The following is a 40,817-nucleotide window of genomic DNA, read 5'->3' as shown; positions in this document are numbered from 1 at the left end:
ACCGCGCCTACGAGGCCGCCGTCCATGCCGCCGCCGAGGAGCTCTTCCCCCGCTTTTTCCCCGGGAACCACAGCCCTGCCGCCGATTCCCCGCCGTCCTGATCCGCCGGGGCAGGCCGCCCCAGGGGCGGTATCGGCGTGCTCCCCTCCGCGCCGGGGGACGGGCGGAGCAAGCGTGCGGCGCCGCTCAGGGGTAGGACGATCCGCCGCCCCGGAAGCTGGAGAGGTATTCCTCCACCGACCGGGTCATCTCCCGGGAAAAGCCGGAGTCATACTTCCGGTCACAGAAGGCCCGCAGCCAGTCGGCATAGGGCCGCTCCTCCGCTTTCCAGGCCAGCATCTGCCGAAGCTCCCCGGTGTCCATCCGGCGGTAGCCGTTTTCATGGACGATGTGCTTCAGCCCGCACCGTCCGGGCTTGGGCCGCGCCTTCTGCTGCTGCGTGGGACGCCCCAGCACCAGCATGACCGCCGGGAACACATAGTCCGGCAGGGCCAGCAGGGTGCGATGGATCCGGCACTGCTCCATGATGTCTCCGATGTAGCAGGAACCGATCCCCAGGCTCTCGGCGGCGGTGACCGCGTTTTGGGCGGCCACGGCGCAGTCGGTGACCGCCAGCATCAGATCCCCCGCGCCGGGCCTGCGGGGCGCGCAGCCCGCGGCACGGTAGGCGTCGTACCACTTCTGGCAGTCGGCGCAGAAGATAAGCACCACCGGCGCCCCGGCGATGAAGGGCTGATGATCACAGGTCTCCGCCAGGCGGTCCTTCAGGGCCGGGTCGGTGATATCCAGAATAGTGTACAGCTGCTGGTTTCCTGCCGTGGGGGCCGCACAGGCCGCCTCCAGGATGGCGCGCTTCTCCTGCGGCGTGACCGGCTCTCCGGAAAAGGCCCGCACCGATTTGCGGGCATGGAGCCCCGCCAGGATTTCATTCATATTACCTCACCTCAATGAAAGGATCTGATCCAATGCAGCCAAAACAGGCCCCCATCCTCACGGTGGACCGGGCGGACACCCTGCTTCCCTTTCTGCTCTCCCACCAAAAGGGGAAGCGCCGCAACAACATCAAAGCGCTGCTCACCCGGGGGCAGGTGCTGGTGGATGGGCAGGCAGTCACCCGTCACGACCATCCCCTCGTCCCCGGCCAGACCGTGTCTCTGCGTCCCCGTCTGCAGGGCGGCGATCTGCCCTTCCCCCTGCTCTACGAGGATGCGGATCTGCTGGCCATCGACAAGCCCGCGGGGCTGCTCTCCACCGCCAACGAGCGGGAGCAGGAGCGCACCGCCTTCCGTGCGGTGTCCGACTGGCTGCGGGACCGCGGGGAGGGCCGCGCCTTTCTGGTCCACCGGCTGGACCGGGACACCTCCGGCGTGCTCCTCTTCGCCAAGTCGGAGGCAGTGCAGCAGCGCTTTCAAAACGAATGGAACACGCTCATCCGCCGCCGGGGGTACCGCGCGGTGGTCGAGGGCGCGCCGCCCGAGCCGGCCGGCACCATCCGCACCCAGCTGCGGGAAAATCGGATCCACAAGGTCTATTCGGTCCGCTCCGGCGGCAAGACCGCCGTCACGCATTACCAGGTGGAGCGCCTGGGAGCGGACTACGCCCTGCTGGCCGTAGCGATCGATACCGGGCGCAAAAACCAGATCCGGGTCCACTTCAGCGAACTGGGCTGCCCCGTGGCCGGGGACAAGGTGTACGGCGCGGCCACCGATCCGCTGGGCCGCCTGTGCCTGCACGCCCACGAGCTGTCCTTTGCACACCCGGTCACCGGGGCGGAGCTGCTGCTGCGCTCCGAGACCCCCAGGGGCTTTTCCCGGCTGGTTCGCTAGGGCTGCCGTTCCGCCAGCCCCAGGCAGGTCCGGATGCCCGCCCGCAGCTCTACCAGCTCCGGATAGCCATAAAAAAAGTCCAGCTTTTGCTCCCACACGCTGCCGCCGCCCTGCCGGGGCCAGAGCACGAAATAGGTAAAGCTCTCGGCAATATCCTCCGAGGGATCGGTAGCGGCGTAGTCGGTCACGAAGTCGTCCTCGTGCCGCAGGAAAAAGCGATCGCTCTCCGGGTTGGCCCGGCGGTCGTCCAGGTAATCGCTCCAGAAGGCCTGATAGAAGTCGTCCAGATAGGAGCCGGGGACCGCCGCCATTCCCTCCTCATTGTAGGTGTCGGCGGTCTGAGCCGCGGTATAGGTCACCTGACCGGCGTTGAGGGTCAGGTAGTGGGTATACTCGTGGAGCACCGTCTCGGTAAACCAGTCCCCGTCTCCCGCGTCCGCAGGGTCCACCGCGATCTCCCAGCGCTCCCCCGCGCCGTCCAGCGCCGCCACATAGGCCAGGGTCTCGTCCGCCCCGTCGGTAAAGACGGTGAAGCGGGAAAACGCCGCCCAGCTTCCCTCCGGCAGAAGGCCGCGCATTTGCGCCCAGAGCGCCTCGTATTCCACCTCCCGATCGCCGTCCGGCCGGAACGGGCTTTCCGGGTCGGGCCGGAGGGTCTCATCCTCCTGGATCCAATACTCCGCCAACACCCGCTCGGCGGGGCTGTCGGAGTCCCAGCCGCCGCCGTCGCCCAGATATCGGGCGGTATAGCGCTCGTAAAGCCGGTTGAGCTGCGCCACCAGCCGCGCCTCCTCCCCCTCCGGCTGCCAGCCGCCGGAGGCTTGGCGGGCCTGACGCAGCGGGATGATGCGCTCCAGCAAAGCAACCACCCGCTCCTCCTCCCGCTCCGAGACCCGTTCTGCCAGCCGGCCAAGCTGGGCCCGGGCCAGATGCAGGGCCTCGGTATGCGCCGCGCCGGCGCCCGCCTCAGGCGCTGCGGCGGGTGCGGGAGCGCAGCAGGCCGAGCAGCACAACAGCAAAAACAGGATGCATACCGCCGCTTTTTTCACCCGACCACCTCTTTTCTGGTGGTATTTTACCACGGCTGCGGCGGAAAGAAAAGGGCGTGCCCCGCGTCTTTTCGAGACGCGGGGCACGCCCCCGGCTTTTCACGGATAAGCGGTCCGCCAAAAGCGGAGCACCTGCATATGGACCGGCTGAGATTTGTGTTTCACGACGGGCACACCGCCGTGAAACGGCAGCAAACCTTCGTTTGCCGCTCCGGCCGCGGACTTCTGCGAGGCGGACGATAACGAGTCGGCGGGCCGCCCGTATCTTCCGTCACAGCTTGAGCGTCCAGCCGAAGGGATCGGAGACCGTGCCCCACTGGATACCGGTCAGGGTGTCGTACAGCTTCCGGGTCAGCGCGCCGATCTGTCCGCCGTTGACCGTTACGTGACGCTCGCCCCAGCCCATCTCGCCGATGGGGGAGACCACGGCGGCGGTGCCGGAGCCGAAGGCCTCCTCCAGCCGCCCCGCCTCGGCGGCGTCGAAGAGCTCCTCGGCGGTGATGAGGCGCTCCTCCACCGGAACGCCCCAGCTCTTGAGCAGCTCGATGCAGGATTTGCGGGTGATGCCCGGCAGGACGGAGCCGGTGAGCGCTGGGGTGATCACCGTGCCGCCGATCTTGAACAGCACGTTCATGGAACCCACTTCCTCGATATACCTGCGGTGCACGCCGTCCAGCCAGAGCACCTGGGCATACCCCTGCTCCTCGGCCCGCTCTCCGGCCCGGATGGAGGCGGCATAGTTGCCGCCGCACTTGGTGTACCCGGTCCCGCCCCGGACGGCGCGGACATCCTGCTTCTCCACATAGATGCGCACGGGGTTGATGCCCTCTTTGTAGTAAGCGCCCACCGGGCAGGTGATGATGCAGAAAATATAGTCATGCGCCGCATGTACGCCCAGGCTGGGAGTAGTGGCGATGACAAAGGGGCGGATGTACAGGGACGTGCCCGGCTTGGCGGGCACCCAGCGCTCCTCCACGCGCACCAGCTGCTCAATGGCGGCAAGGGTATCTTCCTCCGGCAGCTGCGGGATGCACATCCGCTCGCAGGAGGAGTTGATGCGCCGGACGTTCTCCATGGGGCGGAACAGCTGCACGCCACCGTCCGGGCTGCGGTAGGCCTTCAGTCCCTCAAAGACCTCCTGCGCGTAATGAAACACCATGGCGGAGGGCTCCAGGGCCAGCGGCGCGTAGGGGACGATGCGCCCGTCGTGCCAGCCCTGCCCGGCGGTGTAATCCATCAAAAACATGTGGTCGGTAAAGGTCTTGCCGAACACCAGCATGTCCGGGTCGGGCAGCGGTTTGAGCGCCGCGGCGCGCTGGACGGGGTATTCCTTCATAAAAAGCGGCCTCCTTATCAAATGCTCTTTGTGCCCTTCAGTATGGCAGTCACCGGAGCAAAAGAATGTAAAGCGTGATACAAATTGGATAAAAGTTATTGTACCACACGCGGAGTTGGGGCGCAAGCAGACTTGTTTTTAACTTTTGAGTTTGGTATAATAAAATACCTTTATTGTTGAGTCCCGCGTCATGGGAGGTGTCTCATGCGAAAAAACAAGCTGTCCCATCTGCTGGAGCCCAGCCTCCGGCTGTATTTCCTATGCCTTCTGGTCTTTGCGGGCGTCACCGCCCTGTTCAGCCTCCCCGCCGCCCTGGCGGAACTGGCGGTGGTGCTGGTGCTCTACCTTTACTTCCGCCGCAGCAACGCCCACCGGCAGAAAGAGATCATCCAGTATATTGAAAGCGTCACCTGCAATATGGACACGGCCACCAAGGACACCATGGTCAACGCCCCCCTGCCCATGGTCATCTTCCGGCCGGAGAACGACGAGGTCATCTGGTCCAACGACCGCTTTCTGCAGATCACCGGCGAGCGCGAGCACCTGTTTGACACCAAGCTCACCGCCGCCGTACCCGACTTTTCCTCCCGCTGGCTCATGGAGGGCAAGACCGAGTGTCCCACCGAGGTGTTGCTGGGGGAGCGGCGCTTCCAGGTCTTCGGCCATCTGGTGCGCACGGAGGATTCCGGCGCCCGGGGATATCTGGCCACCACCTACTGGGTGGACGTGACCGATCTGGCCGACGTGCGGGACCTGTATTATGCCGCCCGTCCTGTGGCGGCCATCCTGATGCTGGACAACTATGAGGAGCTGATGAAGGGCATCCCGGACAACGCCCGCTCGGCCCTGCGCAGCGAGATCGACCAGCGTCTGGACCAGTGGGCGGCCCCCGCCCAGGGCCTGTTCTGCCGGTACGACCGGGACCGCTACCTCTTCCTTTTCGAGGAGCATTTCCTGGCCCAGTTTCAGGAGGGCAAGTTCTCGGTGCTGGACGCAGTCCATGAGGTGGTCAGCCCCAACGGCCTGCCCGCCACGGTGTCCATCGGCATCGGCCGGGACGCGGATACCCTGGAGGAGCTGTTCCAGTACGCCTCTTTGTCGGTGGAGATGGCCCTCTCCCGCGGCGGCGACCAGGCGGTCATCAAGAACAAGTTTAATTTTGAGTTTTACGGCGGGCGCACCAAGGAGCTGGAGAAGCGCACCAAGGTCAAGAGCCGGGTCATGGCCAACGCCCTGGGCGAGCTGGTGGCCGACGCCTCCCGGGTATTCGTCATGGGCCACAAATTTCCGGATCTGGACTGCATCGGCGCGGCCGCCGGCGTGTGCGCCATCGCCCGGAAAAAGGGCGCCCCGGTGAACATTGTCAAGGAGGCGGGCCAAAACCCCGCCAGCGAGATGATGGAGAAGCTCTCCCAGCTGCCGGAATACCAGGGCGTGTTTCTCTCCGTGCAGGACGCCATCCTGGCGGCCGACGTCAACGCCCTGTTGGTGGTGGTGGACACCAACCGCCCCGAGCAGGTGGTCAGTCAGGACCTGCTGGAGGCCTGCAACAAGGTGGCGGTCATTGACCATCACCGCCGGGCCGCCACCTATATCGCCAACGCCGCCCTGAACTTCCACGAGCCCTACGCCTCCTCCGCCAGCGAACTGGTCACCGAGCTGCTGCAGTACCTGCTGGAAGGCGCGGACCTGCGCAAGGCCGAGGCCGAGGCGCTGCTGGCCGGGATCACCCTGGATACCAAACAGTTCACCATGCGTACCGGCAGCCGCACCTTCGAGGCGGCCGCCTTCCTCCGCCGCTCCGGCGCGGATACCGGGGACGTGAAAAAGCTCTTCCAGAACGATCTGGAGGGCACCATCGCCCGGTACGACATCATCCAAAACGCCCGTATGTACCGCAACGACATCGCCGTGGCCCGGGTCGACCACCCGGTGGGCCGCATCACCGCCGCCCAGGCCGCCGACGAGCTGCTGAATATTTCCGGGATCGACACCTCTTTTGTCCTCTTCCCCGACGGCGAGGGGCGTGTGATCCTCTCCGCCCGGAGCATGGGGGATGTAAACGTGCAGGTGATCCTGGAAAAACTGGGGGGCGGCGGCAACGCCGCCACCGCCGGCGCCCAGGTGCCCGGCAAGAGCGTGGATGAGGTCACCAAGGACCTGCTGCGCGCCATCGACCAATACTTGGAGGAGGAATAGGCCCCGCCTGTTCCCTGTCCGTCAGAGGAGAATGGTTATGAAACGGCTGTTTCCCGCCGTGCCGGCCCTGCTGCTGTGCCTGACCCTGGCCGCCTGCGCCGCGCCCACGCCTACGCCTACGCCCACGCCCACGCCCATCCCTGCGCTGGAGCCGCCTCTTTCAGACAGTACGAAGGCGCAGCCGGTCCCCGACTTTCTGGATACGGACCAGCAGGCGCTGTTTCTCCACGCATTTGAGGCGGCCAATTTCCTGATGGGCTGCGAGACCTCCTACGTGGACCGTTTCCCTTTTGACGACGGCAGCATGCCGGACCTGGACCATTGCCAGACCGTGGAGCTGGGCGGCGATCTCTATGTGATCTCCGTAGGCCGCTATGCCCGCTGGGCGGACTTTAAGGCCATGATGGACGCTCTGTTCACGTCCGAATACCAGGAGGAGCTGCTCTACTTCACCCGCGCCCACGGCACGCCACAGCCTCTTTTTACCTCCACTGAGGATGGCAGGCTGTGCTATCTCGACGCCTCCCGGGGCAGCAGCCTGGAGTACGGCTGGTCCGGGACACCCGACTCCTACCAGTTGGTGCGTCGGACCGAGGACGAAATCGTGTTCGACCTGATCGTCCACTACGCCGTCCTGGCGGAGGCGCCGGAGGGCGCGGAGGAACCTTTGATCGTTACCGGTGAAACCGCCGAAGCATACCCCATCCGCATGGAGCGTACCGAAGACGGCTGGCGCGTCGCGGAAATTCATCTCCCCTATTAAATGATGACAGTTCCAGAAAGGAAGGACGATAACATGAAAGTAATTTTACAGCAGGACGTGAAGGGCCAGGGCAAAAAGGGCCAGATGATCGAGGCCAGCGACGGCTATGCCCGCAATTTCCTCCTGCCCCGAAAGCTGGCCGTGCCGGCCACCGCGGAGAATGTGAACACCATGAAGATGCAGGAGAAGGCGAGAAAGGCCCAGCAGGCCGCCGAAAAGGCGGAGGCCGAGGCCGTGGCCGCCAGGCTTGAGCAGCTGAGCGTGAAGGTGGTCGCCAAGGGCGGCAACGGCGGGCGGCTGTTCGGCGCGGTGACCTCCAAGGAGATCGCCGACGCCCTGAGCGCCCAGCACGGCATCAGCATTCCGAAAACCAAGATCGTCCAGGATGAGCCCATCAAGGCCTTCGGCGGCTATACGCTCAAGGTGAAGCTGGGCTACGAGGTCACCGGCACCCTGAAGGTGGTCGTGGCCGAGAACTAACGCGCGTTCGGGGGGCGTTTCCCCCGGACGGGAAGGCGGCCGCCTGCATTCAGGCGCGCCGCCGCGCGCTGCGGCGAAGCCGGTTCGCCCGCGCGCAAACAGCAACGGGAAGCGGGTGGAACACATGGCAACCGAAGAGGAGCTTTTGTCGCGGCAGATGCCCCACAGCGTGGAGGCCGAGCAAAGCGTGCTGGGCGCCATGCTCATTGACGCCCGCTGCGTGCCGGAGGTCATCGAAGCCCTGAAAAGCGAGGACTTCTATCTGCGGCAGAACCGGGAGATCTATGAGACCATCTATTCCATGTTCAATTTCTCCCAGACCATCGACCCGGTGACGGTGCTGGAGCACATGCGCCTGAACGGGGTATATGACGAAAACACCTCCCGCAACTATATTCTCCAGCTGATGGAGATCACGCCTACGGCGGCCAACGTAAAGGAGTATGCCGCCATCGTCAAGGACAAGTCCCTGCTGCGGCGCATCGCCGAGACCGCGGGAGACCTGACCGCCATGATCCAGGAGGGCACCGGCACCGCCCGCGAGGTGCTGGAGGCCGCCGAGCAGCGCATCTACGCCATCCGGCAGGGCCGCTCCGCCCAGGGCCTGGAGCACATCTCCAGCGTCATCCTCAACGTGTACGAGCGCCTCAACGAGCTGGCCGCCAGCGAACAGGCGGTCCCCGGCCTGTCCACCGGCCTGCCCGACGTGGACGCGGCCATCTCCGGTCTGAACAAATCCGACCTGATCCTGCTGGCCGCCCGCCCCGGCATGGGCAAGACCTCCTTCGCCCTGAACATCCTGCTGCACGCGGGCAAGTTCTCCGGCAAAACCGTGGTCTTTTTTTCGCTGGAAATGAGCCGGGAGCAGCTGGCCATGCGCCTGATCTCCGGCGAGAGCTTTGTGGACAACAAGCGCCTGGTGACGGGCAAGCTCAGCGAGGACGACTGGACCAAGATCGCCGCCGCCTCCGCCGCCCTGAACCAGACCCAGATCCTCATCGACGACAACCCCGCCCTCTCGGTGGCGGACATGAATGCCAAGTGCCGCCGGGTGGATAATCTGGGGCTGGTGGTCATAGACTACCTCCAGCTTATGACCTCCGCCGGCGGGCCGGGCCGCAGCGGCGATAACCGCCAGCAAATCGTCTCCGATATCTCCCGCGCCCTGAAAATCATGGCCAAGGAGCTCAACGTGCCGGTGCTCTGCCTGTCCCAGCTCTCCCGCGCCAACGAGGCCCGCTCCGACAAGCGCCCCATGCTTTCCGACCTGCGGGAATCCGGCGCCATCGAGCAGGACGCGGATATCGTCATGTTCCTCTACCGGGAGGATTATTACAACGAGGACAGCGAAAATCACAATCTGGCGGAGTGCATCATTGCCAAAAACCGCCACGGCGAGACCGGTAAGGTGGAGCTGCAGTGGCTGCCCGAGTATACCACCTTTTCCTCCCTTGACCGAAGGCACGAGGAATACTGACGTCCCGCGCCCGCCGTTCCCCCTCTTCGTTGTCCCGCCTGGGCGGGACAACGGAAGAACTGCGTGCTGCGCAGGCCCGCCCTCCAGCGCTTCCCCGCTTGCCCTGCGGGGCGGTTCCCCCTGTGTTTTTCCGCACGTCCAATCCATTTATTTCCGCCCCCGGCGGAAACTTTGCGAGGCGCGCTATGCTGCAAAAGGTGCTCTCTCTCTCGATGGAATACGATATGCTCCCCCGGGGCGGACGGGTCTTGTGCGCCGTGTCCGGCGGGGCGGACTCCATGTGCCTGCTCCACCTGCTGGGAGAGCTGGCAAAGCCCGGCGGCTTTACCATTGCGGCCGCCCACTTCCACCACCACCTGCGGGGCGCGGAATCCGACCGGGACGCGGCCTTTGTGGCCCAGTGGTGCGCAGCGCGCGACATCCTTTTCGTGATGGGCGAGGGAGATGTGAACGCGCAGGCTCAGAGCCGCGGCCTGGGTGTGGAGGAGACCGCCCGGCAGCTGCGCTATGATTTTCTCCGCCAAAGCGCCGAGGCTCTGGACTGTACGCGCATCGCCACCGCCCATAACGCCGACGACAATTTGGAGACCCTGCTGCTCCATCTGGTGCGGGGCGCCGGGCTGCATGGGCTGTCCGGCATCCCGCCCCGCCGCGACGGGATCGTGCGCCCCCTGCTCGCCTGCTCCCGGGCGGAGGTGCTCTCCTACCTGGCCGAGCACGGCATCCCCCATGTGGAGGACAGCTCCAATTCCGACGAGGCCTACGCCCGCAACCGCCTGCGCCATCAGGTGGTGCCGGTGCTGCGGGACCTGAATCCCCGCCTGAGCGAGGGCGTGACCGCCACCATGGCCCTGCTGCGCGCCGACAACGACTATCTCAACGCCCAGGCCGCGCTGGTCTGCGCCAACGCCCGCTGGGCGGAGGATGACCTGGTCATCGAAGCCCGCCTGATCGCCGAGCTTCCCCCCGCCATCGCCCCCCGGGCGGTGCGGCGGCTGCTGGAGATGCTGGGGGACGGCAATACCAACTGTTCCTCCGCCCACCTGAACGCCGTAGTGGAGCTGGCCCGGGGGAGCGATACCTCCGCCGTGGTCTTCCTGCCCGGCGGCAAGCTGGCCCAGCGGGTCTACCGGGAACTGCTGCTGACCCGTTCGTCGGATCCCATGCCCCCCTTCCTTCCCGCGCCCCTGGTGCTGGACGGGGAGACCCTCCTGGAGGGCACCCCATGGCGGGTGCGCTGCCGCTCGCTCCCCTGTCCGGACGAGAGCGAACGCCTTCCCGGCGCGGTCTACCTGGACCGGGACAAGGTGGACGGTGTGCTGCTGCTGCGGCCCCGGCAGACCGGAGACGAGATCGCCCTGCCCCGGCGGGGGGGCACCAAGACGTTGAAAAAGCTGTTTATCGACGAAAAAGTCCCCCGACGGGAGCGGGAACATATCCCCGTCCTGGCCGACCGGGCCGGGGTGGCGGCGGTGGCGGGCTTCGGGGCGGACCAGCGCCGTCTGGCCCAGACCGGGGGGCGTGCCTATGAACTGCTATTTTGGAAGAAAGAGTGAGCGAGATGGAACAGATACTGGACAAAGATGTGGAACGGGTGCTGTTTTCCCAGGAGGAGCTGGCACGCCGGGTGAGCGAAATCGCCGCCGAGATCGACCGGGACTACGCCGGAAAAGAGCCGCTGCTGGTCAGCGTGCTGCGGGGGTCCTTCGTTTTTATGGCCGATCTGGTGCGGCAGATCCACCTGCCCTGCACGGTGGACTTTATGGCAGTCTCCTCCTACGGGGCAGGCACCGCCAGCTCCGGCCAGGTGAAGATCGTCAAGGACCTGTCCGAGCACATCGAGGGCAAGGACGTGATCGTGGTGGAGGATATTCTGGACAGCGGCAACACGCTGAGCTACCTGCTTCAGATCCTCCAGGCCCGCCGCCCCGCCTCGGTACGGCTGTGCACCCTGCTGGATAAGCCCTCCCGCCGCACCAAGCCGGTGGAGCTGCACTACGCGGGCTTCTCCATCCCCGACTACTTCGTGGTGGGTTACGGCCTGGATTATGCCGAAAAGTACCGCAACCTGCCTTACATAGGAGTGCTCAAGCCCTGTGTATACGAAAAATGACCGGGGCCAGGCCGGTTTTTAGCGCGCTGATTCAGCCCGGAAAGGACGTGTCCGCTGTTTGAAACGCAAAGGAAGCATGCGCGACGTGGGCTTTTATCTGCTCATCGCCGTGATCCTCTTGATGACCATCTTTGCCCTGCGCGGGGGGCTGGACGGCAGCGTCCAGACCTCTTACGGGGAGATCCGCCGCCTGCTGGAGCAGGAGCTGGTGACCCAGGTCCAGGTGGAGGACAACACCGTCACCCTCTGGCTCAAGGAGCCGGTCAACGGCCAGTCCACCATTACCTATGATGTGGCAAACCCCGACTGGTTCTACAACGACTTCAACGACCTGATCGTGCAGCAGGTGCACCGGGGCGTGATCACCGACTATAACTATCCCCAGGGCTTTGTGGCCCCGGCGTGGATGTCCTTTGTCCCCTGGATCGTGATCCTGGTGGTCTTCGGCCTGCTTTGGTACTTTGCCATCCTCCGCCAGAACGGCGGCGGGGGCGCCGGCGGGGACAAGACCGCCCGCTTCGGCCGTGCCCGCACCCGCACCGGGGCGGACGAACAGAAGAAGGTCACCTTTGACGACGTGGCCGGCGCGGAGGAGGAGAAGGGCGAGCTCCAGGAGATCGTGGAGTTCCTCAAGGACCCCAAGCGCTTTTTGGAGCTGGGCGCCCGCATCCCCAAGGGCGTGCTTTTGGTGGGCCCGCCGGGCACCGGCAAGACCCTGCTGGCTAAGGCCGTGGCCGGGGAGGCGGGGGTCCACTTCCTGTCCATCTCCGGTTCCGACTTTGTGGAGCTCTACGTGGGCGTGGGCGCCTCCCGCGTCCGGGACCTGTTCGACCAGGCCAAGAAGAACGCCCCCGCCATCGTCTTCATCGACGAGATCGACGCGGTGGGCCGCCAGCGGGGCGCGGGCCTGGGCGGCGGCCACGACGAGCGGGAGCAGACCCTCAACCAGCTGCTGGTGGAGATGGACGGCTTCGGCAACAACGAGGGCGTGGTGGTCATGGCAGCCACCAACCGGCAGGACATCCTGGACCCTGCCCTGCTGCGCCCCGGCCGGTTCGACCGGCAGGTGTATGTGGGCTATCCGGACATCAAGGGCCGGGAGGCCATTTTGAAGGTCCACGCCCGCAACAAGCCCCTGGCGGAGGACGTGGATCTGGCGGAGCTGGCCAAGGCCACCGGCGGCTTTACCGGCGCGGACCTGGAGAACCTGATGAACGAGGCCGCCCTGCTGGCCGCCCGGCGTCAGGAGCGGTTTATCCGCATGCAGGATCTGCACGAGGCGGTGATCAAGGTCATCGCCGGGCCGGAGAAGAAGAGCCGGGTGGTCATCGAGCGGGAGCGCAGGCTCACCGCCTATCATGAGGCGGGTCACGCCATCGTCATCCACGCTCTGGAGACCCAGGACCCGGTCCATCAGATCACCATCATCCCCCGGGGCATGGCGGGGGGCATGACCATCTCCCTGCCCCGGGAAGATGTGAGCTTCCAGTCCCGCCAGGCGCTCACAGAGCGCATCGCCGTCTGCCTGGGCGGCCGGGCCGCAGAGGAACTGGCCCTGGGCGACATCTCCACCGGCGCGGGCAACGACCTGCAAAAAGCCACCTCCATCGCCCGCAACATGGTCACCCGCTACGGCATGAGCGAGCGGGTGGGCAACGTGGTCTTCGACTCCGGCCACGACGAGATCTTCATCGGCCGTTCCATGGCTCAGGCCAAGAACTACTCGGAGGAAGTGGCCGCCCTCATCGACGAGGAGGTCAAGGCCCTCATCGACGGGGCCTACGCCCGCTGCAAGGAGATCCTCACCGGACAGCGGGACGCGCTGGATTTCGTGGCCGACTACCTGCTGCAGTACGAAACTATGGATGCCGCCGCCTTCGCGCTGGTGTTCACCGACCGTGCCGCCGTCCAGCCCCCCAAGGCCTTCCAGCCGGCGGCGCAGGAGGGAAAGGAGCCCCGGGATGAGCTGCCTCATTGATACCCTTCTGGGCGACATCACCCGGGTAGCGGCCGACGCCATCGTCAACGCCGCCAACTGCTCCCTGCTGGGCGGCGGCGGTGTGGACGGCGCCATCCATGCCGCCGCGGGGCCTGGCCTTCTGGCCGAGTGCCGCACCCTGAACGGCTGCGAGACCGGGCAGGCCAAGCTGACGCGGGGCTATGATCTGCCTGCCCGATACGTCATCCACACGCCCGGCCCTATCTGGCGCGGTGGGGTCTGCCGGGAGGCGGAACTGCTGGCCTCCTGCTACCGCAGCTGCATGGCGCTGGCCGGTCGGTACGGCTGTAAAAGCGTGGCCTTCCCTTCGATTTCCACCGGCGTGTATCGCTTCCCGCTGGAGCAGGCGGCCCCGATCGCCGTGGCCACGGTGCGGGACTGTCTGGCGGCAGGCTCCTGTGTGGAGCACGTCACCTTCGTCTGCTTCAGCCAGCCGGTCAAGGACGCCTACGACCGGGCGCTGGGCGCGTGTTGATATGGTAAGGAAGTCTTTTGCCGCCGCCGCGCTTGTGTTCCTGGCGTTTGCCGGGTTGCTGTATTTCAATACCGACGTCGGCACGCACAGGGCGTCGCTCTGACCTGCAGCCGCCGGCTTCCAGGCTGCTCCGTATTCGTTTGAACACAAAGGCTTCCTGTCAGTCGTAAGGCCGGCAGGAAGCTTTTGCTGTTGTATGGGTCCCGCCGTTTGGACGGTACTTTGTAAGAAAAGTTTAACACACAGACCGCCCCGGCTCTGTTATAATGCCAGGGCAAGCGCATCGAAAGGAGGGCAAGCGCATGCCTGTCGCACCCCCGCGGCCCCGCAGAAAGCAACGGCGCAGCCCCGGGCTTTTCCCCATCCTGCTGATCCTGGTGGCGGGATTGGCAGTGATCAAGTGGATCGACCCCTTTGCGTCCAGACGCTTCCCTGCCCCGGCGACCCCCGACTGGATCACGGCCGACCTGCTTCCGGTGAACCCCTATTCCCGGCCGGGGGAGCCGCTGGATACGGTAAACGGCGTGGTGGTCCATTATGTGGGCAATCCCGGCACCACCGCGGCGCAGAACCACAGTTATTTCGAAGGCCTGGCCCAGACCGGCGAGACCTATGCCAGCAGTCATTTTTTGATCGGCCTGGACGGCGAGATCCTCCTGAACGTCCCGCTGGACGAGATCGCCTACTGCTCCAACGACCGCAATGAGGACACCATCTCCATCGAATGCTGCCACCCGGACGGCACGGGCGCGTTTACCCCTGAGACCTACGACGCGCTGGTGAGGCTGGTGCGCTGGCTCATGGAGTACTATCAGCTGGAGCCGTCACAGATCCTGCGGCACTACGATGTGACCGGCAAGGCCTGCCCGCTGTACTTTGTGGACCACCCGGACGCCTGGGAGCGGTTTTTGGGCGATGTGTCCCCCGCGGAAGAATAGTCCGCTTTATCGTACATATGCTCCGTTATACTGTACTCACAACGAGACAGGAAGGAGCGCTGACCCATGGATTACGAGATCCGATTCGTGTACGGACATGTGGAGGTCTACGATCAGGCGGGCCGCTTCCGGTTCTCCGCCGACTCCGAGCGGGAGGCGCTGGAGGAACTGGAAAACGACGCGGCGTAGCAGCCTATGGCGGCGCGCCGCAACACGCAAAAACGGGCGGCCTGTGGCCGCCCGTTTTTTGAAGCCGTCCGTTTTCCCCGCGCCCGCTCTGCCCTAGTCCGGGATGTACGCCCGGATGCGCAGCTTCACGCCCAGATCCCGGGTGATCCGGCGGCAGCGCTCGATCGCCTCCGGCGTCTGATCCTTGTCCACAATGGTCATCACTACATTGGGCACGTACTCCTTGGCCTTTCCGGCAAAATCCAGCATGGCGTGCCAGGCTTTCTCCCCGTCCCTGGGACGGGTCACGGCGCAATACTCCTCCGGCGTAGAGCCGTTGAGGGAGATGGAGAGCGTATCAATGCGCCCCTGGAGCCGCGGCGTCACGTCCTGTCCCAGGATCAGGTTGGCATGGCCGTTGGTGTTGATCCGTACGGGGGGCAGACCGCTCACCCGCTTTTTCAGCTCGTCCACCAGCCAGACGATATCCTCCGTGCGGTACATGGGTTCCCCAAAGCCGCAGAAGACCAGCTCACGGTATTTGGTGAGCTCCCGCGCCAGCAGGTCCTCCAGCGCCTCCTCCCGGCTGGGTTCATGCTCCAGCCACAGATCGTCGGCATAGATGCTCCCCTTGTGCCCGTTGTGCCGCAGGCAGAACACGCAGGAGCAGTCGCAGCGGTTGGTCAGGTTCACGTACAGCGCGCCCTCATACTCGTAAGAAATGGTCTGCATCCCTTACCCCTCCCTGATTCCAAAAAATCGTTTTCCATTTTCCAGCGTGATCCGGAGGACCTCCTCCGGCGAAATGCCCCTCAGCTGGGCCACCTTCTCGGCGCAGCGCGCGATCATGGCGGAGTCGCACCGCTGTCCCCGGTGGGGCTCCGGAGCCATATAGGGGGCGTCGGTCTCCAGCATCAGCCGCTCCAGCGGCATCCACGCCGCCACCTCCGGCGCCCGCCTGGCGTTGTGGAAGGTGAGGCTGCCTGTGAAGGAGAGCATCCAGCCCCGATCCAGCAGCACCCTGGCGTCCTCCAGGCTGCCGGAGTAGCAGTGGAACACCCCCCGGGCGTTGGGGTGGGCCCGCACCAGATCCAGACAGTCCCTGTGGGCGTCCCGGTCATGGACGATGACGGGCAGATCCAGCTCCTCCGCCAGGGAGAGCTGGGCGTCGAAAAAGTCCCGGGAGCGCTTGCGCGCCTCGGGCGTTTTGACCCAGTAATAATCCAGGCCGACCTCCCCCACCGCCACCACTCTGGGGTGGGCGCACAGGGCCTTCACCCCGTCCAGCTCCGCCAGGGCGACCCCCTCCAGATTTTCCGGGTGGATGCCCGCCGCGGCATAGAGGTAGTCATAACGCTCGGCCAGCGACACACAGGCGCGGGAGGAGCCCAGGTCGCAGCCGGGACAGACCACCAGCGCCACGCCACGCCCGGGCAGCGCGGACAGCAGCGCGTCCCGGTCGGCGTCAAAGGCCTCGTCGTAATAGTGGGCGTGGGTATCAAAGATCATGGGCGTTTCCTCGTTTCCAACGGCGTCTTTCGGGCGGCCGGCCGCCGCCGTTTTTTCTTCCGCTCTATCATACTCCATCCGGGGCAAAGCTGCAAGTGCATCTCACGCGGCCCGGTTGACAACGGCGGGGGCCTGTGGTATCATAGCCCTCAGATCACGGGAATGAGGTTCTCCCGGGGCCGCAAGGCCCGAACCGCCGTCCGGCTGATGACTTCTGCACGTTTTGCAGGGGGCATTGGCTTTTTTTCTGCCCTCTGGAAGGGATGGAACCAAAATGCTGACCAGTATCGCACTGCTCTGGCTGCTGGGCATGGCCCTGGGAGCCGCGGCCCGGAAGCTGCACCTGCCCGCCCTGGTGGGGATGCTCCTGGCGGGGATCCTGCTGGGCCCCTTCGGGGCGGACCTGCTCTCGCCCGCCCTGCTGAGCGTCTCCGCCGACCTGCGGCGGCTGGCGCTGATCCTCATCCTGCTCCGGGCCGGACTGTCGCTGGACCTGGGGAGCCTGCGGCGCTCCGGCCGGAGCGCCGTGCTCCTGTGCTTTCTGCCCGCCGCCTGCGAGGTGCTGGGCATGGTCCTGCTGGCCCCCCGGCTGCTGGGGGTGTCCGTATTGGACGCCGCCATCCTGGGCGCGGTGGTGGGGGCGGTGTCCCCCGCCGTCATCGTGCCCCGGATGCTCGACCTGATGGAGGCGGGCTACGGGACGGAGCAGGGCATCCCGCAGATGGTATTGGCGGGGGCGTCGGTGGACGACGTATTCGTGGTGGTCCTCTTTTCTTCCTTCACCGGTATGGCCTCCGGCGGACGCTTTTCCCCGGCCGCTCTGGCCGGGGTGCCGGTCTCCATCCTGCTGGGGGCGGCCCTGGGCCTGGGTCTGGGCGGCCTGCTGGCCCGCTTTTTTGCCCGTTTCCCGCTGCGGGATTCCGCGAAAGCCATCCTTCTGCTCGCCCTGTCCATTTTGCTGACGGCCCTGGAGGACCGTCTGGGCAGCCGGGTCCCCTTCTCCGGCCTGCTGGCGGTGCTGGGGACCGGGTTGGGCCTGTACCGCCGGCAGCCGGCGGCGGCCCAGCGGCTGGCCGCCAAATTCGGCAGGCTCTGGGTAGCCGCGGAGATATTGCTGTTTGCCCTGGTGGGCGCGCAGCTGAACCTGGAGTATGCCGCCGCTTCCGGCCGGACGGCGGTGCTCCTGGTGCTGGGCGCCCTCTGCTTCCGGGCGCTCGGGGTGCTGCTGTGTATGGCGGGCAGCCCGCTGAATCCGAAGGAGCGGCTCTTTGCCGTGCTGGCCTACCTGCCCAAAGCCACCGTGCAGGCCGCTATCGGCGGGGTTCCGCTGGCCATGGGGCTCTCCTGCGGGCAGGTCGTGCTGACGGTAGCGGTGATCGCGATCCTGCTCACCGCGCCGCTGGGCGCCTTCGCCATCGACGTAAGCTATCGCCGCCTGCTGCGGCGGGCCGGCTGATCCCCGTCACAGAAGCCCATGCACAAAGCGCAAGGCGGAGCGTCCAAAGGGACGCTCCGCCTGAGGCTGTTTCTTGGTTTTGGTCCGGGGCCGCTCCCCGTTCAGCACAGGCCGTAGCCGGCGGGGACCTGGTCGTCCAGCATCAGCAGATGGAGCTTCTCGCTCCCATCCGGCTCTTCCTTTACCGCGGAGATGAGCATACCGTTGGACTCCAGCCCCATCATCTTCCGGGGCGCCAGATTGGTGCAGGCCACCACGGTCTTGCCCACCAGTTCCTCAGGCTCATAGTATTCGTGGATGCCGGAGAGGATCTGCCGGGGCGCCGCTTCGCCGCAGTCCAGCGTAAAGCGCAGCAGCTTTTTGCTCTTCTTCACCGCCTCGCAGGCGAGGACCTTGGCGGTGACAAACCGCACCTTGCTAAAATCGTCGATGGTGATATACTCCGGGGCCGTTTCTTCCGCGGGAGCGGCGGCCTTGGTGGCTTCTTCCAACTCCTTCAGCTCCTTTTCCAGGTCGATGCGGGGGAACAGGTTCTCTCCCTTGGCGATGGGCGCGTCCGGGGGCAGCAGGCCCCACTGGGCGGCGGAGTCCCAGGTACACACCTCCGGGGCCGCGCCGATCTGTGCGAAGATCTTTGCGCAGGTCTCGGGCATGAAAGGGGTCAGGAGGATGGCGGAAATACGCACGCACTCCAGCAGGTTGTATAGCACCCGGGCCAGGCGGGGGCGCTGCGCCTCCTCCCGGGCCAGCACCCAGGGCTTGTTCTCGTCGATATACTTGTTGGCCCGGCCAATGAGCTTGAAGACTTCCGCCAGACCGTTCTGGAAGGCGTAGTGTTCCATCTGCCCTTCGTAGGCGTCCCGCAGGCCCCGGGCCATAGCCTCCAGTTCGCCGTCCAGGGCGGGGTCGGCCTCCTGCTCCCCGGGCAGGGTGGGCCCGAAGTACTTGCCCACCATGGCGGTGGTGCGGCTGACCAGATTGCCCAGGTCGTTGGCCAGGTCGGTGTTGATGCGGCCGATGAGGGCCTCGTTGGAGAAGTTGCCGTCGGTGCCGAAGGGGAACTCCCGCAGCAGGAAGTAGCGCAGGGCGTCCACCCCGTAGCGCTCGGAGAGCAGGTAGGGATCCACCACATTGCCCTTGGACTTGCTCATCTTGCCGCCGTCCAGCAGCAGCCAGCCGTGGCCGTATACCTTTTGGGGCAGGGGCAGGTCCAGCGCCATCAGCAGGGCGGGCCAGATGATGGAGTGGAAGCGCACGATCTCCTTGCCCACAAAGTGTACGTCGGCGGGCCAGAAGTCGTCATAGTCGTCGTACTTGGCGTTCTCATAGCCCAGGGCGTTGATATAGTTGGTCAGGGCGTCCACCCACACGTACACCACGTGCTTGGGGTCAAAGCTGACGGGGATGCCCCAGGTGAAGGAGGTGCGGGAGACGCACAGGTCCTCCAGGCCCGGGTCGATGAAGTTGTTGACCATCTCGTTGACCCGGCTGCGGGGCTCCAGAAAGTCGGTGTTCACCAGCAGGTCACGCACCCGGTCGGCGTACTTGGACAGGCGGAAGAAATAGGCCTCCTCCTCCGCGTCCCTGACCGCACGCCCGCAGTCGGGACACTTGCCGTCCACCAGCTGAGTCTCGGTCCAGAAGGCCTCGCAGTCGGTGCAGTACTTGCCCACATACTTGCCCTTGTAGATATCACCCTGGTCGTAGAGCTGCTTGAAGATCTTCTGTACCGACTCCACATGGTAGTCGTCGGTGGTGCGGATGAAGCGGGTGTTGGAGATGTTCATCAGCTTCCACAGATCCAGCACGCCCCGGGGACCCTTGACGATGTTGTCCACATACTGCTGGGGGGTAACGCCGGCGGCCTTGGCCTTCTGCTCGATCTTCTGGCCGTGCTCGTCGGTGCCCGTGAGGAACATCACCTCATAGCCCTGCAGGCGCTTGTAGCGGGCCATGGCGTCGGCGGCCACGGTACAGTAGGCGTGGCCGATGTGCAGCTTGTCCGAAGGGTAATAGATCGGGGTGGTGATATAAAATGTCTTACGGTTCATCAGGCGTTTCCTCCGTTTCTTCCTCTTCTGCGGCTTTTTCCGCCTCCGGCGGGTCCATAGGCGCTCCCGGCCGCCGGGCCGCGTTGTGCAGCAGGACCGCGGTGGAGGAGAGCAGATAGACAACGGCAAAGCCGTACAGCAGCGTGGTCGCCGGGTCGTGGCCGTCCGCCAGGGTGACCAAGGAGAAATAGACCCCCAGCAGGGAGAACAGGACGGCCCGGAAGGGCTTGCCCCGTTCGAAGGAGAACCCGGCGTTGAAGTACAGCCCCAGCAGAACGGCAATGATCGCAAACAGCTCGTAGATATAATCCAGCTGCACCGGGTCCCCGGCCCGCACCTGATAGGCGGCAATGAGCCACACGCAGCCGGTATAGGCGGGCATGAGCAGGGTAAAGTTGTACTTGCCCTTTCCCTCGCCCCGGAAATTGTTCCGGGTGGTGGCGACCACGCAGGCGAAGGACGCCACGCACAGCGCCGCCAGGATCAGCCGGGTGACCACCGTGTTCTCCCGGCGCAGGAAGGAGAGCACCATCCCGCCCGCCGCCGCCAGCAGCAGGAAGGCGGAGAGGATCATGGCCGTGGCGTACAGGGTGTTCCCCTTGGCCTGGAAGGCCTGATCGTACCCGCCGGCAAAATCGGGGTACTTGCCGCGGCACAGGAGCACCAGCGCTGCGGCCAGGGCTGCGGACAGGGCGATCAGGGCCCAGGTTGCGGGCGAGCCGGGGATGTGCAGGCCGGTGTCCGGCTCGAAGGCCGTGGCCAGCTCCCACCGCCGCAGCAGAAAACCCGCCGCGCCCACCGCCACAGTGGCCGCGGGCAGAACGATCTCTTTTCGCATGGAATTGTCAGCATCCTTTCGGGATGGATTCGGACGCGCGCCGTCTTTTTCGCTCGCCCCCAGGGGACAAAAAATGGGCGGAACCGAACGGATCACAGCCGCTATGCGGCTATTATACCACTGTTTTCCGGAAAGCGCACGGAAATTCTGGCGCTCCCTGAAAACAAATGGTACAATACAAAAGCGGCGTGCAGAGGTCTGCCGCCCACACATCCTAACGCAGCAGGAGGCCGCTATGCACACCGATCTGACGCAAGGAAGCGTCACCCGTTCCATGCTCGGCTTCGCCTGGCCGCTGATCCTGGGCAATCTGCTTCAGCAGCTGTACAATGTAGCCGACACGCTGATCGTAGGCCGGTTTTTGGGCGCCGGGGCGCTGGCCGCCGTAGGTTCTTCCTTCACCCTGATGACCTTTCTCACCTCTGTGCTGCTGGGCCTGTGCATGGGCAGCGGCGCGGTGTTCTCCCTCCTCTGGGGCGCGCGGAAGGAGGAGGAGCTCAAGGCCAGCCTGTTCGTCTCCTTCCTTCTGGTGGGCGCGGCGACCCTGGCGGTGGCCGCGCTGGCGCTGGGCCTGCTCCAGCCGATCCTCACGGCCCTGAAGATCCCCGGCGAGATCCGCGCCGAGATGGCCGCTTACCTGCGCATCATTTTTCTGGGTCTGGGGTTCGCCTTTGTGTACAACTACATGGCCGCGCTGCTGCGTTCCCTGGGCAATGCGGTGCTCCCGCTGCTCATGCTGGGCGGCGCGGCGCTGCTGAACGTCGCCCTGGACCTGTTTTTCGTGCTGGTCCTGGGGCTCGGGGTCCCGGGGACCGCCCTGGCCACCGTCCTTGCCCAGGGGGCGTCAGCGGCGGGCCTGAGCGTCTGCTGCCTGAAATGGGCCCCGCAGCTGCGCCCGCAGCGGCGGCACTGCCGTTTCCGGCGGGATATCGCACGGAGGATCGCCGGCTATTCCATCCTGACCTGCCTGCAGCAGTCGGTGATGAATTTCGGCATCCTTATGATCCAGGGGCTGGTAAACTCCTTCGGAGTCAATGTTATGGCGGCCTTCGCCGCGGCGGTGAAGATCGACGCCTTCGCCTACATGCCGGTCCAGGATTTCGGCAACGCCTTTTCCACCTTCATCGCCCAGAACTACGGCGCGGGGGAGACCGGCCGCATCCGCCGGGGCATCCGTTCCGGTACGGTCACCGCGCTGGCCTTCTGCGTTGTCAGCTCCGCCGTGGTGGCGGGGTTCGCCCCGGCCTTGATGGGGCTTTTCGTCCCGCCGGAGGAGACGGAGATCCTGGCCGTGGGCGTGGAGTATCTGCGCATCGAGGGCGTCTGCTACTGCGGTATCGGATGTCTGTTTCTGCTCTACGGGCTCTACCGGGCCATCGGGCGCCCCGGCCTGTCGCTGGTGCTCACCGTCATCTCCCTGGGTACCCGGGTGGTCCTGGCCTATGCCCTGGCCCCCCTCCCCGCCTTCGGCCTGAAGGCGATCTGGTGGGCCATCCCCATCGGCTGGGGCCTGGCCGATCTGACGGGCTTTCTGTGGTACCGGTTTGTGGTGCTGCGCAGGGGGATCTAGTCCGGCCGCGCCTGTGCGCCCCGGGAACGCCCCCTCACCCGCTCACGCCTGGGCGGTGCTCTCCAGATACTCGTCGTAGGTCATCTTCCGGTCGATCAGCTTGCCGTCACGGGTGAAGTCGAACACCCGGTTGGCCACGGTCTGGACCAGCTGATGGTCGTGGGAGGAGAAGAGCACATTGCACTTGACCGCCTCCAGGCCGTTGTTCAGCGCGGCGATGGACTCCAGATCCAGGTGGTTGGTGGGCTGATCCAGCAGCAGCACGTTGGCCCCGGAGAGCATCATGCGGGAGAGCATGCACCGCACCTTCTCTCCGCCGGAGAGGACCTTGACGGGCTTGTACACCTCATCCCCTGAGAACAGCATCCGGCCCAAAAAGCCCCGGAGATACGCCTCGTGGGGGTCGGAGGACCACTGGCGCAGCCATTCCACCAGATTGTCGTCGCAGTCCTTGAAAAACTCGGTGTTGTCCTTGGGGAAGTAGGAGAAGGTGGCGGTCTGGCCCCACTTGACGGTGCCCTCGTCGGGCTCCAGCTCGCCGGTGAGGATCTTGAACAGGGCGGTATGGGCGTTTTCGTTGTCCCCCACGAAGGCGATCTTGTCCCCGTGGCCCACGATGAAGCTCACCTTGTCCAGCACCTTCACCCCGTCGATGGTCTTGCTCACGTCGGTGACGAAGAGGATATCCTTCCCCACCTCCCGGTCGGGCGCGAACGCCACCCAGGGGTAGCGGCGGGAGGAGGCGGGGATCTCCTCCAGGCTGATCTTCTCCAGCAGCTTGCGCCGGGCTGTGGCCTGCTTGCTCTTGGACTTGTTGGCGGAAAAGCGGGAGATGAACTCCTTGAGCTCCTGGGCCTTCTCCTCGTTCTTCTTGTTCTGGTTCTTCATCAGGTTCTGCATCAGCTGGGAGGCATCGTACCAGAAGTCGTAGTTGCCCACGTACATCTTGATCTTGTTGTAGTCGATGTCCACGATGTGGGTGCAGATGGTATTGAGGAAGTGCCGGTCATGGCTGACCACGATGACGGTACCGGGAAAATCCAGCAGGAAATCCTCCAGCCAGTTCACCGCGTTGATGTCCAGGTTGTTGGTGGGCTCGTCCAGCAGCAGGATGTCGGGGCTGCCGAACAGCGCCTGGGCCAGCAGGACCTTCACCTTCAGGCGGGCGTCCAGGGTGGACATGTCATTGTAATGCAGCTCCACGCCGATGCCCAGCCCCTGCAGGATGCGGGACGCGTCGGATTCGGCCTCCCAGCCGCCCAGCTCGGCGAACTCCTCCTCCAGCAGGCAGGCCTGGATCCCGTCCTCCTCCGTCATCTCCTCTTTGGCGTAGAGCGCGTCTTTCTCCTTGCCGATCTCGTACAGACGCTGGTTGCCCATGATGACCGTATCCATCACGTTGTAGGCGTCGTAGGCGTTCTGGTCCTGTTTGAGGACCGACATGCGGGTTTTGGGCAGGATGGAGACCTCGCCGGAGGTGGGCTCCAGGTCGCCGGAGAGGATCTTCAGGAAGGTGGACTTGCCCGCGCCGTTGGCGCCGATGATGCCGTAGCAGTTGCCCTTGACGAACTGAAGGTCCACATGGGAAAAGAGGGGCTGTCCGCTGTATTGGAGGCCCAGGTCGGAAACAGTGATCATGTCTTACTCCTTATCGCAAACTGATAAAATCGAAATTTAGCCCAAATAGTATATCACAAAAGGGCGGTAAATCAAGCCAAACGGCCGAAATACCAGCCGGTGGCGCCGTTTTTCTTCACCAGCGCCCGGTCGGAGAGCCGCCGCACCACCGAAAGGCGGTCTCCCGCAGCGATCTGCGGACGGTAGTCGGTGGAGTCCTGACAACGGAGCACCCCCTGGTCCTCATAGAGGTAATCGGTGAGCACCTCCAGCACCCGGCCGCTCTCCAGATGGCGGCAGCGGGAGAGCTCCGCGCCCCGCTCCAGCACCTCCACCCGGTTGCGGCCCCAGCGGATGTTGACGGAGTCGCCGCCGGCCGTCTGTGGGTCCAGGGCCGTGGCCTTGGGCAGGCCGTCGTAGCTGTACCAGGAAAAGGCCCCGCCCGCCGTCCGGGGCAGCACCAGGGCGTTGAGCTGTCCGTCCAGCTTGAGCACGCAGCCCCCGTCGATGCTGGCGATGTGCCGCTCCCGCTCCAGCAGGGGGGCGGCCGAGGGGATGTGCGGATCGTAGAGGGTCACGGGCCAGTGCCCCACCACGCACCAGCGGCGGAAGGCGTGCCCCTGGGCGAGAAATTCGTCGTTTTTCATGCAGGACCAGGCCTCCAGCTCCTCCAGCCCCGTTTCTCCCGGCACGCCGCCGTGGACGAACAGGTAGTCCGGGGTCTCCAGGATGACGGGCATGGCCGAAAGGAAGGCCAGTTCCGGCGCAAAGTGCCGGCGCAGCACCGCGCGCAGGGCAGGCAGCTCTTCCTGCGCGCGCAGCGGGAACCCCGCGGCACGGCCCATCTGGCAGATCAGGCTGCGCTCGCCCCACACCTTCAGGTAGTGCCGGTAGAAGGCCGGTCCGATCTCTCCGTCGGCGCGGGTGAAATCCTCCACCAGATTGTCGCAGTTGCCCCGCAGGGCGTAGACCGTGCGCGTCCGGGCCAGCTCCATGACGTAGCGCAGGGTGGCCAGGCTGTCCGGTCCCTTTTCCACCAGATCCCCCACCAGCACCAGAATATCGTCTTCCCCGTAGCCCGCCTTGTCCAGCACGCCCCGCAGGAAGGGCAGGTTGCCGTGGACGTCGCTGATGGCCAGCACCCGGCGGTCTTGGGGGAAGTCGGTATGCACTACTGTCGCTTTTCGTTCCATGGGAGCACCTCGCAGTTGATGTGGGATTGGGCGTATCATTTCTATTTTATCACGTGCGGGGGAAAATGTCACCACGAACTGCCCGCAAAAAGGGCACGCAAAAAGGGGACGGGGCGATCCGATCCGGAAGGCCCCGTCCCGCTTTTAGAATCTGTATTCTTAGGCAGAACGAAGTGGCTGGGGGCGGGATTTTGCTGCCGGACAAGGCGATTGGTCGCCGCCATACTCTTTGTGTACGGCAAGCAAAAGCAACGCAGTATGGCGGGAAAAGACCCGGCCAGACGCTGCGGGAGGCTTATGGATACCGCTTCTTATTGCCGCACCCGGGCGGCAAAGGCCACCCAGCCGTTCTGCTCCCGCTTTTCCATGCACTCCAGTCCGCTGCGCTCCAGGGCGGCGGCCACCTCGCCGGAGCGGGTGTCGATGATGCCGGAGCACAGGAACACCCCGCCGGGGGCCAGGAAGCGATGGACCTGGGCGGAGAGGGGGATGATCACATCGGCGACGATATTGGCCAGCACCAGGGCGTAATCCCCGGTGGACAGCTCCTCCACCAGCGCCGGATCGGAGAGCACGTTGCCCGCGCGGACGGTGTAGCGGTCCCGCCCGATGCCGTTCATGGCGGCATTCTCATAGGCCACGTCCACCGCCTTGGGGTCGATATCCACCGCCGCCGCCCGGGACGCCCCCAGCACCAGGGCGGCGATGGACAGGATGCCGCTGCCGCAGCCCAGGTCCAGCACCGGCTTTCCCGGCGCCGCATACCGCTCCAGTCCCGCCAGGCACAGCTGGGTGGAGGCATGGCTGCCGGTCCCGAAGGTGAGGCCGGGGTTCAGATACAGCGCCGCCTTGCCCGGCGGCACCGGTTCGTCCCGCTCCCACTCGGGCACGATATACAGCCGCTCCCCCACGCTCATGGGCTTATAGTACTTCTGCCAGCTGTGGGCCCAGTCGTTCTCCCCCAGGCTGGCGGCGCGGTACGGCGTCTTGACGCCCTCCAGCCACTGCTCCAGCTGCCTGCGGCCATCCGCGTCGTCGGTGACATAGAGCTTGACCCGGCACACGCCCTTCATGCGCTCCAGCAGCGCGTCGTCCACGTAATCCCAATACGGACGGTTCTGCTCCAAAAACGACTTGAAGTCCGCTTCGTCTTCGATGGCCATCCCCGTCACACCATTGGCGGTGAGCCGGGCGCACAGTCCGTCCAGCTCCTCCCGGTTGGTATCCAGGACGACCTCCAGCCATTTGACCGCATCCATCAGCGGCGGCTCCCCAGGAAGAACAGGGCCACGGTGCCCGGGCCGGAGTGGGCGCCGATCACGGGCCCCACGTTGCCCAGCAGCACGGTCTTTACCCCCAGGCGGATCTTCACGTCGTCGGCCACCTTCTGGGCATCGGCTTCACAGTCCCCATGACTGATAAAGACGATCTGCTCCGCCGGGTCGAGCGCAGTTTCCGCCATATGGTCTACCAGCGCCTTCAGGGAGGCGCTGCGGCCCCGGGCCGTGCCCACCTTCACCAGGCGTCCCTCATCGTCCACGTGCATGACCGGCTTGATGGAGAGCATGGTGCCCAGTACGGCGGTGGCGGCGGATACCCGGCCGCCCCGCTTGAGAAAATGCAGATCATCCACCGTAAACCAGTGGCACAGGTGCAGCTTGTTGGCCTCCACCCAGTCCCGCACCGCCTCAATGCTCTCCCCCCGCGCCTTGTGCTGGGCCGCGTGCCAGAGCAGCAGGCCCTGGCCCAGGGAGGCGCACAGCGTATCCACCACGTACACCTTGCGCTCGGGGTACTTCTCTCCCAGCTCCTGTGCGGCGATTTGGGCGGAATGGCAGGTGGCCGACAGGGCCGAGGAAAAGGCCAGCACCAGCACGTCCTTGCCCGCCTGGAGCAGGGGTTCCATCTTCTCCGTAAAGTCGGAGATGTTCACGGCGGAGGTGGTCGCCATCTCGCCCTCCCGCAGCAGGCGGTAGAACGCCTTGGCGGACATCTCCCGGTTGTCGGGGTAGTTGAACAGGGTCTTCCCCTTGATGGTAAAGGACAGGGGAAGCACCTCCACCCCCATCTCCCGCATCAGCTTGTCGGTCAAGTCGGCCGAGGAATCGGTCAACAGCACGTAATCGCTCATCGCTTCAAATCCTCCCGTATTCATTCCGGACGCTCGTCCCGGTCTTTCTTCCTTCTGGTCTTTTCGGGCTTGACGGCGGGCGCGCTGGCATGCCGGCGCAGGATCTCCAGCACGCGCTCGCAGGCCAGCTTGTCGGCATAGCTGCGCAGGGCCAGGGCCAGGGCCAGCCGGGGCAGATCCTCCTCGTCGGTCCCCGCGTCCAGGCAGCCCGCCGTTACATCCAGGGCCCGGTCCAGCTCCTGCCGGAACAGCTCGTAGAGCCCTTCGGGCTCCCGCCCCTCCCGGGCGGCGGCCAGCAGGGCGCCCGCGTCCTTCACGGAGAGCACCTGCTTAAGGGCGCAGATCGCGGTCAGGTAAGCCAGATGGGTACGGGAGTACCGCTTCCCGTCGGCCCGGGGCAGGGCCCCGTCCTTGATATAATTGTTCACCATGGCGGAGGTAAGCGCCTCCCCCTCTCCGTAATGGATCAGCTGCCGGGGCATGTACGAGATGAGCTGGTCCATATACAGCCCGATATCCGGCAGGGCGTCCCACTCCGCGGGCCGCTCCTGCTCCAGCCGTTCCTGCAGGGTGCGGATCTCTTCCAAGACGCCGCCTCCTTTCTGGTTTCTAAAACCATATCACAAAATATTTGTGTTATTATACCACATCGGGAGCAGATAAGTAAAGCCAATCTCCACTTGAAACAGGCCGTTTTTAGTCACATAACAAGATTATGTGAGAAACGCGCCCCGATTCCGTTCTGCCAAAGCGCAAAGAAGGCCGCCTCCCAAGGGAGGCGGCCTCACAGCTTGCGAAAAAGGGGACCGCAGGGCGGCGCTCAGCCCGGAGATGACGACGGCTGCGCCGCTCTATAGACGCTTCATACCCCTTGCGGATGGCTTCTGCCAAGCGGGCGATAGCGATCCTCCTTCGCGCAGGCTGCGGCAGAAGGCCGTGTCACCGCATCGCCGGGGCGGCGCCCTCCCGGTCAAGAACAGCGGAGAGCAGCGCCTCGCCCGGCAGAGGGCGGGAAAAATAGTAGCCCTGGATCAGGTCGACGCCCCAGCGGGAGACCAGCCCCAGCTCCTTTGGGGTCTCCACCCCTTCGGCGATGACGGCGTAGCCCATGTTCTGCAGGGCGGCCACGATGCTCTGGTAAAAAGATGCGATCCTGTCGTCCTCACAGATGCCCACCAGCAGGGACTTGTCCAGCTTGATCTCGGAAAAGGGCAGCTTGAGCACGGTATTGAGGTTGGCGTAGCCTGCCCCGAAGTCGTCCAGGCACAGGCCGATCCCCGCCTCCACGAACTCCGCCGCGGCCTGGCTCAGGCTTTCGCTGTACTCGGTTGCCACGGTCTCGGTGATCTCAAATTGAAAATAGGAGGGCTTCAGTCCAAATTCCCGGATGATCCCGATCAGCCGTCCGGCGTGGCCGCTTTTCATCAGTTCGGTGGGGGACAGATTGATCTTCACATTCTGGATCTGCTCCATCAGTTCCCGATGTTCCTTCAGGAACCGGCACACCCGGCGCATTTGCAGCAGTCCCAGGCGGGCGATCTGGTCGCTTTTCTCCGCGATGCCGATGAACACCTCGGGCGCCACCGGCCCCAGCGTGGGGTGGCGCAGCCGGCTGAGGGCCTCCAGGGTGACATAGCCGCCCTTGCGCAGGGAATAGACCGGCTGATAGTACACCTCGAACCGGTCCTGCTCCAGGGCGGTCTCCAGGAAACTTTCGATCTCCTGGGTATAACGAAAGCCCTTCAGGGTCTCCTCGTCCCCCTGGATGAGGATGGTCTCGGGCGTTCTCTGTGCCAGGGCCGTCAGGTACTCCACATAGGCCAGCAGTGCGTCTCCGTCCCGCAGCGTCTGCGCGTCGATGACGCCGCAGAGGACTGCGGGCGAGTAGACCGGCTCGCCGTTGATCTGAACCGGGCCCGCAAAGCAGCGCTGGCTGCGCCTGCACACGCTTTCATACACGGCGATGGATTCCGTCATCACCAAAAACCGCTTGCCTGTGATGCGGAAGACCTGGCTCCGCTCGCCCGGCGCCTGCAGCATATGGGCCGTCTGGATCAGCAGCTGGTTGCCGAAGCCCGCCCCCAAAACCCGGTTGACCCGTTTGATCTGGCACAGCTCCACGGTGACAAGGTGAAACCGTTTCCCCTTTCCGATCTGGCTCTGGGCCAATTCCCGAAAATATTTGACGTCAAAGGCGCCGGTCAGGCTGTCGGTATAGCGGTAGGGATTGTTGAGGGTAAAAAACAGCACCGTGATGCTCAAGGCGATCCCGAAACCAGAGAGCAGCAGGTCATGGAACACGGCCTGGAGCGCCACACAGCCACCGCCGAGGAACAGCAGTTCCCAAATGGTGCGCATTTCCCGTCTTCCCAGCCGGCGGGCGCAGAGCATGCTGTTCCCTGCGATCAGCAGGATATAGGCGCCCGCAAAGACGTACATCCCCATATACAGCGGGCCCCGGAGATACCGTCCGGCCTCGTCCACGGTGAAGAGCACACCGCTCCAGTGGTTTCCCAGAATGATCAGGCCCATCAGCGCCGGCGGGAGCGCCCACAGCCGTTCCAGGCCGGGACGCCGGGATGCCGCCGGGCGCTCCAGCAGCGTCTGGATATAGCGCAGCAGCGTGTACGGCACCAGCACCTGAAGCAGGTACAGGATCACCAGGCAGAATTCGCTCACCCCGGCCAGGGCCGGCCGCGCCTGCATGATGAGGATGGAGCAGATGAGGTCAAAGCAGAGGTCCGCCATCCCAAACAGCAGAAAGCAGAAAAAAGTCCGGTTGTTGTCCAGATCCAGCCTGCGCTGCTCAACAAAGTGGTAAAGGATGATCAGCAGGAAGATCAGGCCCGCGATCAGAAAGTCCATATTATATGCCATACCGTACTATCCCCGCCCCTCTGCCGCCGCGGTCTCCGCCGGCTGCGCCGCCCGCGCCCGCTGCTGCTTTTTATGGCGGTACATCGCCTGATCCGCCTCATATTTCCAGTCGCTCATCCGCTTGACGCCCCGGTCCCCGTCCCGCAGGTAACTGACGCCCCGGGCGATGGACAGGGGATAGCGGCTGCCCTGGTTATAGTCCCGGATCGCCTGGTCCAGCCGTTCGTTCCAGATCCGCTCTTCCCCGTCCGGGTCGGGCAGGATCACGGCAAACTCGTCCCCGCCGATGCGGTAGCAGCGCCCCTGGGATCCGAAGGCCCGCTCGATACAGCGGGCTGCGCCGATGATCAGCTCGTCGCCCGCCCCGTGGCCGAAGTGGTCGTTGGTGTGCTTGAGTCCGTCCAGATCCAGGAAGACCAGCGCCACGTCCCGGTAGCGAACGCCCTCCGTCTCCAGCCGGGCCAAAAACGCGTCGAAGGCCCGCCGGTTCTCCAGCCCGGTCAGCCGGTCCTCCCGGGACAGGCGCTTGTAGACCAGCACCTCGGCCTTGAGGCGCAGGTTGGCCGCCATAGTGGTGATGAGGGACCCCAGCAGGCAAATGATGAACACCAGGATGCCGCATTCGAAAATGGAGCCGTAGTAGGGGATCTCCAGCGCCCAGTACAGCAGCAGGGCCAGCAGGCCGCTGGCGCCCAGCATAACGAAGGCCCTCAGCACCGCCAGGATCTCCCGATTGCGGCAGGCCCGATACTCCCGCAGCATCAGCACGCTCATCAGCCCGGTCCCGCCCGCCAGCAGCAGGTGGGTCACAAAAAGCATGTCGATCAAATCAATTCCCAGGAAATAGTTCAGCAGGCTCTGCACGATGGCGTTGAGATAAAATGCGCCGATGCATCCGTTCAGGCTGCGAAAGCGCTTCATCTCCCCGGTGTTGCGCACAAAATGCAGCATGGGGATCCCCAGCGTCATGAACGCATAAAAAGACAGATAGCACACCAGCGGCGATTGGCCGCTCAGCTCCTGGACCAGCGAGGAGTCCAGCGCACACCAGGCCCCGCAGAGCAGCAGAAAGCAGGCCACATCGCCGAAGCGCCGGTCCTGCATATGGACCTTGGCCAGGTAGAGGGCGATCACGGTGGCCGCCACGCTCATAAGGGCCATGGTAAATACGATCAGCAGGGTAAAGGCGTCTCCCGCGCAGTGCCGGCGGAAGACCGCGCTGCTGCTGCCCAGATAGACCTCCGCCAGGACAAAGCGGCCGTCCCCGGGATCTTCATAGCTCAGCACCAGCGGCTGCGCGCTCGTCTCCTCCGGCAGCACGGCGTTGCAGTCCAGCTTGGCCCGCATCTGCTTGTTGCGCGGAAACGCCGTATCGTCATAGGCGTAGAGCACCTCGTCCCCCAGCGCGATCTGCAGCCGGTAGACCGCCCCCCGGGTGGTCAGGGTCGCGCCCTGGTCGGCATCGGTCAGGCTGTCGTTGTACAGTACCAGGTCTCCCCCGCCCTCCAGCACGACCGTCCCCGGCACCTGCACCGCAAAGCGCCGTCCGTCCTCCAGCCGGTACCAGCCTGCCGAAAGCTCCCGTACGTCTTCCAGGGCCCTGTCCGTCTTCTGCCGGACGATCCCGCTCAGGGAGAGCCCAACCGTCAGCAAAACGCCCAGCACCAGCAGGCACTCCCAGCCCCGTCTGTTCAAACGTCCCGTTTTCCTCACCTCTCTGCCGTCCGCGCCAAATGCAAAGCCCTGCCAGGGTATGGCAGGGCTAAACTGAAATCGTGCAGCTGGCTGCCATCATCCATACAGGCCCTTTAGCTTTGCGTCGCCGCCTTTCGGCGGGTTTGCCACCGTATTTTGTTCGTTTTTATTGTAACTCCTGTTTCGGCCCGCTGTCAATCCGTTCGTTTCGCGAAAGATCCGCCCCGGCATTCTGTCCCCGCGCGGCGCGCCACGCCTCAAACGCCGGAACGGGAAGCGGCTTTGCATAAATGCAGCCCTGGATCAGCTCGCAGCCCACCGCCCGCAGGAATGCAAGCTGTTCCGGCGTCTCGATCCCCTCGGCCACCGTAAGCGCGCCGAGCGTTCGGGAGCGCTCCATGACCGATGCGGCGACATCCCTTAGCCGCGCCCCCTTTCCCCGGCCCCATACATATCGTGCTGCGTCAGGGAAGAATAGTGGCTGTTGATGGTGCTGAGAGCGTCATACAGGGCCACCAGCAGATAGTTCTTGATGTTGCGGACATAGGCGGCTCTTTCGCTTTTGTGACAGTTTAATTCTACTACAGGATACTGCAAATATCCACTGTTCTGTGTATCGTTCCGCAGACGCAGCAAGGCGCCCCGGTCCCTTGTGTGAACCGGGGCGCCTGACGCGGCGGAATTCTTTTAACTTCTGGGGTTCTTGATGGCGGCCTGCGCGGCGGCCAGCCGGGCGATGGGCACGCGGTAGGGGGAGCAGGACACATAGTCCAGGCCCACCTTGTGGCAGAACTCCACGCTGGTGGGGTCGCCGCCGTGCTCGCCGCAGATACCCAGATGGATGTTCGGACGGGTCTCGCGGCCCAGCTTGGCGGCCATGGCCACCAGTTTGCCCACGCCCTTCTGATCCAGGTGGGCAAAGGGGTCGGACTCATAGATCTTCTTATCGTAGTAGTAGGAGAGGAATTTGCCCGCGTCGTCGCGGCTGAAGCCGAAGGTCATCTGGGTCAGGTCGTTGGTCCCGAAGGAGAAGAACTCGGCCTCCTTGGCGATCTCGTCGGCGGTCAGGGCGGCGCGGGGGATCTCGATCATGGTGCCGACCTCATACTTCATGTCGCTGCCGGCGGCCTTGAGGAGCGCGTTGGCGGTGGCCACCACCACGTCCTTGACGTACTTGAGCTCCTTGACCTCGCCCACCAGGGGGATCATGATCTCGGGGACCATCTTCCAGTCGGGGTGCTTCTTCTGCACGTTAATGGCGGCGTTGATGACGGCGGTGGTCTGCATTTCGGCGATCTCCGGGTAGGAGACGGCCAGACGGCAGCCACGGTGGCCCATCATGGGGTTGAACTCATGCAGCGAGGCAATGACGTTGCGGAGCTTCTCCACCGAGATGCCCATCTCCTTGGCGATCTCCTGGATGTCCTCCTCCTTGGTGGGGAGGAACTCATGCAGCGGGGGGTCCAGGAAGCGGATGACCACGGGCTGGCCCTCCATGGCCTCGTAGATGCCCTCAAAGTCGCCCTGCTGATAGGGCATGATCTTAGCCAGGGCCTTCTTGCGGTCGTCCACGTTGTCGGCCACGATCATCTCGCGGATCGCCTTGATGCGCTCGCCCTCGAAGAACATATGCTCGGTGCGGCACAGGCCGATGCCCTGGGCGCCGAAGGCATAGCCCTGGGCGGCGTCGCGGGGGTTATCGGCGTTTGTGTACACCATAAGCTGGCGGTACTGGTCGGCCCAGCCCATAAAGCGCCCGAAGGGGCCGGTGGAGGGGTCGGCGGGCACGGTGGGCACGGCCTCGCCGTAGATGTTGCCCGTGGAACCGTCGATGGAGATCCAGTCGCCCTCCCGATAGGTCTTACCGGCCAGCGTAAAGCACTTGTTGTCATAGTCCACCACGATCTCGCCGCAGCCGGACACGCAGCAGGTGCCCATGCCGCGGGCCACCACGGCGGCGTGGGAGGTCATGCCGCCCCGGACGGTCAGGATGCCCTGGGCCACCTGCATGCCCTCGATGTCCTCGGGGGAGGTCTCCAGGCGGACCAGGATGACCTTCTCGCCCCGCTCGTGCCACTGCTTGGCCTCCTCGGCGGTGAAGACCACCTTGCCGCAGGCGGCGCCGGGGGAAGCGGCCAGACCCTTGCCGACGATCTCGGCCTTCTTCAGGGCCGCGGCGTCAAACTGAGGATGGAGCAGGGAGTCCAGCTGCTTGGGCTCCACCCGCAGCACAGCCTCCTTCTCGCTGATCATCCCCTCGTCCACCAGGTCCACGGCCACCTTCAGGGCGGCGGCGGCGGTACGCTTGCCGTTGCGGGTCTGGAGCATGTAGAGCTTTCCGTTCTCGATGGTGAACTCCATGTCCTGCATATCCTTATAGTGCTGCTCCAGCTTATTGGCGATCTCGGCAAACTGCTCATATACCGCGGGCATCTCCTCATGAAGCTTGGAGATGGGGGAGGGGGTACGCACGCCGGCCACCACATCCTCGCCCTGGGCGTTGATGAGGTACTCGCCGAACAGGGCCTTTTCACCGGTCGCCGGGTTGCGGGTAAACGCCACGCCGGTGCCGGAGTTGTCCCCGGAATTGCCGAAGACCATGGACTGCACATTGACGGCGGTGCCCCAGTCGTAGGGGATCTCGTTCATGCGGCGATACACGTTGGCGCGGGGGTTGTCCCAGGAGCGGAACACGGCCTTGACCGCCTCCATCAGCTGCACCTTGGGGTCCTGGGGGAAGGCCTCGCCCTTCTCGTTCTGATAGAACTGCTTGAACAGGCGCACCAGCTCTTTCATATCGTCGGTGTCCAGTTCCACATCCTGCTTGACGCCCTTCTTCTCCTTCAGCGCGTCGATGATCTCTTCAAAGCGTTTCTTGGACAGCTCCATGACCACGTCGGAGAACATCTGGATAAACCGGCGATAGGAGTCGTAGGCAAAGCGGGGGTTGTTGGTAAACTTGGCCAGGCCCTCCACCACCGTGTCGTTCAGGCCCAGGTTGAGGATCGTGTCCATCATGCCGGGCATGGAAGCCCGGGCGCCGGAGCGGACCGAGACCAGCAGAGGATTGACGGGATCGGCAAATTTCTTGCCGCAGATCTCCTCCATCTTGCCCAGGTACTCATAGATCTGGGTCTGGATGTCCTCATTGATCTGGCGGCCATCCGTATAATACTGGGTGCATGCCTCGGTGGTCACAGTGAAGCCCTGGGGTACCGGCATGCCCAGATTGGTCATCTCAGCCAGGTTGGCGCCCTTGCCGCCCAGCAGTTCCCGCATGGAGCCGTTGCCTTCAGAGAACAGGTACACGTACTTATGCGCGTTGGCCATAGTCACATTCCTCCTAAGATAGTCGTTACGGGCATTATTATATCATTTGCATCATAAATTGCAATACAAAACCATCCGATTTTGTCCATAATCCACTCCTTGTTTTCCATTTCCCCCTGCCATATGATCTGTTTTCCCGAAAGGGCGGCCGCGGTGTGCATTTACACGGGGAAAGCGGGCGCCGGCAGGGCGAGGCTCCGCACAGTTCCGCCGACGGCCTGCTTCCGCCGCGCCTCCCTGTTCCATTGGCCGGCCTCCTCTCCGCCCGCAACCCCCTTTCGTCAGGCAAGCTGCTGCACACAGGCAAAAAATCTTTGCCTTTTGGCCCATAAGGCGCTACAATCGGAGCAGTACACAGAGGAGGCAATGGCATGACGGATCTGCTCATGAAATGCATCGCCCGCATCCGGAGCGACTTTCCCACCAAATTCGGAGTCCCCCGGCAGAGCGGCCTGGTGGACGCGCTGGAGGCTCTGGTGGTCTTTGAACCGGAATTCCGCAACCCGGATGCGCTGCGGGGACTGGACGGCTTTTCCCACATCTGGCTGATCTGGCAATTTTCCCAGGCGGTGCGGAAGACCTGGTCCCCGACGGTCCGTCCGCCCCGGCTGGGCGGTAATGCGCGGCTGGGGGTCTTCGCCACCCGCTCTCCCTTCCGCCCCAATCCCATCGGGCTCTCCTGCGTGCGGCTGCTTGGAGTGGAGGAGCAGCCCGGGCTGGGGCCTGTGCTGCGGGTGGCGGGCGCCGATCTGGTGGACGGCACGCCTATTTTCGATATCAAGCCTTATCTGCCCTATTCCGATATCCGGCCCGAGGCCACCGCCGGCTTTGCCCCCGGCGCGGACACGGTTTTGGAGGTCGTCTTTCCGCCCGGCCTGCTGGAGCGGGTGCCCCCGGAAAAGCGGGCGGCCCTGACGGGCGTGCTCTCCTGCGACCCCCGCCCGGCCTATCAAAAGGATCCGGACCGGGTCTACGGCTTGGATTTTGCGGGCTTAAACGTTCGTTTTTCTGTGTGCGGCCAGCTTCTTACCGTTCTGGATGTGCGTCCGCTGCCCGCGCATTGAGTCAATGCAGCCGGGCTTTTCCAGGCGGGGCTGCCGGCCCCGGATGTAAGTTCCCCTTGGGGCGCGGCCGGCGTGCGCCCTCCAAAAAGGCGGATACGACTCAAGTCGTATCCGCCTTTTTGGCTCCAGCGGCCACCGGCACCTCCGGCAGGACCGGGGCCCCGGCGATCCCGGCGCCCGGAAGGTCTTGGTATAATCATGTGCAACACGCAGCGCCGGCGGCCGGCATTCGGGCGCACGCGCCCCCTGCATTGGCACGAAGGGGGAAACCGGTCGCGATCACCATGCGCCAACATAGCCCAGTGTCACGGCGCTGCTGGCCGCGCCGGCGGCCATGCAGGCCGGGATGTCCTTTCCCCGCAGATATTCCATCACGAACCCGGCGATGTAGCTGTCCCCCGCCCCCATGGTGTCTTTCACCACGCAGGGCAGGACGCCCTGTGTATGGAACGCCGCGCCGTCAAAGGCCACGCTGCCCTTTTCTCCCCGGGTCGCCACGACCACCCGGGGGCCCAGCGCCGCCACCGCCGTCAGACGCTCCTTCAGGCGCTCCAAATCGCTGGCGTCGTCGGAGAAAAAGGCCAGTGTGGTATGGGGAAGGGCGATTTGGGCGGCCTCGTCCTCCGGCCGCTCGGCGCAGTCGAAGGCGACCGGCACCCCCCGGGCCGCGATCTGGGCCAGGCTCTTTTCCACCCGCCCCCACAGCCCGGACACCACCAGGTCATGGGAGCAGAGGAACTCCACATCGCCGGGCGCGAGGACGAACTGCGCCATCACGCCCTCGTCGTAGTCGCCGAACACCCGCTCGCCGTCGATGAGACAGACGTGGCTGAGCGCGGTGGCTCCGGGCAGGCGCTTCACCCGGCGCACATCCACGCCCTTTTCCTCCAGCGCCCGGAGGATCAGCCCGCCGTATTCGTCGCTCCCCACCGCGCCGAGATAGGCGGACTGTCCGCCCATACGGCGGACGTAGACCGCCACGTTGACCGGGTTCCCGCCGGGAAACGCCTCGCCGGTGTTGTCGTAATAATCCACGCAGTTATCGCCTACGCAGGCAATCTTCATACCATCAGCTCCTTTGCCCGCTCCAGCGCCAGCCGCGCATACCGGGAGGGGGCGTCAATATAGTGGGTTACCAGCTCCAGGGTGGCGGCGCCGTCATAGCCCGCCGCGCGGATGTCCCGCAGCACCCGGCCCAGCGGCATCACGCCCTCGCCGGGCACCAGATGGGTCTCGCTGACCCCATCGGAATCCACCAGGTGGAGATGCCGCATCCGGCTCCCCAGGCGGCGGGGATAGTCCGCCGGGTCCTCGCCCTGCACAAAAGGCGCCGCCGCATCGCACATGCCGAACAGGGCGGGATGGTCCAGGCGCTCCAGCAGGGCGGCATAGGAGTCCAGGTCGGTGCACACGTCCGACTCGCAGGGGGTCAGGTTCTCCACCACCAGGGCGTGGCCCAGGCGCTGTGCCGCGTCTGCCAGGCGGAGCAGGCTGCGCTCCAGGCGCCGCGTCCTCTCCTGGGGCGGGAGGCCGCCGCTGTGTCCCATGGAGACGAGCGTGTACTCCGCTCCGACGGCGGCTCCGGCCCGGATGGCGGCCTCCAGGTACTCCATGCTGTCCTCCCACTGCCGCGGGCTGCCCAGCATATAGTTGTAGGGGTAGGCGTTGTGCTCCGGGGTATAGACCTTCACCGGCACCCCAAAGCGCCGGATCAGCGCCCGGACCTCCGCTCCATCGCCAGAAAGCAGATCCGGGGCAAACCCGTGGGGCCGCCCGCCCCAGAGCTCAATATAATCATATCCGAAACGGACGGCGTCTGCAAACGCATCTTCCAGCGCGGCGCGCTGATATCCACAGGTAAACAGTCCGAATTTCATGTCTCCTCCGCAACGGGCGCGGGGCGGAGGAGAGTCCTCCGCCCCGCGCGGTCAGCATCAATATTCCATCTGGCGGTAATAGCGCCGCAGCTTCATATCGTGGCCGGACAGCGCCTCCAAATGGGCGTCGATACGGTTGGTCACCGCGTGCATCAGCAGGTGGCTGAGGCTGCCGCGGTACTCCGGGTCGATGCCCTCCAGGGGGTAATCCGCCGTGTCGATCACGCAGAAATTGCCGCAGACCTTGGGCAGGAAGTGGGCCACCCGCAGGGCCAGCTCACGCTGGGAGTCCTCTCCAACAAACACGGTCACCGGGGTATCCCGGTCCACGATCTCCAGCATCCCGTGGAAGAACTCCGCGGCGTGAATGGACTTGGTGCGGATCCAGTGCATTTCCTCCCAGTAACACATGGCATAGGAGTAGGTGGCGCCGTAAAGGGTGCCCGCGCCCACGAAATAGTGGAGCTTGTCGTTCATGTGCGCCTTGGCGAAGGAGCGGCCAAACTCGTCGGCGGCCTTTTCCGCCGCGGCCAGCCCCTCCGGCAGACAGGCGTCCAGCTGGGCGTAGTAGCGGTCGTAGTCTTTGAACTCGCCCCGGAGGAACATGAACCGGTCCGCCGTCATGAAGAATTTCAGCTGCTCGTTGTGGGGGAAGCTGATGCACCAGTCCACCGCCCGGGCCAGGGGGGAGTCCTCCTTGTCGATGAACCCCAGCACCCGGGCGCCGGCGGCGTGGAGCTTTTCCACCGCCGCGCACATCTCCTCCGTAGTGCCCGTCACCGACGAGATGACCACGAAGGTCCGCTCCCCCACCCGCCGGTCGCCGGTGGTGTTGTACTCGGCGGCGTTGAGGGCAAACACCTCCATGGCGCTGCGCTCCTTCATGTGTACCGTGGTCTGAAGGCAGCTGGCCCACGTCCCGCCGATGCCCAGCCAGCACAGATTGCCGCACTGACCGGCCGCCGCGTCCACGATCGCCTCGATCTGTCCTCTCAGCGCCAGGGCGCCGCGGACATTGTCCAGATACGTCTCTTCCTCAAATTTTACCATGAATACTTCTCTCCTCTTTGCCGAGGGCTTTTGTTATATCAGCCTTCGCGCGGATTGATCATTCGCCGACCTTCAGCATCTGATAGTACTGGTCATAGATGGCCAGCGCGTCGCCCACGTCCTTTTGGAAGAAGATGTTGGTCTTATAGTCGAAATCAAAGGCGGGGTCGTTGCGGTACGCGTCGCTGGCGGCGGCCACGGCGGCGTCGTTGGGGCAGGAATAGGGGAAGTCCACCAGGTTGGCGGCCATGACCTCGGGCTCGCAGATGTAATTGAGGAACTTATGGGCCAGGTCGGTATGCTTGGCGCCCTTGGGTACTACAAACAGGTCAAAGCCAAGCTGTACCGGGTCGCTGGTAAAGGGGGCGATGGTCAGGGTGTTGTTCTCGCCCAGCTCGTTCATGGCCCAGGAGGCATTTCCGTCATAGGTCAGCATACAGGAGATGGTGCCGTTTACGATGTTTTCCTGGGTGGCGCCATAGGCGACCACGTTTTCGTTGAACTTGGTCAGCCACTCATAGGCCTCTTTGATCTCGCTCTCATTGGTGGAGTTGGGATCGTAGCCCAGTGCGATCAGAGCCATGGGGAACAGGTTGCGCGCACCGTCAATGCTGCCGATCTGGCCGGCCATCTCCGGCCGGATCAGGTCGTTGTAGCAGGTGATGTCGATGGGGCAGCGCTCGGTATCGTAGACGATATAGATATAATTCATGAGATAGGGCACGCAGTAGTCCCGGTTGTCGCCAAACCAATAGGCCTCGTTGATATTGGCGTCGGCGTTGGGAATCTGCTCATGGTCCAGCTGTTCCAGATAGCCGCCCTTGATGAGGGACTCCATGTAGGCGTCGCAGGTCATGATCAGGTCATAGCTGTCGCCGGCGCCGGCGGTCAGTTTGGTGATGGAGTCGGCGTTGTCGGACATATAGCTTAGGTTGACGGTGCAGTTGTTGGCCTTCTCAAAGTCGGAGATCAGGGTCTCGGAGATGTAGTCGCCCCACATGAAGATGTTCAGCTCACTGCTGGCGGCGGACGGTTCGTTTCCGCTGCCGGTGGGCTTGGGGTCTCCTCCGCCGCAGGCACACAGGGATAGCGCAAGCGTGAGCGCCAGGATCAGAGTCAGTGCTTTTTTCATTTTGTTGTTCCCTCCTACAAATAATCACATATCTTCCGCCGCCGGCCGGACCGGTCAAGCGGCGTGCGCGGATGAGCGTTTGGCTTCCGCCTCTGCGGCAAGCCGGTTTTCCCGTTTTTTCAGGTACCGCTGCACGCCGTTCAGCGCCAGCATCCCCGCCACCATCAGGGCCACCATCACGGTGGTCAGCGCATTGACGTCGGGAGTGATTCCGGTACGGTTCAGCGACAGGATGAGCACCGGAAGAGTGGACTGAGACGGCCCGGCCAGCATATTGGACATGACCACGTCGTCGATGGACAGGGTAAACGCCAGGAAGGCGGAGGAAAGGATACCGGGCATAATGCTGGGCACCGTGACCCTCCAGAACGTCTGGAACCGGTTGGCCCCCAGATCCATGGACGCCTCCTGCAGCGTCTCGCTGTCGCCGGTGATGCGCCCCTTGATGGTGACCACGGCGTAGGGGATGCAGAAGGTGCAGTGGCCGATGAGGATGGTGCCCATGCCCAGACGGATGCCCACCGTCATAAAAATGATCAGCATCGCCACCGCCAGCACGATCTCGGGCACGATAATGGGCACATAGATCATCATGTTGATAAAG

36 protein-coding genes and 2 riboswitches are annotated in these 40,817 nt (G+C 64.4%); of the genes, 14 read left to right on the top strand and 22 right to left on the bottom strand.

What is annotated here, in order from left to right:
* Positions 1–186 precede the first annotated feature (186 nt).
* A complete protein-coding gene (locus tag MR825_RS06085) occupies positions 187–933 on the bottom strand; it encodes a nitroreductase family protein (RefSeq protein ID WP_186906654.1) in 747 nt (248 codons plus the stop codon).
* Between the two features lie 32 nt (positions 934–965).
* Between MR825_RS06085 and MR825_RS06080 the strand changes: the two genes are divergently transcribed.
* Positions 966–1,826, top strand: coding sequence for an RluA family pseudouridine synthase (locus MR825_RS06080; RefSeq protein ID WP_287879520.1), 861 nt, complete (start codon positions 966–968; stop codon positions 1,824–1,826).
* On the opposite strand, the gene MR825_RS06075 is transcribed toward MR825_RS06080, so the two are convergent.
* Together MR825_RS06075 and MR825_RS06070 are read right to left on the bottom strand one after the other, a co-directional pair.
* Positions 1,823–2,875 carry a hypothetical protein gene (locus MR825_RS06075; RefSeq protein ID WP_186906652.1) on the bottom strand — a complete coding sequence of 351 codons (1,053 nt, stop codon included), beginning with the start codon at positions 2,873–2,875 and terminating at the stop codon, positions 1,823–1,825. The genes MR825_RS06080 and MR825_RS06075 overlap by 4 nt on opposite strands.
* A gap of 271 nt (positions 2,876–3,146) precedes the next feature.
* A complete protein-coding gene (locus tag MR825_RS06070) occupies positions 3,147–4,211 on the bottom strand; it encodes a branched-chain amino acid aminotransferase (RefSeq protein ID WP_287879516.1) in 1,065 nt (354 codons plus the stop codon).
* Positions 4,212–4,415: 204 nt separating this feature from the next.
* On the opposite strand from MR825_RS06070, the gene MR825_RS06065 reads away from it, so the two are divergent.
* The 10 genes from MR825_RS06065 (at position 4,416) to MR825_RS06020 (ending at position 14,844) form a co-directional block, all read left to right on the top strand.
* A complete protein-coding gene (locus MR825_RS06065) occupies positions 4,416–6,410 on the top strand; it encodes a DHH family phosphoesterase (protein ID WP_287879515.1) in 1,995 nt (664 codons plus the stop codon).
* 37 nt (positions 6,411–6,447) lie between these two features.
* Positions 6,448–7,173 carry a hypothetical protein gene (locus MR825_RS06060; RefSeq protein ID WP_287879512.1) on the top strand — a complete coding sequence of 242 codons (726 nt, stop codon included), beginning with the start codon at positions 6,448–6,450 and terminating at the stop codon, positions 7,171–7,173.
* 33 nt (positions 7,174–7,206) lie between these two features.
* Complete coding sequence (rplI, locus tag MR825_RS06055) at positions 7,207–7,653, top strand: 50S ribosomal protein L9 (protein WP_287879511.1); 447 nt, start codon at positions 7,207–7,209, stop codon at positions 7,651–7,653.
* A gap of 124 nt (positions 7,654–7,777) precedes the next feature.
* On the top strand, positions 7,778–9,130 hold the full coding sequence (gene dnaB, locus MR825_RS06050; RefSeq protein ID WP_186906647.1) for a replicative DNA helicase: 1,353 nt from the start codon (positions 7,778–7,780) through the stop codon (positions 9,128–9,130).
* A gap of 185 nt (positions 9,131–9,315) precedes the next feature.
* Complete coding sequence (gene tilS, locus MR825_RS06045; protein ID WP_287879508.1) at positions 9,316–10,686, top strand: tRNA lysidine(34) synthetase TilS; 1,371 nt, start codon at positions 9,316–9,318, stop codon at positions 10,684–10,686.
* A gap of 5 nt (positions 10,687–10,691) precedes the next feature.
* Complete coding sequence (hpt, locus tag MR825_RS06040; protein WP_186906645.1) at positions 10,692–11,243, top strand: hypoxanthine phosphoribosyltransferase; 552 nt, start codon at positions 10,692–10,694, stop codon at positions 11,241–11,243.
* A 76-nt stretch (positions 11,244–11,319) separates the two neighbouring features.
* Positions 11,320–13,221 carry an ATP-dependent zinc metalloprotease FtsH gene (ftsH, locus tag MR825_RS06035; protein WP_186906817.1) on the top strand — a complete coding sequence of 634 codons (1,902 nt, stop codon included), beginning with the start codon at positions 11,320–11,322 and terminating at the stop codon, positions 13,219–13,221.
* Positions 13,205–13,717, top strand: a complete 513-nt coding sequence (locus MR825_RS06030) for an O-acetyl-ADP-ribose deacetylase (protein WP_186906644.1) — start codon at positions 13,205–13,207, stop codon at positions 13,715–13,717. The genes ftsH and MR825_RS06030 overlap by 17 nt, the downstream gene beginning before the upstream one ends.
* Positions 13,718–14,019: 302 nt before the next feature.
* The gene (locus MR825_RS06025) at positions 14,020–14,655 is read left to right on the top strand and encodes a peptidoglycan recognition protein family protein (protein ID WP_256176477.1); all 636 of its coding nucleotides are present in this window, start codon (positions 14,020–14,022) and stop codon (positions 14,653–14,655) included.
* A 66-nt stretch (positions 14,656–14,721) separates the two neighbouring features.
* Positions 14,722–14,844, top strand: a complete 123-nt coding sequence (locus MR825_RS06020; RefSeq protein WP_256176476.1) for a hypothetical protein — start codon at positions 14,722–14,724, stop codon at positions 14,842–14,844.
* A 93-nt stretch (positions 14,845–14,937) separates the two neighbouring features.
* Here MR825_RS06020 and MR825_RS06015 read toward each other — a convergent pair whose 3' ends face one another.
* Both MR825_RS06015 and MR825_RS06010 read right to left on the bottom strand, forming a co-directional pair.
* Positions 14,938–15,555, bottom strand: a complete 618-nt coding sequence (locus tag MR825_RS06015; protein WP_256176475.1) for a TatD family nuclease-associated radical SAM protein — start codon at positions 15,553–15,555, stop codon at positions 14,938–14,940.
* A 3-nt stretch (positions 15,556–15,558) separates the two neighbouring features.
* The gene (locus MR825_RS06010) at positions 15,559–16,332 is read right to left on the bottom strand and encodes a TatD family hydrolase (protein ID WP_256176474.1); all 774 of its coding nucleotides are present in this window, start codon (positions 16,330–16,332) and stop codon (positions 15,559–15,561) included.
* Between the two features lie 149 nt (positions 16,333–16,481).
* Positions 16,482–16,556: riboswitch (Fluoride riboswitch) on the top strand.
* Between the two features lie 50 nt (positions 16,557–16,606).
* On the opposite strand from MR825_RS06010, the gene MR825_RS06005 reads away from it, so the two are divergent.
* Positions 16,607–17,788 carry a cation:proton antiporter domain-containing protein gene (locus MR825_RS06005; protein WP_287879505.1) on the top strand — a complete coding sequence of 394 codons (1,182 nt, stop codon included), beginning with the start codon at positions 16,607–16,609 and terminating at the stop codon, positions 17,786–17,788.
* Positions 17,789–17,889: 101 nt separating this feature from the next.
* Here the strand turns inward: MR825_RS06005 and metG are convergent, their stop codons facing one another.
* Positions 17,890–19,839 carry a methionine--tRNA ligase gene (gene metG / locus MR825_RS06000; protein WP_287879503.1) on the bottom strand — a complete coding sequence of 650 codons (1,950 nt, stop codon included), beginning with the start codon at positions 19,837–19,839 and terminating at the stop codon, positions 17,890–17,892.
* Positions 19,829–20,677 carry a hypothetical protein gene (locus MR825_RS05995; protein ID WP_186906639.1) on the bottom strand — a complete coding sequence of 283 codons (849 nt, stop codon included), beginning with the start codon at positions 20,675–20,677 and terminating at the stop codon, positions 19,829–19,831. Before MR825_RS05995 ends, metG begins: the two co-directional genes overlap by 11 nt.
* Positions 20,678–20,912: 235 nt before the next feature.
* On the opposite strand from MR825_RS05995, the gene MR825_RS05990 reads away from it, so the two are divergent.
* Entirely contained in the window at positions 20,913–22,247 is a 1,335-nt protein-coding gene (locus tag MR825_RS05990; protein ID WP_287879500.1) for an MATE family efflux transporter, read from the top strand.
* A gap of 42 nt (positions 22,248–22,289) precedes the next feature.
* On the opposite strand, the gene MR825_RS05985 is transcribed toward MR825_RS05990, so the two are convergent.
* From MR825_RS05985 to ppdK, 10 genes are all read right to left on the bottom strand, one after another.
* Positions 22,290–23,885, bottom strand: coding sequence for an ABC-F family ATP-binding cassette domain-containing protein (locus MR825_RS05985; RefSeq protein WP_186906637.1), 1,596 nt, complete (start codon positions 23,883–23,885; stop codon positions 22,290–22,292).
* Between the two features lie 71 nt (positions 23,886–23,956).
* Complete coding sequence (locus MR825_RS05980) at positions 23,957–25,057, bottom strand: metallophosphoesterase (protein WP_186906636.1); 1,101 nt, start codon at positions 25,055–25,057, stop codon at positions 23,957–23,959.
* A gap of 311 nt (positions 25,058–25,368) precedes the next feature.
* A complete protein-coding gene (prmA, locus tag MR825_RS05975; RefSeq protein ID WP_186906635.1) occupies positions 25,369–26,316 on the bottom strand; it encodes a 50S ribosomal protein L11 methyltransferase in 948 nt (315 codons plus the stop codon).
* Complete coding sequence (locus MR825_RS05970) at positions 26,316–27,188, bottom strand: DegV family protein (RefSeq protein WP_186906634.1); 873 nt, start codon at positions 27,186–27,188, stop codon at positions 26,316–26,318. Before MR825_RS05970 ends, prmA begins: the two co-directional genes overlap by 1 nt.
* Positions 27,189–27,208: 20 nt before the next feature.
* A complete protein-coding gene (locus tag MR825_RS05965; RefSeq protein WP_186906633.1) occupies positions 27,209–27,775 on the bottom strand; it encodes a DUF1836 domain-containing protein in 567 nt (188 codons plus the stop codon).
* 352 nt (positions 27,776–28,127) lie between these two features.
* The gene (locus MR825_RS05960) at positions 28,128–30,065 is read right to left on the bottom strand and encodes a GGDEF domain-containing phosphodiesterase (RefSeq protein WP_287879497.1); all 1,938 of its coding nucleotides are present in this window, start codon (positions 30,063–30,065) and stop codon (positions 28,128–28,130) included.
* Between the two features lie 6 nt (positions 30,066–30,071).
* Entirely contained in the window at positions 30,072–31,760 is a 1,689-nt protein-coding gene (locus MR825_RS05955; protein WP_287879495.1) for a GGDEF domain-containing protein, read from the bottom strand.
* A 78-nt stretch (positions 31,761–31,838) separates the two neighbouring features.
* A riboswitch (cyclic di-GMP riboswitch) is annotated at positions 31,839–31,918 on the bottom strand.
* An 8-nt stretch (positions 31,919–31,926) separates the two neighbouring features.
* Positions 31,927–32,160, bottom strand: a complete 234-nt coding sequence (locus MR825_RS05950) for an EAL domain-containing protein (protein ID WP_287879493.1) — start codon at positions 32,158–32,160, stop codon at positions 31,927–31,929.
* A gap of 20 nt (positions 32,161–32,180) precedes the next feature.
* On the bottom strand, positions 32,181–32,357 hold the full coding sequence (locus MR825_RS05945) for a DUF6017 domain-containing protein (protein WP_186906629.1): 177 nt from the start codon (positions 32,355–32,357) through the stop codon (positions 32,181–32,183).
* A 90-nt stretch (positions 32,358–32,447) separates the two neighbouring features.
* A complete protein-coding gene (ppdK, locus tag MR825_RS05940; protein ID WP_186906628.1) occupies positions 32,448–35,090 on the bottom strand; it encodes a pyruvate, phosphate dikinase in 2,643 nt (880 codons plus the stop codon).
* Positions 35,091–35,461: 371 nt separating this feature from the next.
* On the opposite strand from ppdK, the gene tsaA reads away from it, so the two are divergent.
* Entirely contained in the window at positions 35,462–36,154 is a 693-nt protein-coding gene (tsaA, locus tag MR825_RS05935) for a tRNA (N6-threonylcarbamoyladenosine(37)-N6)-methyltransferase TrmO (protein WP_186906627.1), read from the top strand.
* A 279-nt stretch (positions 36,155–36,433) separates the two neighbouring features.
* Here the strand turns inward: tsaA and frlD are convergent, their stop codons facing one another.
* The 5 genes from frlD to MR825_RS05910 all read right to left on the bottom strand — a co-directional run.
* Positions 36,434–37,219, bottom strand: a complete 786-nt coding sequence (frlD, locus tag MR825_RS05930) for a fructoselysine 6-kinase (protein WP_186906626.1) — start codon at positions 37,217–37,219, stop codon at positions 36,434–36,436.
* Positions 37,216–38,031 carry a fructoselysine 3-epimerase gene (gene frlC, locus MR825_RS05925; protein WP_186906625.1) on the bottom strand — a complete coding sequence of 272 codons (816 nt, stop codon included), beginning with the start codon at positions 38,029–38,031 and terminating at the stop codon, positions 37,216–37,218. Before frlC ends, frlD begins: the two co-directional genes overlap by 4 nt.
* Positions 38,032–38,088: 57 nt before the next feature.
* On the bottom strand, positions 38,089–39,081 hold the full coding sequence (locus tag MR825_RS05920) for an SIS domain-containing protein (protein ID WP_186906624.1): 993 nt from the start codon (positions 39,079–39,081) through the stop codon (positions 38,089–38,091).
* Positions 39,082–39,139: 58 nt separating this feature from the next.
* On the bottom strand, positions 39,140–40,213 hold the full coding sequence (locus MR825_RS05915) for a polyamine ABC transporter substrate-binding protein (RefSeq protein ID WP_186906623.1): 1,074 nt from the start codon (positions 40,211–40,213) through the stop codon (positions 39,140–39,142).
* A gap of 54 nt (positions 40,214–40,267) precedes the next feature.
* Positions 40,268–40,817: ABC transporter permease (locus MR825_RS05910; protein WP_287879485.1), on the bottom strand; the 550-nt coding region annotated here is incomplete at its 5' end.

Source organism: Lawsonibacter sp., assembly GCF_022777125.1.
Taxonomy (GTDB): domain Bacteria; phylum Bacillota; class Clostridia; order Oscillospirales; family Oscillospiraceae; genus Lawsonibacter_A; species Lawsonibacter_A hominis.
This window is presented reverse-complemented; position numbering and strand designations above follow the sequence as displayed.

Coding starts and splice junctions, on each gene's coding strand:
- MR825_RS06085 (WP_186906654.1), bottom strand. CDS start 933: ATGAATGAAATCCTGGCGGGGCTCCATGCCCGCAAATCGGTGCGGGCC.
- MR825_RS06080 (WP_287879520.1), top strand. CDS start 966: ATGCAGCCAAAACAGGCCCCCATCCTCACGGTGGACCGGGCGGACACC.
- MR825_RS06070 (WP_287879516.1), bottom strand. CDS start 4,211: ATGAAGGAATACCCCGTCCAGCGCGCCGCGGCGCTCAAACCGCTGCCC.
- MR825_RS06065 (WP_287879515.1), top strand. CDS start 4,416: ATGCGAAAAAACAAGCTGTCCCATCTGCTGGAGCCCAGCCTCCGGCTG.
- MR825_RS06060 (WP_287879512.1), top strand. CDS start 6,448: ATGAAACGGCTGTTTCCCGCCGTGCCGGCCCTGCTGCTGTGCCTGACC.
- rplI (WP_287879511.1), top strand. CDS start 7,207: ATGAAAGTAATTTTACAGCAGGACGTGAAGGGCCAGGGCAAAAAGGGC.
- dnaB (WP_186906647.1), top strand. CDS start 7,778: ATGGCAACCGAAGAGGAGCTTTTGTCGCGGCAGATGCCCCACAGCGTG.
- tilS (WP_287879508.1), top strand. CDS start 9,316: ATGCTGCAAAAGGTGCTCTCTCTCTCGATGGAATACGATATGCTCCCC.
- hpt (WP_186906645.1), top strand. CDS start 10,692: ATGGAACAGATACTGGACAAAGATGTGGAACGGGTGCTGTTTTCCCAG.
- ftsH (WP_186906817.1), top strand. CDS start 11,320: ATGCGCGACGTGGGCTTTTATCTGCTCATCGCCGTGATCCTCTTGATG.
- MR825_RS06030 (WP_186906644.1), top strand. CDS start 13,205: ATGAGCTGCCTCATTGATACCCTTCTGGGCGACATCACCCGGGTAGCG.
- MR825_RS06025 (WP_256176477.1), top strand. CDS start 14,020: ATGCCTGTCGCACCCCCGCGGCCCCGCAGAAAGCAACGGCGCAGCCCC.
- MR825_RS06020 (WP_256176476.1), top strand. CDS start 14,722: ATGGATTACGAGATCCGATTCGTGTACGGACATGTGGAGGTCTACGAT.
- MR825_RS06015 (WP_256176475.1), bottom strand. CDS start 15,555: ATGCAGACCATTTCTTACGAGTATGAGGGCGCGCTGTACGTGAACCTG.
- MR825_RS06010 (WP_256176474.1), bottom strand. CDS start 16,332: ATGATCTTTGATACCCACGCCCACTATTACGACGAGGCCTTTGACGCC.
- MR825_RS06005 (WP_287879505.1), top strand. CDS start 16,607: ATGCTGACCAGTATCGCACTGCTCTGGCTGCTGGGCATGGCCCTGGGA.
- metG (WP_287879503.1), bottom strand. CDS start 19,839: ATGAACCGTAAGACATTTTATATCACCACCCCGATCTATTACCCTTCG.
- MR825_RS05995 (WP_186906639.1), bottom strand. CDS start 20,677: ATGCGAAAAGAGATCGTTCTGCCCGCGGCCACTGTGGCGGTGGGCGCG.
- MR825_RS05990 (WP_287879500.1), top strand. CDS start 20,913: ATGCACACCGATCTGACGCAAGGAAGCGTCACCCGTTCCATGCTCGGC.
- MR825_RS05985 (WP_186906637.1), bottom strand. CDS start 23,885: ATGATCACTGTTTCCGACCTGGGCCTCCAATACAGCGGACAGCCCCTC.
- MR825_RS05980 (WP_186906636.1), bottom strand. CDS start 25,057: ATGGAACGAAAAGCGACAGTAGTGCATACCGACTTCCCCCAAGACCGC.
- prmA (WP_186906635.1), bottom strand. CDS start 26,316: ATGGATGCGGTCAAATGGCTGGAGGTCGTCCTGGATACCAACCGGGAG.
- MR825_RS05970 (WP_186906634.1), bottom strand. CDS start 27,188: ATGAGCGATTACGTGCTGTTGACCGATTCCTCGGCCGACTTGACCGAC.
- MR825_RS05960 (WP_287879497.1), bottom strand. CDS start 30,065: ATGGCATATAATATGGACTTTCTGATCGCGGGCCTGATCTTCCTGCTG.
- MR825_RS05950 (WP_287879493.1), bottom strand. CDS start 32,160: ATGGAGCGCTCCCGAACGCTCGGCGCGCTTACGGTGGCCGAGGGGATC.
- ppdK (WP_186906628.1), bottom strand. CDS start 35,090: ATGGCCAACGCGCATAAGTACGTGTACCTGTTCTCTGAAGGCAACGGC.
- tsaA (WP_186906627.1), top strand. CDS start 35,462: ATGACGGATCTGCTCATGAAATGCATCGCCCGCATCCGGAGCGACTTT.
- frlD (WP_186906626.1), bottom strand. CDS start 37,219: ATGAAGATTGCCTGCGTAGGCGATAACTGCGTGGATTATTACGACAAC.
- frlC (WP_186906625.1), bottom strand. CDS start 38,031: ATGAAATTCGGACTGTTTACCTGTGGATATCAGCGCGCCGCGCTGGAA.
- MR825_RS05920 (WP_186906624.1), bottom strand. CDS start 39,081: ATGGTAAAATTTGAGGAAGAGACGTATCTGGACAATGTCCGCGGCGCC.
- MR825_RS05915 (WP_186906623.1), bottom strand. CDS start 40,213: ATGAAAAAAGCACTGACTCTGATCCTGGCGCTCACGCTTGCGCTATCC.